The organism is Pseudomonas sp. A-B-19 (genome assembly GCF_019947515.1).
Taxonomy (GTDB): domain Bacteria; phylum Pseudomonadota; class Gammaproteobacteria; order Pseudomonadales; family Pseudomonadaceae; genus Aquipseudomonas.
Genome location: NZ_JAGYGN010000023.1, coordinates 1 through 57,671, shown reverse-complemented (window position 1 = coordinate 57,671; position 57,671 = coordinate 1). Strand labels below are relative to the sequence as shown.

Below are 57,671 nucleotides of genomic sequence, written 5' to 3'. Positions count from 1 at the left end.
TGCGCTTCGAAAGCCGCCGTGCATGCCTTGAGCGATGCCTTGCGCATGGAACTGGCGCCGTTCGGTGTGCGGGTGATGGAAGTCCAGCCGGGGGCCATTGCTTCCAGCTTTGCCAGGAACGCCGGGCAAGAAGCCGAGCAACTGATCAGTGAGCAATCGCCATGGTTCCCGCTGCGCGAAGGCATTCGCGCCCGGGCCAGGGCTTCCCAGGACAAACCGACCCCGGCCAGTGAATTCGCCGCCGGGTTACTCAAGGCCGTACAGCGGAGCAAACCTGCGCGCCTGGTGCGCCTGGGCAATGGCAGTCGTGCGTTGCCGCTGATGGCCAGTTTGTTGCCCAAGGGGTTGCTCGAATCCGGGCTGATGAAGCGGTTCGGGTTGCGTGGGCAACTCTGAGACCTAGTCGCCTGCAATCGCGAGCAAGCTCGCTCCCACAGGTCATGCGCAGATTTTGAAATGGCGCCAATCCTGTGGGAGCGAGCTTGCTCACGATGGCGTCAGAACAGACACCACAAAATTTCAGGAAACAACATGACTGACTACACCGAATACTTCGACGAAGTGATCCAGGCCCACATGGCCATCGAACAATGGCTGGCTGAAGAACGCGACGCATCCGAACTCGAAAAACTGCTGACCCGTTTTTCTCCGCAGTTCTCCATGGTCTCGCCGCTGGGCCGGGTGCTGGATTTTGACGCGCTGAACGAACTGTTCACGCTGGCGGGCGGCAAGAAACTGGGGTTTCGCATCGAGCTCAGTGAGTTGCGTGGTATTGCGTTGTACGACGGCGGCGCGACCGTGAGTTATCGCGAACAACAGACCGATGCCACCGGACTGCACTCGGATCGTCGCTCCACGGTGGTGTTCGAGAAGCAGGTGGATGGCCGGGTGATCTGGCGGCATCTGCATGAGACGTTTTGCAAAGGTTGACGCATGCGCTTTCTGTGGTGAGGGGGCTTGCCCCCGCTCGGCTGCGCAGCAGTCGCCAAACCTGTAAATGCGGTTTGCCCGAAATGACCTGATGGCAGGTTTTGGGGCCGCTTCGCGACCCAACGGGGCGATGCGGCGACCCGACAAGCCCCCTCGCCACAGGGTTACTCACCAGTCGCAGACTTCACCACCACCGTACAAGTAATCCCCGCCGCCAACACCACACCCTCCGGAACTTCATCGATATGAATGCGCACCGGCACCCGTTGTGCCAGGCGCACCCAGTTGAAGGTCGGGTTGACGTCGGCAATCAACTCGCGACTCTCCGGGTTGTCGCGGTCGTAGATGCCACGGGAAATGCTTTCCACGTGGCCCTTGAGCACTTCGCCGCTCATCAGTTGCATGTCGGCCTTATCACCCACGCGCACATGGGGCAGCTTGGTTTCTTCGAAGAAGCCGTAGACCCAGAACGAGTTCATGTCGACCACGGCCATTTTCGCCTCTCCGATGCGCGCATAGTCGCCGCGATGCACGTTGAGGTTGGTGACGTAGCCGTCCACCGCTGCGCGCACTTCAGTGCGTTTGAGGTTGAGCTCGGCGGCTTCCAGTTGCGCCTGGGCCTGCTGGTAATCGGCCAGGGCCGAGTCGGCGAGGTTACTGGCGTCGTCGCGGTTTTCCCGGGAGATCACCAGGTTGTCCATATCGGCGCGACGATGGGCGTTAACCTTGCGCATCTCCCAGGTTGCCTTGCGCGAGGCGACCAGCGACTGCGCCTGCTTCACCGCAAGACGGTAGTGCTCGGGGTCGATCTGCATCAGCAAATCGCCCTTCTTCACCAGTTGGTTGTCGCGCACCGGCACGTCTACCACTTCACCGGTGACGTCGGCGGCGACGTTGATGATATCGGCGCGCACACGGCCGTCACGGGTCCATGGCGTGTTCATGTAGTGCTCCCACAAGGAGCGGCCGATCCACAGCGCGAGGGCCAGCACCAGCAAGGTCGCCAGCAGGCTGAAAAACTTTTTCATCGGGGGCATTCTTCAGAGATAGAGAGTCAGTGATAGAGAGTCAACGGTAGACAGTCAGCGCCAACGCGCCGAACAGACAGGTAAACAGGCTCAGGCGCAGCAACGCCGGGTGCCAGAAAAAGCGGTACAGATCGAACCCGGACAGGAACCGGTCCAGTGCCCAGGCCAACGCCGCCGCGATGAAAAACATCAGGGTCATGGTTGGCATGTACACGCCGTGGAAGGCGATTTCACGAGGCATGTTCAAGTCCTTGTGGCTGGCTAATGGCGAAGGTGGCAAGCGGTGATTGCGGGTCGAGCAGCGAGGTGCGAATGAAGTGCAGATAGCTCTTCACCCGGCGTAACGCCGAGGTATCGAAATGAGGGGCGAAGGGTTCGTCGGTGGACTGCACACGGCTGATCGCGTGATCGACCGCGATCAGCCCGCGTTCGAGGTTGCTGCTGTTTGGTTGCAGGAACAGCCGCACCAGCGCACGCCCCATCACCCGGATCGCCTGGCGCCATGGCCGGGATTCGGCATAGGCCGGATGCACCGGCAGAATCGCCTGCTCCTTGCGCAGCTCGATGATCGCGTGGCCGACCTCCAGCACCACGAACATCCAGCGCAGCAATTCGCGCTGCACTTGCGGCTGCCCCGCCGCGAAACCGTAGGCCTGATGCACCAGATCGCGGGTGCGGCTTTCGAAACTCGACGCCAGGCCCTTGAGCTTGCCGCTGATGGCGTACACCACCTGACCGCGCAAATCCTGCTCCAGGCGACGCCATAGCCAGCGGCTGTTGGGCGGCAGAATGATCGCCCCGGCCGCTGCGCACACCAGCATGCCGAGCACCATGGCAATGTAATCGTTGATGAACGTGTAAGGGTTGTAGACCGTGAGGTTGTCCGGCACTGAACCTGTGCTGAAGAAGATCAGCAAGCCCAGGCCGACGCCGACGTATTGCGGCCGTGAGGTCAGGAACGCGCCCAGTACGATCACCGGTGCGAGCATCACGCACAGCAACGCGAATCCGTCGATCCACGGAAAAATGAAAAACATCTCGACGAAGCCGATCAGCGCCCCGAGCAACGTTCCGCACGCCATCTGAAAGGCCATGCGTTTCGGGTTCGGGGTGGCGGCGGACAAGCCCACGGTTGCAGCAGCGATCAGGGTCATGGTCGCGCCGCTCGGCCAGGCGGTTGCCACCCAGTAGCTGCCCAAAACCACCAGGATGAACGCCGCGCGAATCCCCGATGCTGCTGCGGCCATCCAGTTGGTTTGCGGAGTGAACGACTCGTCCCAGCGCTCCCGTTCGTGGCTGTGATCGGCCAGGGAGGCGTGGGTCTGTGCATAACTGTGCAGGTCGTCGACGAAGCGATAGAGCAGTTCGTACGCGGTGTGGAAATCCAGCAGTTCGTCGTCGCTCGGTTCGCTCTCCTGAAAGATCGCCCGCAGGCTGCGCACCCGCACCGGCAACCCTGCCTTGTATGCGCTCAGCGCCGTAACCAGACGCGCCGCATCGGCGCTGGTCAGGGCACGACCGCTGAAGCCGTCGAGCAGTTCGGCGAGGTCTTGCAAGCCCGGTTTTATCGCCGCCACGGCATGGTCCGTATTGTTGTTGCGCAAGCGTTCGAGCAACTGATGCAGGGCATTGAAGCGCGTGGTGATGCCCATGAACTCACTGTTCAGGCGACTGAGTCGTCCATTGCGCCGACGCATGTGCGGGTCTTCGAACACGGTGACGCTGCGCAACCCTTCCAGTCCGACTGCCTCGGCAATGAAACGCACGTTGCCGGCCTCGAACGCCTCGCGCTGACTGCGGCCACGCAAGCCGTCGGTGACGAACAGGGCAAACACGCCGAAGCGCTGATACAGGGCGTTGCGCATGGCGGCGCTGGCGGTTTGTGGCAGGATTGCAGCGCTGATCAATGTCGAACAGAGAATGCCCAATGAGATTTCCAGCACCCGCCAGACCGCCGCCATGAACGCACCTTCCGGATGGGCCAGCGCGGGCAAACCGACCATTGCGGCGGTGTATCCGGCGAGAACGAAACCGTAGGCGCGGAAGTTGCGGCAGCGCGCGGCGCCGGCCGTGCAGATACCGACCCAGATCGCCAGCGAACCGAGGAACAGTTCTGTGTTCTGCGCAAACAGGGCGATCAGCGCGACCATCACCGCCGACCCGGCCAGGGTGCCGAGAAAACGATAGAAACTCTTGGCGAACACCTGGCCGCTTTGCGGCTGCATGACGATGAACACGGTGATCATCGCCGTGCGCGGTTGCGGCAGTTCCAGGCGCATGGCCAGCCACAGCGTCAGGAATGCCGCGAACAGTACCTTGAAGATATAAACCCAGGTCACGCCGTCGCTGCGTGCCCAGTCGAAGAACCCCCGGCGCCATTCCAGGGAGTACAGCCAGCGCAAGGGTGCGGGCAAGGGAGTCATGAAATCCTGCTCAGTCATGTAGGAGCGAGCTTGCTCGCGAAGAGGGAGTGTCAGGCAGCATCAATGTCGTCTGACACACCGCCATCGCGAGCAAGCTCGCTCCCACAGGTTTTGTGTTCAACGCAAAAGGCTCGGGGTTTTCGGTGCCTGGGTCTGTTCGGCATTCGGCACGTCATTACCGGCACCGAGGCCACCGCCCAACGCCGTCACCAACTCGGCATGGGCACTCAAACGCGCCGCCTGAACCTGCTGCTGCACTTGCTGCTGCTTGAACAACAAGGTCTGGGCATTAAGCACATTGAGGTAATCGGTCAGCCCACGCTGGTAGGCGATCATCGCGATGTCGTAAGTCTTCTGCGCGATGGCCACCGACTCGGCGGCGAATGCCTGCTGCTTGTCCATGGACTCGCGGCGGATCAACTGGTCGGAGATGTTTCTCAGCGCGTTGACCAGGGTCTGGTTGTACTTGGCCACGGCGATGTCATACCCGGCCGAGGCTTCGCCCAGTTCCGAGCGCAATCGACCGCCATCGAAGATCGGCAATGAAATCGCCGGCCCCACGCTGTAGTTGAGTTTCTTGCCGGTCAGGAACTCCAGGGCCCCGCCGCCGGTGGCCATGTAGCCGAGGCTGCCGACCAGATCGACATTCGGGTAGAAACCGGCATGGGCGACATCGATACCCCGCGCCTGCGCCGCCACTTGCCAGCGGCTGGCGACCACGTCCGGGCGTTGGCCGAGCAATTGCGCGGGCAGCGAAGACGGCAGTTTCAGTGGTGCCCCCAACGACAACGCAGGCCGTTGCAACTGCGCGCCCTCCCCCGGCCCCTTGCCGGCGAGGGCCGCGAGCTGGTTGCGGCTCAGGGCGATCTCTTCGTCGAGGGCATCGATCTGGCGATGGGTTTCCGGCAGCGGCGTCTCGGCCTGGCTGACTTCGAAATGGGTGCCGATACCACCGTTCAGGCGTTTTTGCGCCAGTTCGAGAATCTGCTGTTGTTGCTTCAGGGTCGCCTCGACGATGTCCCGCTGGGCGTAATGCAACGACAACTCGATGTAGACCCGTACGATGTTGTCCTGCAGTTCGAGCTGCGCCTGACGCGCTTCGGCAACCGTCATGTGCGCCATGTCCACGGCGCGCTCGGTGGCATTGCTTTCGCGGCCCCAGAGGTCGAGGGCATAGCTGAAGCCCAGCGCGGCATTGTTGTCCCAGGTGGTGCTGTTGGCCAGTTCGCCAGGGCCATAGAACTGGTCGGTCGGCCAGTTGTGGCGCTTGAGGGTGGACTCGCCATTGATCTGCAAAGACTCGGCCGCTTCGGCCACGCCGGCCATGGACCGGGCCTGACGCACCCGGGCGGCGGCCATCGCCAGGCTCGGGCTGCCTTGCAGGGCGAGGTCGATCCAGCGGTTCAGTTGTGGGTCGCCATAGGCTTGCCACCATTGTGAGGTGGGCCAGTGCGCATCCTGCGCAGCGCTCTGGATCGCTTCGTCGGTGGCCAGTGAATTGGCCTCCAGCGTCTTGCCCTGTGGAGCAATACCTCCGGTTCCGATGCAGCCGCTGATTGCCAGGGTTAAAGCCAAAACACTGAGCGGCTGAAGCGCTCTGCTGATGCGACGCGGCACTGCTGCGATTTCCTGAGGTGGGGAGATGTTCGGGGCGTAAGAGGTGAGCGCAATTCTATGGGGCGACCTGAAAGGCGATAAGCTGGGATTCCTGTGAATCTTTGTTACCGTTAACGAGATAATCCGTAGGTAGATCTTTAGTCGCCTGTAAATAAACAGAAACTTCGTGTCACAATTTGTCATTCGACGAGAGAGCACCCCATGGACACTTTGCAAAACATGCGCGCCTTCAGTTACGTGGCCGAAGCCGGCAGCTTCACCGCCGCCGCCATACAACTGGACACCACCACGGCCAACGTCTCGCGCGCGGTCTCCAACCTGGAAGCCCATCTGCAAACCCGTCTGCTCAACCGAACGACCCGCCGTATCGCCCTGACCGAAGCCGGCAAGCGCTACCTGTTGCGCTGCGAACAGATCCTGGCCTACGTCGAAGAAGCCGAAGCCGAGGCCAGCGACGCCCACGCCCGCCCGGCCGGGCAACTGAAAGTGCACACCATGACCGGCATCGGCCAGCACTTCGTGATCGACGCCATCGCCCGCTACCGCAAGACCCACCCGGACGTGACCTTCGACCTGACCATGGCCAACCGCGTGCCGGACCTGCTCGACGAAGGCTACGACGTGTCCATCGTCCTGGCACGCGAACTGCCGGATTCGGGTTTCGTCTCCCAGCGCCTGGGCATCACCTACAGCATCGTTTGCGCCTCACCGGCCTACGTCAAAGCCAACGGCTGCGCACAAAAACCCGGCGACCTGCTCAACCACGCCTGCCTGCGCCTGGTCAGCCCAGTGATTCCGCTGGAGAAATGGGCCTTCGACGGTCCTGACGGCCAGGAAATGGTCACCATCAACAGCTCACCGTTCCTGGTGAACTCCGCCGACGCGATGAAATCCGCGATCATCAGCGGCATGGGCGTTGGCGTCCTGCCGCTGTACGCCGCGATAGAAGGCCTGCGCAACGGCACGCTGGTACGCATGATGCCCAAATACCGCTCCCAGGAACTGAACCTGTACGCCATCTACCCGTCGCGCCAGTACCTGGATGCGAAGATCAAGACCTGGGTCGAGTATCTGCGCGGTTCATTGCCGGAATTGCTGGCGGCGCACCAGGCGGAACTGGCGGCGTATGAATTGAGCGGGAGTCTGGGTGGGGTTCGGGTGGCGAATTGACAGGTCCCACGTAGGAGCTGTCGAGTGAAACGAGGCTGCGATCTTTTGATCTTGTTTTTAAAAGGCAAGATCAAAAGATCGCAGCCTTCGGCAGCTCCTGCCAGGCCGAGTGTCAGCTCGCCTGCAGCTCTTGAACCAAACCGCAAACTGACAGCGCCGTCAGTTAGCCGTCACCCTCCTGACCGGCAAACAGGTTTATAAAGGAAAATACCAACCGACCACCCAGCCCTGGCGCCTCACTCGCATGCGAATCCAGAAAAAATCGGCCCTGCTCGTCGCCCTTCTGATCGTCCTGGCAGCGCTGGGCCTGTGGTATGCCGCCAAACCGGCCAAAGCCAAACTCGCCCCTCCCACCGCCATCCCCGTGCGAGTGGTCGCCGTTGCCGAAAAAGACGTGCCGCGCTACGTCAGCGGCATCGGTTCGGTGTTGTCCCTGCACAGCGTCGTGGTCCGCCCGCAAATCGACGGCATTCTCACCAAAATCCTGGTCAAGGAAGGCCAACTGGTGAAAAAAGGCGACCTGCTTGCCACCATCGACGACCGGTCGATCCGCGCCAGCCTCGACCAGGCCCGGGCGCAACTGGGTGAAGGCCAGGCGCAACTGCAAGTGGCGCTGGTCAACCTCAAGCGCTACAAACTGCTGAGCGTCGACGACGGCGTGTCCAAGCAGACTTACGACCAGCAACAGGCCCTGGTCAACCAGCTCAAGGCCACCGCCCAAGGCAACCAGGCGTCGATTGATTCCGCCGAGGTACAGCTTTCCTACACACAAATCCGCTCACCGGTCAGCGGTCGTGTCGGTATTCGTACGGTGGACGAAGGCAACTTCCTGCGCATGACCGACACCAAGGGCCTGTTCACTGTCACCCAGATCGACCCGATCGCCGTGGAGTTTTCCCTGCCGCAGCAAATGCTGCCGACCTTGCAGGGCCTGATCAACGACCCACAGCACGCCCAGGTCAAGGCCTACATCGGTGCCGACACCGACGGCGAAACCGGCAACCTGCTCGGCGAAGGTCACCTGACCCTGATCGACAACCAGATCAACGCCAGCACCGGCACCATCCGCGCCAAGGCCGAGTTCGACAATCCAGGGCAGAAGCTCTGGCCGGGCCTGCTGGTAACGGTAAAGATTCAGACGGCCCTGGAGAAAAATGCGCTGGTGGTGCCGCCGACAGTCGTACAACGCGGCCTTGACCAGCACTTCGTGTACCGGGTCAATGGCGACAAGGTCGAAGCCGTGCAGGTGCAGATGGTCTATCAAAGCAGCGGCCAGGACATTATCAAAGGTGTGAAGCCCGGTGATGTGCTGGTCAGCGATGGTCAGTCGCGGCTCAAGCCCGGCGCTACTGTGCAAGTGCTGGCCGAGCCGCCGCAAGTGGTGCGATCGGAGGCGGCGCAATGAAGGGCCATGGTTCGATTTCAGCCGGGTGCATCGACCACCCGGTGGCCACGGTCCTGCTGACATTCGCCCTGGTGCTGCTGGGGGTCATCGCGTTTCCACGCCTGCCGGTAGCGCCGTTGCCGGAGGCAGAGTTCCCGACCATCCAGGTGGCCGCGCAACTGCCCGGCGCCAACCCGGAAACCATGGCTTCCTCGGTGGCCACCCCCCTTGAAGTGCAATTCAGCGCCATTCCCGGCGTAACCCAGATGACCTCGAGCAGTGCACTGGGCTCGACCATCCTGACCTTGCAATTCACCCTCGACAAGAGCATCGACACCGCCGCCCAGGAAGTGCAGGCGGCGATCAACACTGCCGCGGGCAAGCTGCCCAAGGACATGCCCAACCTGCCGACCTGGCGCAAGGTCAACCCGGCGGACAGCCCGGTGCTGATCCTCAGCGTCAACTCCTCGCTGATGCCCGGCCCGCAGCTCAGCGACCTGACGGAAACCCTGTTGTCCCGTCAGCTCAGTCAGGTCGACGGTGTAGGCCAGGTCGTCATCACCGGTCAGCAGCGTCCGGCGATCCGCGTTCAGGTTTCGGCGGACAAGCTCGCGGCCATCGGCCTGACCCTCGCCGACATCCGCCTGGCGATCCAGCAGACCAGCCTCAACCTGGCCAAAGGTGCGCTGTACGGGGAGTCGAGCATCTCGACCCTGTCCACCAACGACCAGTTGTTCCACCCGGAGGACTACAGCCAGCTGATTGTTTCCTACAAGGACGGCGCACCGGTTCATCTGCGCGATGTCGCCAAAGTCGTCAACGGCTCGGAAGATGCCTACATCCAGGCTTGGGCCGGCTCGCAACCGGGGGTGAACCTGGTGATCTTCCGCCAGCCGGGGGCCAACATCGTCGAAACCGTGGACCGCATCCAGGCCGCCTTGCCGGCGCTGGAAGCGATGCTTCCTGCCTCAGTGCAGGTCAAGACGCTGATCGACCGCACCCAGACCATCCGAGCCTCGCTGCATGAAGTGGAAATCACCCTGCTGATTGCCATCATGCTGGTGGTGGCGGTGATGGCGCTGTTCCTGCGCCAGTTGTCCGCGACCTTGATTGTCTCGGCAGTGCTGGGGGTTTCGCTGATCGCCAGCTTTGCCCTGATGTATGTGATGGGCTTCAGCCTGAACAACCTGACGCTGGTGGCGATCGTGGTGGCCGTGGGCTTTGTGGTCGACGATGCGATCGTGGTGGTGGAAAACATTCACCGGCACCTGGAGGCCGGCGAAGGCATGCGCGAAGCGGCGATCAAGGGCGCCGGGGAGATCGGCTTCACCGTGGTGTCGATCAGTTTCTCGCTGGTGGCTGCGTTCATTCCGCTGCTGTTCATGGGCGGCGTGGTCGGGCGGTTGTTCAAGGAGTTCGCCCTGACTGCCACCTCGACCATCATGATTTCGGTGGTGGTATCCCTGACCCTGGCGCCGATGCTGGCCGCGTTGTTCATGCGCGCGCCGGTGCATCACGCCCACGACAAACCGGGCTTCGGTGAACGCCTGTTGGCCTGGTACGAAAAAGGCCTGCGCCATGCCCTCGCCCACCAGAAAACGATGATCGGTGTGTTTGCTTTATCGCTGGGCCTGGCCGTCGCCGGTTACATCTTCATTCCCAAGGGTTTCTTCCCGATCCAGGACACCGGTTTCGTCTTCGGCACCACCGAGGCTGCTGCCGATATTTCCTATGGCGACATGGTGAAAAAACACCTGGCAATGGCCGAAATCGTCGCTGCCGATCCCGCAGTCGAAACGTTTTCACATTCCGTCGGTGTCTCGGGCAGCAACCAGACCATCGCCAATGGTCGGTTCTGGATCACCCTGAAAAAACGTGGCGACCGCGATGTCTCGGCCAGCCAGTTCATCGACCGGATTCGTCCGCTACTGATGAAAGTACCGGGCATCGTCCTGTACCTGCGCGCCGGCCAGGACATCAACCTCAGCTCCGGCCCGAGCCGTGCCCAGTACCAATACGTACTCAAGAGCAACGACGGCGGCACACTCAGCACCTGGACCCAGCGCCTGACGGAAAAACTGCGCGCCAACCCGGCCTTCCGCGACATTTCCAATGACTTGCAACTGGGTGGCAGCATCACCCATATCAGCATCGACCGTAGCGCCGCCGCCCGTTTCGGCCTGACCGCCAGCGACGTCGACGAAGCGCTGTACGATGCGTTCGGCCAGCGCCAGATCAATGAATTCCAGACCCAGGTCAACCAGTACAACGTGATCCTGGAACTGGACACCAGGCAGCGCGGCAAGGCCGAGAGCCTCAATTACTTCTACCTGCGCTCGCCCCTGAGCGGGGAAATGGTGCCGCTGTCGGCCCTGGCCAGGTTTGATGCGCCAACCATCGGTCCGCTGTCCATCGCCCATGACGGCATGTTCCCGGCGGCCAACCTGTCGTTCAACCTGGCGCCCGGCGTGGCGTTGGGCGATGCAGTGATCATGCTCAACCAGGCCAAGATCGACATCGGCATGCCGACCGCCATCAGCGGCAATTTCCAGGGCGCCGCCCAGGCGTTCCAGAGTTCGCTGGCCAGCCAGCCGTGGCTGATCCTGGCAGCGCTGGTGGCGGTGTACATCATTCTCGGCGTGCTCTACGAGAGCTTCGTGCACCCGCTGACGATCATTTCGACGTTGCCTTCGGCGGGCCTCGGCGCAGTGATCATGCTGTGGATCTGCGGCCAGGACTTTTCGATCATGGCCTTGATCGGCCTGGTGCTGCTGATCGGTATCGTCAAGAAAAACGGCATTCTGATGATCGACTTTGCCCTCGAAGCGCAGCGCAATGGCGGACTCTCGCCTGAAGAAGCGATCTTCAAGGCCTGCATCATACGTTTCCGGCCGATCATCATGACCACCCTCGCCGCCCTGCTCGGTGCCCTGCCGCTGATGCTCGGCTACGGCACCGGCGCCGAATTGCGCCAGCCCCTGGGGATCGCGGTGGTCGGCGGATTGCTGGTGAGCCAGGCGCTGACGCTGTTCACCACGCCAGTCATATACTTGTGGCTGGAGCGGTTATTTCATAGGCCCAAACCTTCGCCAGTGCGAGAGCTGGCGAGCACAGACTGAGGCGGGGTCATGCGCGTTCTGATTATCGAAGACGAGGAAAAAACCGCGGATTACCTGCACCGCGGCCTGACGGAACAGGGTTACACCGTGGACATGGCGCGCGATGGTGTGGAAGGCCTGCACCTGGCGCTGGAGAGCGACTACGCAGTGATCGTCCTCGATGTGATGCTGCCGGGCCTCGACGGCTTCGGCGTGTTGCGCGCCCTGCGTGCGCGCAAGCAAACACCGGTGATCATGCTCACCGCCCGCGAGCGTGTGGAAGATCGCATCAAGGGCCTGCGTGAAGGCGCCGATGACTATCTGGGCAAACCGTTTTCCTTCCTGGAACTGGTGGCGCGCCTGCAAGCGCTGACCCGCCGTAGCGGCGGCCATGAACCGATGCAAGTGAGCATCGCCGACCTGTGGATAGATTTGATCAGCCGCAAGGCTACCCGAGGTGGCACACGGCTGGACCTGACCGCCAAGGAGTTCTCGCTGCTCAGCGTGCTGGCCCGGCGCCAGGGTGAAATCCTGTCGAAAACCGCCATCGCCGAAATGGTCTGGGACATCAATTTCGACAGCGATGCAAACGTCGTCGAAGTCGCGATCAAACGCCTGCGGGCCAAGCTCGACGGGCCGTTCGAAGAGAAACTGCTGCACACCATTCGCGGCATGGGTTATGTGCTGGAGAGCCGTAGTGTCCAGTAACAGCATCGCCCTGCGCCTGAGCGGCATGTTTACGCTGGTGGCGCTGTTGGTGTTTTTGTTGATCGGCTGGGCGCTGTACCAGCAGGTCGACAAGGGCTTGGGCCTGTTGCCCGAAGCAGAGCTGGACGCGCGCTACAGCGTGCTCCAATCCACGGTCGGCCGTTACGGCACGCCCGAGCACTGGGTGAAGATCAACAACAAGCTCAATCTGCTGAGCGAAGAAGACAAACGCATCCGTTTCTGGATCATCAGCGGCGATCCACACTATGAATACGGCAACCTGACCCCGCAGATCCGCGCCTTTGCCCAAGGGCCGCTGGGCACCCGCGACATGCATTTGCCGGATCACCCCTATCCACTGAAAGTGCTGGTCAGCGAATTCCCGGCCAAGGATCAGCGCCCACCGCTGCGTTTCATGATCGCCATCGACACCGAGACGTTTTTCCATACCCAGCATCAACTGCTGATCGCACTGATCAGCCTGGCGATTGTCGGCGTGCTGTTGGCCTCGGCACTGGGTTACTGGGTAGCGCGGATCGGCCTCAAGCCGCTGATCAAACTGTCCCAGGAAGCCCAGCGCCTGGCCCCGCCGTTGCGCTCGGGGCGCTTGCGCCTGTCGCCATTGCCGCCGGAGCTCGATCAATTCGTCAGTTCGTTCAACTCGACCCTGGAACGGGTTGAACAAGCGTACTCGCGCCTTGAATCGTTCAACGCCGACGTCGCCCACGAACTGCGCTCGCCACTGACCAACCTGATCGGCCAGACCCAGGTCGCATTGACCCGCGGACGCTCCGCCGAGCATTACTTCGAAGTGCTGCAATCGAACCTCGAAGAGCTTGAGCGACTGCGTTCGATCATCAACGACATGCTGTTCCTCGCCAGCGCCGATCAGGGCAGCAAAGCGACCAAACTCACCTCAACCTCACTGGCCGATGAAGTGGCCACGACCCTGGAGTACCTGGATTTCATTCTCGAGGACGCTCAGGTCCGGGTTGAGGTCAGCGGTGACGCGCAAGTGCGGATCGAGATCGCTCATCTGCGCCGGGCGTTGATCAATCTGCTGAACAATGCGGTGCAACACACCGCGCCCGGGCAGGTGATTCAGGTGCGCATTGAAGCACGGGAGCATCAAGTCAGCATCGGCGTCGCCAACCCCGGCTCGCCGATTGCCCGTGAACACCTGCCACGGCTGTTCGAGCGCTTCTACCGGGTCGATGCCTCGCGCAGCAACAGCGGTCAAAACCATGGATTGGGACTGGCCATCGTCAAGGCCATTGCGTTGATGCACGGCGGCGATGTGTTCGTGCGCAGTGACCATGGGATGAATACCTTCGGCATACATCTCCCGGTCTGACGGGCACGCCCTTGTGGCGAGGGGGCTTGCCCCCGTTGGGCCGCGCAGCGGCCCCAAAACTGCAACCACGATTTATCTGATACACCTTGCATACCGGAATTACGACGGCTTCGCCGCCGAACGGGGGCAAGCCCCCTCGCCACAGGGAATGTGCGCTCCCTACTATCGATCTTTGCTTTTGCTGTAACAGTCCTTTCATGAATCCACTCTTTTTCCCCTCGCCCCATATCCTTATCTTTGCCCGCACCAAACAGCACTTGCCAAGCAAGAAGGTTTTAAAGATGTCCAACAGTATGGGTATTGCCAGCGCTTTCATTTTGTCCTCTTTGTTCCTGTCGCCCTTGGCGATGGCGGAAGAGTCGCAGACTTTCGTCACGCATAACGCGTCACGCGCTGCGGCGTTCGAAGAGCATCGGGTCGAGATGACGGCCAAGGCAGTGCAAGACGCCCAGGCCCCGCAAGCCTCCAGCACCCAGGCGCAGCCACGGGCCGAGAAAGACAGCTGATCTGTACCTGTCACGCCAGTTTCCCTCGACACTTTTCATCGGCTCTTCCCTTTGAAAAGTTGTCTTCAAAGCCGCTGCTGTCAGCGGCTTTTTTTTATAGTGACGACCTTCATTGCAATTTCTGCAACGAAAGTCACTGACGCCCCCCCTTCGATCAATCGTTCGAGCAACAGGAACGATTCACCCGGCTGCTACGTTTATGCAACTACGCTTACAACGTCCCTCTAGCAGACGCCAGCCCTATGACCGCAAGCCACACCCCGCATTTTCAAGGCCCGCCCGGGCGACCCGAGATCATGGTGATCCTCGGCAGCACCCTGACTGTCATCTCGATCCTGTGTATCGTCACTTACCTGCTGATCCGCGAGCACGCCAATGCCCAGCAGACCGCCACACGCAGCGCGACCACCATTGCGCAACTGATCGATGCCGATGTCCTGCGTACGGTCGAGCTCTATGACTTGACCTTGCAGGGCCTGATCGCCGCCGCCCAACGGGACGACCTGAAACAGGTTTCGCCGCAGATCCGTCACCTGGTGCTGTTCGACCGCTCCACCACAGCGCGCTACAAGGGCGACATCCTGCTGCTGGACAAGCACGGCGACGTGTTGGCCGACTCATCGTTGATCGAACCGAAACCGGGCAACTTCGCTGACCGCGATTACTTCCAGGCCCATGTCTTCAATCGCGACGCTGGCATGTTCATCAGCCGACCATTCAAGACACGTTGCGACTGCGATGACAGCGACGAATGGCGCATCAGTTTCAGCCGACGCATTTCCTCGCCCACAGGTGAATTTCTGGGGGTCGCGGTGGCGTCGATGCGCATGAGCTACTTCGACCAGCTGTTCAACAGCCTCGAAATCGGCTCCGGCAGTACGCTAGGCATCATCAACGATGACGGGACTCTCCTGGCGCAGAAGCCGTACAGGGAACAAAACGCCATCGGCAAAAACTTCTCCAGCCGCCCCAACGTCGCACGCATGCTGCAGGAGCGCAGTGGGACCTTCGAAAGCGTGTCGAGTGTCGACCATCAGCGGCGCCTGTACACCTTTTCCCGGGTCGGCAATCTGCCGCTGACCGTCATCGTGGCCCTTTCCATCGATGAAGTGTTCGCCACCTGGAACCGCACGGCCTATGTGATCAACGGTGCGACGGGGGTTTTGTGCATCGGTCTGTTGTGGCTGACCTGGCTGCTCTGCCGCGAACTGCGACTGCGCCAATATGCCGAGCAGGAATTGTCGCAATTGGCAGCCACCGATGCCTTGACCGGCGTGGCCAACCGTCGATCCCTTGATCAGACCCTGCGCCATGAGTGGTTTCGTGCCCAGCGCAGCGGCAAGCCGTTGTCGTTACTGATGATCGATGCCGATCACTTCAAGGCCTTCAATGACCAGCACGGGCATCAGGCCGGCGACGACGCCTTGCGGGCATTGGCCGAGGTCATCCGCGCCAGTGTCCATCGCCCGGCAGACCTGGTGGCTCGCTATGGTGGTGAAGAGTTTTCGGTGGTCCTGGCCGAAACTGGCAGCGAAGGCGCGCAGCAGATCGCCGAGCATATCCGCGAGGCTGTGCAAAAACTGCCACTGGTGGACGCCGGTGAGCCGCCGATGAGCGTGAGTATCGGTATTGCCACGTGGACTGAAGCCAGCGATATCAACCTGGAGCAATTGCTGTTCAGTGCCGACAAGGCGTTGTATCAGGCCAAGGAAGGGGGTCGTAATCGGGTTGTTTGTGCCAGTTGAAATCCAGGCTGAATCGACTGGCCTCTTCGCGGGCCCGCTCCTACAGGAGCGAGCTTGCTCGCGATGAGGCCTCCCCAGACACTACAAACTTCGGACATAAAAAAAGGCCACCCGAAGGCAGCCTTTAAAAACTAGAGAGGTTTTTACTTACACGGCCGCAACCGGACGCATGTAAGAGATCGGTGCGGTGCTGGCGTCTTCGAACGTCACGACTTCCCAGGCATCTGTCTGCTCAATCAACTTGCGCAGCAGCTGGTTGTTCAGTGCGTGGCCGGACTTGAAGCCCTTGAACTCACCAATCAGGCTATTGCCCAGCAGGTAGAGGTCACCAATTGCATCGAGAATCTTGTGCTTCACGAATTCGTCTTCATAGCGAAGGCCGTCTTCGTTCAGTACGCCATCGGCGTCGACCACAATAGCGTTTTCAACGCTGCCGCCGAGTGCGAGGTTGTGCTTGCGCAGGTACTCGATGTCACTCATGAAACCAAAGGTGCGGGCGCGGCTGACTTCTTTTACGAACGAAGTGCTGGAAAAATCCACGCTTGCACTTTGTGTGCGGTCACGGAAAACCGGGTGATCGAAATCGATCTCGAAGCTCACCTTGAACCCTTCGAAAGGGACGAAAGTGGCGCGCTTGTCGCCGTCTTCCACTGTCACTTCACGCAGGATGCGGATGAACTTCTTGGCGGCGTCCTGTTCTTCCAGTCCAGCCGATTGAATCAGGAATACGAAAGGTCCAGCGCTACCATCCATGATCGGGACTTCGGACGCGGAGAGCTCGACGTAGGCGTTATCGATGCCCAGGCCTGCCATGGCCGAGAGCAGGTGCTCTACCGTGTCCACTTTGACGTCACCGTTAACGAGCGTGGTCGACATAGTGGTTTCACCAACGTTTTCCGCGCGGGCAGGAATCTGCACCACGGGATCGAGGTCGGCGCGACAAAACACAATGCCGGTGTCGACAGGCGCTGGCTTGAGGGTCAGGTAGACCTTCTCCCCGGAGTGCAGGCCGACACCTGTGGCACGGATAATATTCTTCAGGGTGCGTTGTTTAATCATGGCATGGGCCGCTTCAGCGCAAATTGCGAACTGGTATCAACAAAGGCTGGCGATGATAGCAGACCAGACCTTTGCTGAACACCAATCACCCTAATACCCCTGATACATTTCATCAATCGGCCTGACGACGCAGGAAGGCCGGGATGTCCAGGTAGTCCAGGTCATCTTGCGGATTCATCTTCGCGGCAGCCGCAGCACCGGCCTGGGCCTGGTTGCGCATGACGGTCGGACGGTCCAGGTCACGGTAGTTCACCGCTGGAGCTTCCTGACGAACAGGGGCCTGTTGTTGTGGCTGTGCAGACATCGAAGTATGGACGGTGTTGTCGATGACCTTCACAGGCTTCTCGATTTTGGCGCCTAAACCTGTGGCAACGACGGTCACGTGCAGTTCGTCGCGCATGTCCGGATCGATAACGGTGCCGACCTTGACCATCGCGTGCTCGGAAGCGAATGCCTCGATGATGCTACCCACGTCGGAGTATTCGCCCAGGGACAGATCGGGACCTGCGGTGATGTTCACCAGGATGCCGCGAGCGCCTTGCAGGTTCACGTCTTCCAGCAGCGGGTTGCGAATGGCCGCTTCGGTGGCTTCGCGTGCACGGTTCGGACCGCTGGCGCAGCCAGTGCCCATCATCGCCATGCCCATTTCGCTCATTACGGTACGCACGTCGGCGAAGTCGACGTTGATCATGCCCGGACGCTTGATGATGTCGGAGATACCGCGAACGGCACCGGCCAATACATCGTCGGCCTTGGCGAAAGCCGACAAGAGGCTTGCGTCTTTACCGAGGATGGTCAGCAGCTTCTCGTTGGGAATGGTGATCAACGAGTCGACGCTTTCGGAGAGCATGCGGATGCCTTCGTCGGCGATCTGCATACGCTTGCGGCCTTCGAACGGGAAAGGACGGGTTACCACCGCAACGGTGAGGATCCCCATTTCCTTGGCCACTTCGGCGATGATCGGCGCAGCACCGGTACCGGTACCACCGCCCATGCCAGTGGTGATGAACACCATGTTGGTGCCGGCCAGCACTTCGGCAATGCGCTCACGGTCTTCCAGAGCGGCTTGACGGCCGACTTCAGGGTTGGCGCCAGCGCCCAGGCCCTTGGTCACACCGGTGCCCAGTTGCAGGATGGTCCGCGCGCCGATGTTTTTCAGCGCTTGAGCATCGGTGTTGGCGCAGATGAACTCGACGCCTTCGATGTTGCTCTTGACCATGTGGTTGACAGCGTTGCCGCCGCCACCGCCGACACCGATAACTTTGATTACCGGGCTTGCGGGGATGTTGTCTACGAGTTCGAACATTTTCCCTCTCCTTTACATTCTCTAGTTTTTTCGCCTACTGCGTGCTTCGGTGTAACGGTGTTTCGGTAAATCTTCAGAAATTGCCCTGGACCCACTTCTTCAGGCGGTCCAGCAGCGGAGCCTGTGGCTCTTCGTTGCTGTAGCTGTCGCGACTGCCGATGCCCGAGAACGAGATGCCGTCGGACTGCTTCTGCAGGCCGTACATCAACAGGCCGACGCCAGTGGAATAGATCGGGTTGCGTACTACGTCGTCCAGACCTTTCACGCCGTGAGGCACGCCCAGGCGCACCGGCATGTGGAAGATTTCCTCGGCCAGTTCGGTAGCGCCTTCCATCTTCGATGTACCACCGGTCAGCACGATGCCGGCCGGGATCAGGTCTTCGTAGCCGCTGCGGCGCAGTTCAGCCTGGATCAGCGTGAACAGTTCGTCGTAGCGCGGCTCGACCACTTCGGCCAGGGCCTGGCGGGACAGCTCGCGTGGTGGACGGTCGCCAACGCTTGGCACCTTGATGGTTTCACCGGCACCGGCCAGTTTGGCCAGGGCGCAGGCGTAGCGAATCTTGATTTCCTCGGCGTACTGGGTCGGAGTGCGCAACGCCATGGCGATGTCGTTGGTCACCTGGTCGCCGGCAATCGGGATGACCGCGGTGTGACGGATCGCACCTTCGGTGAAGATCGCGATGTCGGTGGTGCCGCCGCCGATGTCCACCAGGCACACGCCCAGCTCTTTCTCGTCATCGGTCAGGACCGAATACGCGGAAGCCAGCTGCTCGAGAATGATGTCGTCGATTTCCAGGCCGCAGCGACGCACGCATTTTTCAATGTTCTGTGCGGCGTTGACGGCGCAGGTGACCACGTGGACCTTGGCTTCCAGACGCACGCCGGACATGCCCAGTGGCTCGCGGACGCCTTCCTGGTTATCGATCACGTAATCCTGCGGCAGGGTGTGCAGCACGCGCTGGTCAGCCGGGATTGCCACGGCCTGGGCAGCGTCAAGTACACGCTCAAGGTCGGCCGAGCTGACTTCGCGGTCACGAATCGCCACGATGCCGTGGGAGTTCAGGCTGCGGATGTGATTGCCGGCCACGCCGACGAACGCCGAGTGAATGCGGCAACCCGCCATCAGCTGCGCTTCTTCAATGGCGCGCTGGATCGATTGCACGGTGGATTCGATGTTCACCACCACGCCTTTTTTCAGGCCACGGGACGGATGGGTACCGATCCCGACGATTTCCAGCGTGCCGTCGTCCGCGACCTCGCCCACCAGCGCCACCACCTTGGAGGTGCCGATATCGAGACCGACGATCATTTTGCCGCTTTGCACGTTTGCCATGGGTCCTGCCTCTTCTTAATTCTTCGCGACAGCGGGTTGGGCTGCCGTGGGCGCTACAGGTTCCCGCCAGCCAACAGCGAGGCCGTTGGCGTAGCGCAGATCGATGCGCGCAATGTTCGTAATCTGTTCTTTGAGCGTCTTGTCATAGATGGCGATGAAACGGCGCATCTTTTCCACCTGGTTGCCGCGTCCCAGCAGCAGTTCGATCCCGGGACCCGCGCTGCCGGGGCCGGTGGTCAGGAACCAGCTGCCGCGATCACGCAGTTCCAGGCGAGCTATCGAGAAGCCCAGCGGCCTGAGCATCTGGCTCAGCACCTGGTATTGCTGCATCACTTGCTGTTGAGCCCGCTGCGGGCCGAACAGCTGAGGCAAGTGTTCGTAGTTCGCCAGCTCGCGCGGGGTGAAGGCCTGGCCCTGGTTGTTCAACAGCGACTCGTCGCCCCAACGGGCCACCGGCAGTTGTTCTTCCAGGCGGATCACCACTTGATCCGGCCACACCCTGCGCACTTCGGCGTGGGCAATCCATGGCATCGTTTCCAGCTCGGTGCGCATGCTCGCCAGGTCGATGGTGAAGAAGCTCGACGCCACGTACGGGGCGATCCGCTGCTGCACCGCTTGCTGGCTGATGTAACTCAAGTCGCCCTGCACGTTGATCCTGGTGATCGGCCGGTCGGCATACGGCAACAGCCGTGTCGCGCCTTCGTAAGTACCGAACCCCAACGCCACCAGCACTACCGGCCAGAACAACGCTTTGAGTAAACCGAAGTTGGCTTTCGGCAGGCGCACGGACATCGGCTCTTTGGCCACCATTCGGCTGGCACCCCGCGGCACCGGCTTGCGGCCGGGCGATGCGGGGGGCTGATGTCTGAGCTGAGCGCCTTGCATGGCCTTAACCTCTCGTCGACTCTTGGTTACCGGCAGTGTTGCCGGCAACGCTCTCGGCCAGAATGGCCAGAACCAGTTGCTGGAAATCCAGACCGGCGGCACGGGCCGCCATCGGCACCAGGCTGTGATCGGTCATGCCCGGTGCAGTGTTGACTTCCAGGAACCAGAACTGCCCTTCGGCGTCCTGCATCACGTCTGCCCTGCCCCAACCGGCGATACCCAGCGCTTCACAGGCTTTCGCCGTGAGGTCCATGAGTTCCTGTTCCTTGGCGCTGTCCAGACCGCACGGAATGCGGTACTGGGTATCGTTGGCGATGTACTTGGCGTCGTAGTCGTAGAAGCTGTGCGTCGTGCCCAGGGCAATCGGTGGCAACACCTGGTCACGCAGGGTGGCGATGGTGAACTCCGGACCGTGAATCCATTGCTCGACCAGCACTTGCGAATCGTAGGTATAGGCCGCTTTCCATGCGTCGATCAATTCGGACGCGGAACTCACTTTGGCCATACCGATACTTGAACCTTCATGGGCCGGTTTGACGATCAAAGGGAAGCCCAGTTCCGTCGCCGCCGAAATACAATCGGCTTCGCTGCCGAGTACCGCGTGACGCGGGGTCGGAATGCCCAGGCTGTGCCAGACCTGCTTGGTGCGCAGTTTGTCCATGGCCAGGGCCGAAGCCAGGATGCCGCTGCCGGTGTACGGAATGCCCAGGCATTCGAGCAGGCCCTGCATGCTGCCGTCTTCACCGCCACGGCCGTGGAGGATGATGAAGGCGCGGTCGATCTTTTCGTCGAGCAGGCGCTGCAGCAGGTCGTCGCCCACGTCGAGGCCGAACGCGTCCACACCGGCGCTTAGCAGTGCGTCCAGAACGGCGTTGCCCGACTTCAGGGAGACCTCACGCTCGGCACTCTTGCCGCCGAACAGCACGGCGACGCGGCCGAAGTCTTTCGGCGCGATCGTGGAGACCAGGTTGGCGTACGCAGCAGTCATTTCAACTTCCCCTTCTCCGGCGCGGCGACAGCACCGGCGAACAACTCGCTTTTCAACAGTTTTGGTGCGAGACCGCCGATATCGCCGGCGCCCTGGCACAGCAGGATGTCGCCGGCGCGCAGCAGCGGCTTGACCACTGGCGCAAGGTCGACACCACGCTCGATGTAGATCGGGTCGAGCTGGCCACGCTGACGGATGCTGTTGCACAGCTTGCGGCTGTCGGCGCCCGGAATCGGCTCTTCGCCGGCCGGGTAGACTTCCATCAGCAGCAGTACGTTGGCGTCAGCCAGCACATTGACGAAATCGTCGTACAGGTCACGGGTGCGGCTGTAACGGTGCGGCTGGTAGACCATCACCAGGCGGCGCTCCGGCCAGCCACCGCGGACGGCCTTGATCACGGCCGCGACTTCGGTCGGGTGGTGACCGTAGTCGTCGACCAGCATCACATTGCCGCCGTCTACCGGCAGTTCGCCGTAGACCTGGAAGCGTCGGCCGACACCCTGGAACCCGGACAGGCCCTGGACGATGGCTTCATCGCTGACGCCTTCGTCGGTGGCGATACAGATGGTCGCAAGGGCATTCAATACGTTGTGGTTGCCCGGCATGTTCACCGAAACATCCAGTGGCTCGCGGTCGGGACGCAGTACGGTGAAGAAGGTCTGCATGCCTTGCTGGCGCACATTGATGGCGCGCACGTCGCAGTCTTCGCCGAAGCCGTAGGTAACGGTCGGACGCTTGACCTGCGGGAGGATTTCACGCACCACCGGGTCATCCAGACACACCACCGCCAGACCGTAGAACGGCAGGTTGTGCAGGAATTCGACGAAGGTTTTCTTCAGTTTGTTGAAGTCACCGTCGTAGGTCGCCATGTGATCGGCGTCGATGTTGGTGACCACGGCCACCAGCGGCTGCAAGTGCAGGAAGCTCGCATCGCTTTCGTCGGCCTCGGCGATCAGGTAGCGGCTGGTGCCGAGCTGGGCATTGGTGCCCGCGGCATTCAGGCGGCCACCGATCACGAACGTCGGGTCCAGGCCACCGGCGGCGAACACCGAAGCGATCAGGCTGGTGGTGGTGGTTTTGCCATGGGTGCCGGCAACGGCGATGCCGTGGCGATAACGCATCAGCTCAGCCAGCATCTCTGCACGCGGCACCACCGGAATACGCCGTTCCAGCGCGGTTGCGACTTCCGGGTTGGACGTGTTCACGGCGCTCGACACCACCAGTACATCGGCAGCGGCGGCGTTCTCGGCGCGGTGGCCGATGAAAATGTGCGCCCCGAAGGACTCCAGACGCTCGGTCACCGGTGAAGCCTTCAGGTCGGAACCGGACACTTCATAGCCCAGGTTCAACAACACTTCAGCAATCCCGCACATACCCACACCGCCGATACCGACGAAGTGGATGCGACGGATACGGCGCATTTCCGGTTGTGGCATGGCTTTCTGACTCTCAACCATGGGCCACCTCCAGGCAGCTATCGACCACGTTGCGGGTGGCATCGGGTTTGGCCAGGCGGCGTGCCGCGGCAGCCATTTCGTTGAGTCGTTGTGGTTGCATCAGGACCTCTGTCAGGCGAGCGGCAAGATCCGCTGCGCCGGTCGTTCTTTGCGGCATCAGGAAGGCTGCGCCTTCACGGGCCAAATATTCGGCGTTGCGGGTCTGGTGATCGTCGATGGCATGAGGCAAAGGCACCAGCATCGAGGGCAGACCGGCGGCGGCCAGTTCACTGATGGTCAGCGCGCCTGCGCGACATACCACCAGGTCGGCCCAGCTGTAGGCTTGGGCCATGTCTTTGATGAAAGGCTGCACCTGCGCCTCGACGCCAGCCGCGCGATAGCGCTCTGCAGTCACTTCATCGTGGTTTTTGCCGGCCTGATGGAACACTTCCGGACGCAAATCGGCAGCGACTTGCGACAGGGCTTCAGGCAGCAACTTGTTCAACGGTTCTGCGCCCAGGCTTCCGCCCAGGATCAGCAAACGCGCCTTGCGACCCGCCAGGGCAGGTCGCGATGTCTCGAGGAACAGCTCGGTGCGCACCGGATTACCGGTGGTCCGGCGGCCGCTCGACAGGGTAAAGGTGTCGGGGAACGCTTCACAGACCCGGGCGGCAAACGGCACCAGCAACCGATTGGCGGTACCGGCCACGGCGTTCTGCTCGTGAACGATCACCGGCACGCCGGCCAGTTTTGCCGCGACGCCGCCAGGACCGGTCACAAAGCCACCAAATCCAACGACACAGACCGGTTGCAGCCGACGAATGATCGCCCGCGCCTGCCAGACCGACTTGAACAACATGAACGGTGCCTTGAGCAGGGACAATTTGCCCTTGCCGCGCAGACCGCTGGCGTTGATCCGATGCAACTCGATACCGGCCGCCGGCACCAGATCGTTCTCGATGCCACGCGGGGTACCGAGCCAGTGCACGGTATAGCCGCGTGCCTGGAATTCGCGGGCACAGGCCAGCGCCGGGAACACGTGGCCACCGGTGCCGCCGGCCATGATCATGACGTTAGCGCCCATGGTTCGGCTCCTCGGCGAAGTCGCTCTCATGGAACTCCATCTCTTCACTGCCCAGGTGGGTTCGACTTTCCCACTCGATGCGCAGCAACAAGCCGAGACAGGCACAGCAGATCACCAACGAACTGCCGCCGTAACTGAGGAACGGCAGGGTCAGTCCCTTGGTCGGCAGGAGGCCCACGTTCACGCCGATATTGATCAGGAATTGACCAATCCACAGGAACGACAAGCCATAGGCGACATAAGCTGCAAAAAACTGCTTGGCCTTCTCGGCCCACAAACCGATGTACATGCCACGAATACACACGAAGACGAACAGTGCCACGGTGCACAACGAACCCACCGCCCCCAGTTCTTCGGCCAGGACCGAGAACACGAAGTCAGTGTGGGCCTCCGGCAGGTAGAACTGTTTCTGCACGCTGTTGCCCAGGCCAACGCCCAGCCATTCGCCGCGACCGAAAGCGATCAATGCCTGGGACAACTGATAGCCGGCGCCGAACTGGTCGGCCCACGGGTCGGCAAAGTTGGTCAGTCGCGCCATTCGATACGGCTGCATCTGAATCAGCAGCACCACCGCACCGACGGCCAGGACCACCATCAGGGAAAAACGGAACAGCCCGACGCCGCCGAGGAACAGCATCGCCGCCGCCGCCCCCATCATCACCACGGTGGCACCGAAGTCCGGCTCCATCAGCAGCAGGCCCGCCATCGGCAGCAGCACGATGAACGGCTTGAAAAAGCCCATCCAGCTTTCACGCACTTCTTTCTGGCGGCGCACCAGATAACCGGCGAGGTAGATCACCACGAACACCTTGGCGATCTCGGAAGGCTGGACGTTGAAGAAACTGAAGCCGATCCAGCGCATCGAGCCGTTAACCTCACGGCCGATCCCCGGAACGATCACCATCACCAGCAAGCCGAACGCCCCCAGCAGCATCAACCAGCCCAGGCGTTGCCAGGTGGCGATCGGGATCATCATGGTGACGATGCAGGCCCCCAGGCCCAGCACCACGTAAATAAGGTGGCGAATCATGTAGTACAGGGCGCTGCCCGACTGCACGGCCGCCACTTCGGTCGATGCCGAGGCGATCATGATCAGCCCCAGGCCTAGCAACGTCAGGCAACCGGCGAGCATCGGGAAGTCGAGATCGATACCGCGCCCGGTGATGAGCGGCGATGGATATGGCTTGATGATGCCTTTGAGACTCATGCCAGATCCTCCACGGCTTGGACGAACTGGTGACCACGGTCTTCGTAGTTCTTGAACATGTCGAAACTGGCGCAGGCTGGCGACAGCAGCACCACGTCGCCCGGCTGGGCGGCGGCGCGGCATTGCTCGACAGCTTCGACCAGGGACCCGGCGCGGATCAGCGGTACGGCATCGCCGATGGCCTCGCCGATCTTGTCGGAGTCGCGGCCCATCAACACTACGGCGCGGCAGTTAGCCGCCACCGGATCGCGCAGATCCCCGAACTCGGCACCCTTGCCGTCGCCGCCGGCGATCAGCACGATCTTGCCGTCGATGTCCGCGCCCAGGCCTTCGATGGCGGCCAGTGCGGCACCGACGTTGGTGGCCTTGGAATCGTTGTAGTAACCCACGCCGTCGAGGTCGCGGACCCACTGGCAGCGGTGCTCGAGACCGGCGAAGGTGCGCAGGCTCGACAACATGGCATCGAACGGCAGGCCGACCGCATGGCCCAGGGCCAGGGCTGCCAGGGCGTTGGACTGGTTGTGGGCGCCGCGAATCTTCAATTCGCGCACCGGCATCAGGTTCTGGAACTCGAAGGCCAGGTATTTTTCGCCGTCTTCTTCACGGATACCGAAGGATTTGAAGTCGGGTTTGCTCAGGCCGAAGGTCCAGCATGGCTGCCCTTCTCCCATCAACGGACGACTCAGGGCATCCTGACGATTGACCACGAACTGTTTGGCGCCACGGAAGATCCGGTGCTTGGCCAGGTGATAGGCCGGCAGACCACTGTAACGGTCCATGTGGTCTTCGCTGATGTTGAGCACGGTCGCCACTTCGGCGTTGAGTTGATCGGTGGTTTCCAGCTGGAAACTCGACAACTCCATCACGTACAGCTCGACGTCGTCGCGCAGCAGATCCAGCGCCGGCGTACCGAGGTTGCCGCCGACGGCAACACGCTTGCCCGCCGCAGCGGCCATCTCGCCGACCAGGGTGGTGACGGTGCTTTTCGCGTTGGAACCGCTGATAGCCACGATCGGCGCCTTCGCGTTACGCGCGAACAGTTCGATGTCGCCGGACAATTTCACGCCGCGGGCGGCGGCAGCCTGCAGGGCCGGGGTCGCCAGCGCCAGGCCGGGGCTCACGTAAAGCTCGTCGGCACGGCACAGGAACTCGACGTCCAGCTCGCCACAACGCACTTCCACGTGCGGATAGTCACGCTTGAGCGTGGCCAGTTCCGGTGGATTTTCCCGCGTATCGGCCACGGCAAACGCCACGCCCCGGTTCGCCAGGAAGCGAACCAGGGACATGCCGCTCTTGCCGAGGCCGACAACGATGCGGAAGTGGTCAGAAGCGATCAGAGACACGAGTTTCTACCTCAGCTTCAGGGTGGCAAGGCCGACCAGCACGAGGATCACGGTGATGATCCAGAAACGGACGATCACGCGCGGCTCGGGCCAGCCCTTGAGTTCAAAGTGGTGGTGAATCGGTGCCATGCGGAATACGCGGCGACCGGTCAGTTTGAAAGAGGCAACCTGGATAACCACCGACAGGGTTTCCATCACGAACACGCCGCCCATGATGAACAGGACGATTTCCTGACGGACGATCACCGCAATGGTGCCCAGGGCCGCGCCCAGCGCCAGTGCGCCGACGTCACCCATGAAGACTTGTGCCGGATAGGTGTTGAACCAGAGGAAGCCAAGGCCCGCTCCGATCAGTGCGCCACAGAACACGATCAACTCACCGGCGCCCGGTACGTAAGGGATCAGCAGGTATTCGGCGAATTTCACGTTACCCGACAGGTAGCAGAAAATGCCCAGGCCGCCGCCCACCATCACCGTCGGCATGATCGCCAGGCCGTCCAGGCCGTCGGTCAGGTTGACCGCGTTGCTCGAACCGACAATCACGAAATAGGTCAGGACGATGAAGCCGGCGCCCAATGGAATGCTGTAGTCCTTGAGCATCGGCAGGATCAGCGTGGTTTCCACCGGCGTGGCGGCGGTCACATACAAGAAGATCGCCGCGCCCAGGCCAAATACCGACTGCCAGAAATACTTCCAGCGGCTTGGCAGCCCGCGGGAGTTTTTCTCGATGACCTTGCGGTAGTCGTCGACCCAGCCGATGGCGCCGAACAGCAAGGTCACCAGCAGGACGACCCAGACGTAACGGTTGCTCAGGTCAGCCCACAGCAGAGTGCTGACACCGATGGAGGACAGAATCAGCGCGCCGCCCATGGTCGGGGTACCCGACTTGGACAGGTGCGACTGCGGGCCGTCATTGCGAACGGATTGACCGATCTGACGGTTCTGCAACGTGCGGATCATCCAGGGGCCATAGCACAGCGACAAGACCAGCGCGGTCAGTACACCGAGAATCCCGCGCAGGGTCAGGTACTGGAAGACCGCGAAGCCCTTGTAGAACTGTTGCAGATACTCCGCTAGCAGCAGCAGCATTAATGTTTCTCCAGACTGGACCCGCACAAGGCGGCTACGACGTTTTCCATCGCAGCGCTGCGCGACCCCTTGATCAAAATGGTGGTGTTTGTGTCTTGTTCGGCACCCAGGGCCTTGATCAGCTCAGCCTGCGTGCTGAAGTGAAAAGCCTGTGGACCGAATGCGTTCACGGCGTGAGCCATCATTGGCCCGACGGCGTACAGCGCAGAAACCTTGCCACGGGCATACTCGCCCACGTCGCGGTGCCCCTGCTCCGCCCATTCGCCCAACTCGCCGATATCCCCGAGCACAAGGACGGTGCGACCGGAAAAGCCGGCCAGTATATCAACGGCGGCGCACATGGAGGTGGGATTGGCGTTGTAAGTGTCATCGATCACGCGCATGCCATTGCTGGCCAATTGCGCAACGGTGCGCCCCTTGACGGGTTGCACCGCGCCGAGGCCGGCGGCGATACCGGACAGCGACACACCCAGGGCATGGGCGGCAGCGGCGGCGGCCATGGCATTGGCGACGTTGTGGGTGCCGAGCAGGTTCAGTTGAACCCGCGCCACACCTTCAGGGCTGTGCAGGTTGAACGCCGGACAGCCGCGAGCATCGGTGGCCAGGTCACTGGCATGGAAATCGGCGCTGGCGTTGCTCAATGCAAACGTCAGCACTTTGCGGTCACCGGCGCGCGCCTTCCAGATACCGAATGCCTTGTCGTCAAGATTGAGAACGGCGACGCCATCGGCATCCAGCCCTTCAATGATCTCGCCCTTGGCTTCGACGATTTTTTCCGGACCTCCGAACTCGCCGACGTGGGCGGTCCCGGCGTTATTGAGAACGGCCACATGGGGTTTGGTCATGCTCACGGTGTAGGCAATTTCGCCCAGGCGCGAGGCACCCAGCTCGATCACCGCAGCGGTATGTTCCGGCGCCAGTTCGAGCAGGGTCAGCGGAACACCGAGGTCGTTGTTCAGGTTCCCACGGGTGGCCAGCACTGCGCCGCGCGTGCGCAAGATGCTCGCAAGCATTTCCTTGACCGTGGTCTTGCCGCTGGAACCGGTAATGGCTGCAACGGGCTGGGTGAACGCGGCGCGGTTCAACGCACCGAGCTGGCCCAACGCCTGACGGGTGTCGCCGACCAACAGTTGCGGCAGCGTGCTGTCAGCGACTTCACGCTCGACCAGCGCAGCCACGGCACCCTTGGCGGCGACTTCATTCAGATAATCATGACCATCGAAGCGCGGACCGGCCAACGCGATAAACAGCTGACCCGGCTTGATTGCACGACTGTCGATACTGACGCCGTCAAAGCTTGCGTCGGCAGACACCAGGCGAGCATTCAGCACACCGGTCAGCTCACTCAGTTTCAAGGCCTTAAGCATGGGCCACCTCCCATGCGGCCAAGGCATGATCGGCCTCGACCAGATCGGAAAAGGCATGGCGTTCGCCGTTTATTTCCTGATAGTCCTCGTGACCTTTACCGGCCAGGACAATCACGTCATCCACCGAGGCACTGGCGATCAACCGGGCAATCGCCTGACCGCGACCGGCAACGAACTCCACTTTATCCACAGCCGTGAAACCGGCGCGGATGTCATCGAAAATCACCGATGGATCTTCAGTGCGCGGATTGTCATCGGTCACCAGCACGCCATCGGCCAGGCGCTCGACCACTTCGGCCATCAATGGACGCTTGCCGCGATCGCGGTCGCCGCCACAGCCGAACAGGCACAGCAACCGGCCCTTGGCGTGTGGACGCAGGGCCAGCAGGACTTTTTCCAGCGCATCCGGAGTGTGTGCGTAGTCGACCACCACCAATGGCTGCGAGCCGCCGCCCAGACGCTGCATGCGCCCGGCAGGGCCTTCGAGCTCTGGCAGCACCTTGAGGATTTCGTCCAGTGCGTAATCCAGCCCGAGCAACGCGCCGACCGCCGCCAGGACATTGCTCAGGTTGAAGCGACCGAGCAAGGTGCTGCGCAAGAGGTGCTCGCCCTGTGGCGTGACCAGCGTGGCGCGCACACCTTCGTCGTCGAATTGCGCCTGGCGGCAATACAGGTAGGCGCTGGAATCTTCCAGGCTGTAGGTGATCAGCCGCGACTCGCACTTGTCGGCGGCCAGTTGCCGACCAAACTCGTCGTCGAGGTTGACCACGCGGCATTTCAAGTCATTCCAGGCAAACAGCCTGGCCTTGGCTTCGCCGTAAGCCTGCATGGTGCCGTGGTAATCCAGGTGATCGCGGGACAGGTTGGTCATCACCGCCACATCGAAGGCCAATGCCGTTACACGGCCCTGGTCCAGGCCATGGGAAGACACTTCCATCGCCACGGCTTTGGCCCCGGCCTTCTTCAGGTCCGCCAGGGTCGCTTGTACGGCAATCGGATTCGGCGTGGTGTGCAGGCCGCTTTCCAGCGCGCCGTAGAAACCGGTACCGAGCGTGCCGACCAGGCCGCAGTGCTGGCCGAGCAGGTCCAGTGCCTGGGCGACCAATTGCGTTACGCTGGTCTTGCCGTTGGTGCCGGTAACCCCCACCAGGTTCAGGTGATGGCTCGGCTCGCCATAAAAACGCCCGGCGATGTCCGACAGTTGAGCCGCCAGGCCCTTGACCGGAATCAGCGGCACTTCAGTAATTGGCAGGATCGTGGCGCCTTCCACTTCATAGGCCACCGCAGCTGCGCCGCGTTGCAAGGCGTCGGCAATATGCGCGCGCCCATCGAACTTCCCGCCCGGGACGGCCAGGAACAGATCGCCCGCGCGCACATTACGGCTGTCCAGGGCGAGTTCGCGAATCAGCAGATCGTGGCCGGCGTGAGGGAAAATCTTGTTCAGGCTCAGAGACATCAGCCGCGCCCTCCATTGGCTTTCAGCGGAACGACCGGTGTTGCGTTCGCTTGTTGAGTAGGTGGCAGGTTGTCCGGCGTAATGTTCATCAGGCGCAGGGTGCCCGACATCACGCGACTGAACACCGGCGCGGAAACCAGGCCACCGAAGTAACCGGCCTTGGTGGGTTCGTCGATCACCACCACGATGGCGTAACGCGGATCGCTCATCGGGCCGAAGCCGGCGAACAGCGAACGGTAGGAGTTCTCGGCGTAGCCCTTGGTGCCAACCGAGGTCTTACGCGCAGTACCCGACTTGCCGCCCACGTGATACGCCGGCACCTGCGCACGGAATACGCCGCGCGGGGCTTCGATCACTTGCTGCAGCATGCCTTGCATGGTTTTCGCGACGGCTTCCGGCAGCACCTGGGTGGTCTGCGGCGCCTTGTCGGTCTTGATCAGGGTCAGCGGTGCGAGGCGACCGTTGTTGGCCAGGGCCGAGAAAGCGTGAACCAGCTGGATTGCAGTCACGGAGATACCGTAGCCGTAGGACAGCGTGGCGGTTTCTGCCTTGCGCCATTCGCGGTAGTTCGGCAGGTTGCCGACGCGCTCGCCCGGGAAGCCCAGGCCGGTGTCCTGGCCAAGGCCGACTTTCTGCGCCAGACGGAAAATGGTTTCGCCACCAATGTCGAAGGCAACCTTGCTCATGCCGACGTTACTGGAGTTGATCAGGATGCCGGTCAGGTCGAGTACCGGGCCTTCGGTCTTGGATACGTCCTTGATGGTGTACTTGCCAATCTGCAAGGAGCCCGGATACACCTCGACGGTGTCGCTCGGTTTCCAGCGGCCGGTTTCGATCGCAGCACTCATCGAAATCGCTTTCATGGTCGAGCCTGGCTCGAACACGTCGATCATCGCGCGGTTGCGCATCATCGCCGGTTGCAGGTTGCGACGGTTGTTCGGGTTATAGGTCGGCTGGTTGACCATCGCGAGAATCTCACCGGTCTTCACGTCCATGATCACCAGGCTGCCCGCCTTGGCGCCGTTCTCGATGATCGCGTTGCGCAATTCACGGTTGGCCAGGTATTGCAGGCGCAGGTCAATGGACAACGCCAAGGGCTTACCGGCCTTGGCGTTTTTGGTGACCTGGACATCCTTGATCAGCCGGCCGCGCCGGTCCTTGATCACCTGACGCTTGCCGGGGACCCCGGCCAGCCATTCGTCGTAGGCCAGCTCGACGCCTTCACGACCGTGATCGTCGATGTCGGTAAAGCCGACCATATGGGCGGTGACTTCGCCAGCCGGGTAGAAACGCCGGAACTCTTCGATGCCGTAAACGCCCGGCACTTTCAGATCGAGCACCGCCTGGCCTTGCTCCGGGGTCAACCCGCGCACCAGGTAAATGAATTCCTTGTTGGCCTGGGCTTCGAGACGTTCGGCCAGGGCTTTCGGGTCCTGCCCCAAGGCAGCCGCCAGTGCGGGCCACTTCTCTTTGGCCGTTTGCATTTCCTTGGCATTGGCCCAAAGGGTGGTGACCGGAGTACTCACGGCCAAGGGCTCGCCGTTACGGTCGGTGATCAGACCACGGTGAGCCGGAATAGGAATATGACGAACACTGCGGGCATCGCCCTGACCTTTGAGGAAGGCACGGTCGACCACTTGCAAATCGATGATGCGCCAGGCAATCGCGGCCACCATGATGCCCAGCAAACCCAGCACCACGCGGAACCGCCAAGGAAAGAGTGCACCTTCGAGTTTCATCATGGCGCCACCATCTTCACGTCAGCGGCACCGGGGATGTGCATTTTCAATTGTTCGGTGGCCAGTACTTCTATACGGCTGTGGGCGGTCCAGGTGCTCTGCTCCAGAATCAACCGGCCCCACTCGGCTTGTGCCTTGTCGCGCACGCTCAATTCGTTGTACAGCGAATTCAATAGCTGACGGTTCCAGTGGGCGCTGTAGGACACGCCAATGGCCGAAATGAGCACGCCGACAAACAGCAGCAGCATGAAGAAGCTTCCGCCGGGCAATGGCTTGGCGAAAAGCTTGCTCACCGCAGCTTCTCCGCCACACGCATGACAGCACTACGGGAACGTGGGTTGGCTTTGAGTTCGGCATCGGAGGCCGTCTGCGCTTTGCCATGGATTTTGATTTTCGGTTCGAAGGCGACATGCCGAACCGGGAGGTTGCGCGGCAGGTTGTCGGCTTCGCCTTTCACCAGTTTGCGCATGAACAGTTTGACGATGCGGTCTTCCAGCGAATGGAAGCTGATCACTACCAGGCGACCGCCCACTTCCAGGCACTCCAGCGCGGCTTCGAGGCCGGTTTCCAGATCACCCAGTTCGTTGTTGACGTGAATACGCAAGCCCTGGAAGGCACGGGTTGCAGGGTTCTTGCCTTTTTCCCACGCCGGGTTGGCGACTTTCAGGACTTCTGCCAGGTCACCGGTGCGTTCGAATGGCTTGATGTCGCGGCGCTCGGCCACTGCTCGGGCCATGCGGCCGGAGAAACGCTCTTCGCCATATTCCTTGAACACCCGGGCGATTTCTTCCACGGGAGCGGTGTTGACGAATTCGGCAGCGCTGATTCCGCGGGACGGATCCATGCGCATGTCCAGCGGGCCGTCGTTGAGGAAGCTGAAACCACGCTCAGGGTCATCAAGCTGCGGCGAAGACACGCCCAGATCCAGCAGCACGCCGCTGACCTTGCCGGCCAGGCCGCGTTCGGCGACTTCCGAACCGAGTTCTGCAAAGCTGCGCTGCACAACGACAAAGCGGCCGTCTTCGGCCGCTAGCGTTTGCCCGGTGGCAATCGCTTGTGGATCTTTATCGAATCCGAGCAACCGGCCATCGGGACCGAGCTGGCTGAGAATCAACCGGCTGTGTCCGCCACGCCCGAACGTGCCGTCCAGATAGCAGCCATCAGGACGTACGGCGAGAGCCTCGACGGCTTCGTCAAGCAGTACGGTGATGTGGTTAAAGCCGCTATCAATAGTCACAGGATCAAATCACGCAGTTCATCAGGCATAGCGCCCGGTTGTTGAATGGCAGCCAGGTCAGCGGCAGAAACCGCGTTCCAGGCATCCTCGTCCCACAATTGGAACTTGTTCAGTTGGCCTACCAACATCGCGCGCTTATCCAACCTGGCATATTCACGAAGACGCGGCGGAACCAGAAAACGACCACTGCCATCGAGCTCGAGGTCGACGGCATTACCAATCAGTAAACGTTGCAGGCGACGGTTCTCTTCGCGGAGCGAAGGCAGTGCGCGCAGTTTGGTTTCAATAATTTCCCACTCATCGAGGGGGTAAACACACAAACATGGATCAACGGCATCGATCGTGACGATCAACTGCCCGGAACTCCGCGAATCGAGCTCGTCACGGTACCGGCTCGGCATAGCGAGACGGCCCTTTGCATCGAGACTGATAGCGTTGGCTCCGCGAAACACGTCAGCGTTTCTCCAAATTCTAGCGTTTTGAGTTCAAAAAACCCACTTCATGCCACTTTCCGCCACTTGCGCACACTATAGGAATGCCCCCACCACACCGTCAAGGCGCGGATTAAAGGAAAATCCTTACAGAACTGAGATTTAGGAGCATTAACGGAGGAGCAACGAGAATCCGGCAGATGAAACTGTCCAATAACTTGAATCAGCACAGGAGGCTGCGTTCGGAAGTTAAAGTAATTTATTAAGAGTAAGATTTTTTTGGTATTACAAAAGAGGTTCTGCGGATGATTGTGTAAGGAGGGAAACCGGTGCTGCGTGGAGTTTATGCGATCACTACAAGCGCGGGCTAATCGATATCACAAAACCGCTTCTCCCGACGCCTGTACACGGAGGGAAATTGCTATCAACTGCCCCCCGCTCAAAAAATCAAGCAGAGGAGAAAAAGGTGGAGAGTCGATCTGTAAGCCGGGTTCTGTCTTGAACAGTCATTCGTCTACGATGGCCATCACTGGACATCTTTAGCAACCTACCCGGTCCCAGCGCGGGCCACGCCTTGGGACCCTATTTGGTCTTGCTCCAAGTGGGGTTTACCTAGCCACGAACTGTTACCAGACGTGCGGTGCGCTCTTACCGCACCTTTTCACCCTTACCGGCGCCGAAGCGCTTAGGCGGTTATTTTCTGTGGCACTTTCCGTAGGCTCGCGCCTCCCAGGCGTTACCTGGCACTTCGCCCTATGGAGCCCGGACTTTCCTCCCCCCTCTAATTTTCATAGAGGGCAGCGACTGTCCAATCGACTCTCCGCCGCGAAGGTTACCGGCAGAGCGCCCGAAGAACAAGCGTTAAGCGCCTTTGAGCACACCTGTATGTCGGGTTTACTCGCCCTTCTGCTGATTCAGCGCGATCTGATACAGCACATTCTTTCGCTCGCCGGTAATTTGCGCCGCCAAAGCCGCCGCACGCTTGAGCGGCATTTCTTCGAGCAACAGGTTGAGGATGCGCATCGCTTCGCTGCTGACGGCACCTTCCTCCTCGGGCGCGGACCAGCCCGCCACCAGCACCACGCACTCGCCGCGCTGCTGATTGCTGTCCGACTCGACAAACTCGCGCAGCTCGGCCAGTGGCAGGCCCTTGAGGGTTTCAAACGTCTTGGTCAACTCACGGGCAAGCAGCGCCGGACGCTCGGGACCGAACACCAGTTCCATGTCTTGCAGGCATTCAAGGATGCGATGCGGAGCCTCGTAGAAGATCAAGGTGCGCGGCTCTTCCTTTACTTGCTCGAGACGTGTCCGCCGCCCCACAGCCTTGGCCGGGAGGAAACCTTCGAAAATGAAGCGATCGGAAGGCAGCCCCGCCGCCGACAACGCTGCAATCAACGCGCAGGCACCCGGAACCGGTACCACATTGATGCCAGCAGCCCGGGCCTGCCGCACCAGGTGATAACCCGGATCGGAAATCAACGGCGTCCCGGCGTCAGAGATCAACGCCACGTCGTCACCGGCAAGCAGGCGAGTGATAAAGCGACTGCCTTCATCCCGTTCGTTGTGTTCATGGCAGGCCGCCAATGGCGTCGCAATGCCGAAGTGCTGCATCAGGCGCTGGGAATGGCGGGTGTCTTCCGCGGCGATCAAGGCCACTTCACGCAGAATCTTCAGCGCCCGCGCACTGATGTCATCCAGGTTGCCGATGGGCGTCGCCACCACATAAAGCGAGCCAGCAGCGGAATTCAAAGCACCTGGAGCAGTCAAAGCGCACACCTCATGATCGGTAAAAGTCGCCATTGTAACGCGTCGCGAGGCTCACGATACGCGCAAGTAAAGGAGGCCTCGGCGACTGTTTGTACGCTGACGCAACATTTCCACCAGCTAAATTGATTGATTCACACCAGTAACATCGCGCCCCGGCCAGTGCTTGGGTACAATTCCACGCTAATTTGATCGAGTATCAGGAACGCTTACATGATCGCTAGCCTGCGGCTGTTATCCGCCCTCTGCCTCGCTGCCTTGCTGGCGGCTTGCGCCAGCTCGCCCTCCTCCAGCCTTGGCGAACTTCCACAGACACCGGACGCCAGTATCGAGCAACTGCTCGAGAAAGCCGCCCACAGCAAATCACCGGAAGATGCCGCCTTGCTGCGCTTGAGCGCTGCCGACCTGGCCTATCGCCAGGGCAATGCCGGCCAGTCCGCGCAAATCCTGCAACAGGTTCCGACCGAGCAGCTCAAGCCGGGCCCACAGATTTTCGCCAACACCCTGGCGGCTGAACTGGCCATGACCCGTAATCAGCCCAAGGCCGCGCTGGCTGCCTTGAGCCACCCCAGCCTGCAATACTTGAGCGAACTGCCCGACGAACAACAGGTCCGCACCGGCACCGTTCACGCCCGCGCACTTGAAGCCGATGGCCAGACCCTCGCCGCCGCTCGCCAGCGCATTTTCATCGCCCCGATGCTCAAAGGTGAAGCAGCCAGCAAAAACCACGAAGCCATCTGGACCCTGATCGCTTCGCTGCCGACCGATCAGTTGCAGCCGAACACCACCGACGATCTCGGCGGCTGGATGGCCTTGGCACTGGCGGTGAAATCCGCCGGCACCCTGGAGCAGCAACAAGCCGCCATCGACAACTGGCGCACGCGCAATCCGAAACACCCGGCAGCCGTTCAATTGCCGCAGCCACTGACCCAACTCAAGGAACTGGCCAGCCAGCCCCTGAGCAAGATCGCCCTGCTGCTGCCTCAGGACGGCCCGCTGGCCTCGGTTGGCAAAGCACTGCGCGACGGCTTCATGGCCGCTCACTACCAGGCACAACAGGCCGGGCAGAAACCACCTGCCATCGAGTTCTATGACAGCTCACGCCTGACTTCCATGGACGAGTTCTACCGCAAGGCCCAGGCCGATGGCGTGCAACTGGTCGTCGGCCCACTGGAGAAGCCGCTGGTCAAACAGCTGAGCGTTCGCCCGCAATTGCCGATCACCACGCTCGCACTGAACTATAGCGAAGGCGATCAGGGGCCGGCGCAGTTGTTCCAGTTCGGCCTTTCCGCTGAAGACGAAGCCCGTGAAGTGTCGCGTCGCGCTCGCACCGACGGCCTGCACCGCGCCGCCATCATGGTGCCGAAGGGCGAGTGGGGCGACCGCGTACTCAAGGCTTTCAGCCAGGACTGGCAAGCCAATGGCGGCACCATCGTCGCCACCGAACGCGTCGATCAACCGGTCCAGTTGGCCCAACAGATTGCCGACATGTTCCAGCTGCGCCAGAGCGAAGGGCGCGCCAAGAGCCTGCAAAGCACCGTTGGCTCGCAAGTCGCCGCCCAGCCATCGCGTCGCCAGGACATCGAGTTCATATTCCTGGCTGCAACACCACAACAGGCCCAGCAGATCAAACCGACCCTGAACTTCCAGTACGCAGGCGATGTGCCGGTCTATGCCACCTCTCACGTGTTCAGCGCCAGCGGCGACGCCAACCAGTACAATGACATGAATGGCATCCGCTTCTGCGAGACGCCATGGTTGCTGGACGCCAACGACCCGCTGCGTCGCCAGGTCACCGCTCAGTGGCCACAAGCCGCCGGCAGCCTGGGGCGTCTGTATGCCATGGGCGTGGACGCCTATCGACTGGCGCCGCGCTTGGGCCAGCTCAAGTCTCTGCCGGACAGCCGAATCGACGGCGAATCGGGCAGCCTTGGCATGACTCAAAGCCAGCGTGTCGTGCGCCAGTTGCCATGGGCCCAGTTCGCCAATGGCCAGGTCCAGCGCCTGCCGGACACCGCTCGCTGATGCCTGACAGGTCACGCCAGCAAAGCGGCATGGATGCCGAGCGTCATGCGCTCAAGCATCTTCAACAACAGGGTCTGCGCCTGCTGGCGCAGAACTGGCTGTGCAAACGCGGCGAGCTTGATCTGGTCATGCTAGATGGCGATACAGTAGTATTCGTTGAAGTCCGCTACAGAAAAAACACTCAATGGGGTGGCGCGCTCGATAGCATCGATGAGCGCAAACGGCAAAAACTGATTTTCGCCGCGCAATATTTTCTTCAGCGCGAGTCGCGCTGGGCCAATTCCCCTTGCCGCTTCGACGTGATTGCCATCGACAGCAACCTCGATCAGTTGAACTGGCTACAGAATGCCTTCGACGGCTGATCGCCGGCATTACGAACCGGACACTATCACCGAACACTTTTGCTCTTTGCTTTGCGGGCTGCACATTCATGTGCCGAACAGCCGCGCCACTTAAGGTCACACAGATGGACATGCAATCGCGAATTCGCCAGCTTTTTCAGGCCAGTATCGACACCAAGCAACAGGCGATGGAAGTACTTGCACCGCACATCGAGCAAGCCAGCCAGGTCATGGTCAACGCCCTGCTCAACGAAGGAAAAATGCTTTCCTGTGGTAACGGCGGCTCTGCCGGCGACGCCCAGCACTTCTCGTCCGAGCTGCTCAACCGCTTTGAGCGCGAGCGCCCGAGCCTGCCGGCCATCGCCCTGACGACCGACAGCTCGACGATCACCTCGATCGCCAACGACTACAGCTACAACGAAATCTTTTCCAAACAGATCCGCGCACTTGGCCAACCGGGCGATGTGTTGCTGGCTATCTCCACCAGCGGCAACTCGGCCAACATAATTCAAGCGATCCAGGCCGCACATGATCGCGAAATGATTGTCGTAGCATTGACGGGACGTGATGGCGGCGGCATGGCGTCACTGCTGTTGCCCGAGGACGTCGAGATTCGTGTACCGGCCAACGTCACCGCTCGTATTCAAGAAGTCCACCTGCTGGCGATCCATTGCCTTTGCGACTTGATCGACAGCCAATTGTTCGGGAGTGAAGAATGACCCCTAATCGCCTTGGCCTACTGGCCTTGACCCTGTGCCTCGGCATCAGTGGCTGCACCTCGGTGGTGACTGCCAGCCGTGAAGCACCGATTGAAGATGACCGCGGCACCCGCACACTGGGCAGCAAGATCGACGACACCCTGATCGATACCAAGGTTGGCGTGAACATCGCCAAGGCAGACCCGGCCCTGGACAAGGACTCGCACATCGTCGTCACCAGCTTCAATGGCGTCGTGCTGCTCGCCGGGCAAACACCACGTGCAGACCTCAAGGCCAAGGCCGAACAGGCCGCCGCCGCTGTTCAGCGCGTGAAGCAGGTGCATAACGAGCTGCAGGTCCTGCCACCCTCCAGCTTCCTGGCCCGCCAGAACGACACCTGGCTGACCTCCAAGATCAAGGCCCAGATGCTCGCCGATGCGAACATCCCCGGCTCGCGCATCAAGATCGTCACTGAAAACGGCATCGTCTACATGCTGGGCCTGCTGACCAAGCAGGAAGCTGCGCAGGCAACCAACCTGGTGCAAGGTGTTTCCGGCGTGCAGAAGATTGTGAAGTTGTTTGAGTACATCGATTGATACCTGCTCCTGCGGCGACGGCGACCTCACGGACGCCTTCGCTGGCAAGCCAGCTCCTACGTAATAAAAAAGGCGATCCTCTCGGATCGCCTTTTTTATTACTTCACCACTTTCAGGCTGGGTCGACCGCTTGGACGCGGCGGTTCACTGTCGGGTGGTGGAAGATCGTCATCCGGTTCGATCTCTTCGTCCTCGCCCATCGGCGATTCCAGATCAAACACCATGCCCTGACCATTCTCCCTGGCGTAGATACCCAGGATCGATGCAATAGGCACGTACAAGGTGTGCGGCACACCACCAAAGCGCCCCTCGAAACTGACCGCCTCGTTATCCATGTGCAAGTGGCGCACGGCCTGCGGCGATACGTTCAGGACGATTTGTCCGTCACTGGCAAACCCCTGAGGCACCTGTACCGACGGATACTCGGAATTGACCAGCATGTGTGGGGTGCAATCGTTGTCCACAATCCACTCATAGAGCGCGCGGACCAGATAAGGTCGACTGGAGTTCATAGCGGCTCCTTAAGCCTTAGCGCATATCGCGTTCGACACCAGACAGACTCGCCTGGAAAGCCTCACGCGCAAACTGGCGCTCCATATAATCAAGCAGCGGCTTGGCCGGCCGCGGCAGTTCTATACCCAGGATCGGCAATCGCCAGAGTATTGGCAGTAGGCAGCAGTCCACCAGACTTTGTTCCTCACTAAGGAAAAACGGCTTGTCGGCGAACAGCGGCGACACACCCGTCAGGCTTTCGCGCAACTCTTTACGAGCCACGACACGGGCCGCTTCCTTGGTCCGCGAATCCAGAATCAGGTCCACCAGACCACACCAATCTCGCTGAATGCGGTGTATCAGCAGGCGACTGTTGGCACGCGCCACGGGATAAACCGGCAGTAGCGGCGGGTGCGGGTAACGCTCATCCAGATATTCCATCACCACAGTCGACTCCCACAACGCCAGGTCGCGATCGACCAGGGTAGGCAAGCTGCCGTAAGGGTTCACCTCAATCAGTTTAGGTGGCTGACGCCCAGCTTCCACGTAAATGATCTCGGCGCTGACACCCTTCTCTGCCAGTACGATGCGCACTCGGTGGGAATAGTGGTCGGCGGGGTCGGAGTAACAGGCCAACCGATTGGTCACGCCCATGGCGATCCTCCTCGCTTGTAGAAATTATCGAACGCTCAAAAACGAGCGCGCCCAGAGGGCGCCTCCCGTAACGACTGGATAACCAGGTTCGCTACATCTTCAGAGGCGCCCTTGGGCGCGCGCGATTAACAGCAATAGCTTGAAGCTTTATCAGTGCACGTCTTTCCAGTATTCGCGCTTGAGCAGGTAAGCGAAGACGAAGAAGAACGCCAGGTACAACAATACGTACGTACCGATGCGCTGATGTTGCAGCTTAACCGGGTTAGCCGAGTAAGCCAGGAAGGTTACCAGATTCTTGACCTTCTCATCGAACTGCTCTTCAGTCAGAGCACCGCTTTTCGGCACGATGGTCAGTTGATCGCACGCTTCATGAGTCAATGGCGTACCGGTCAGCGGATCAAATTGCTTTTTGCCGCCTTCGACGATCTGAACCTGTTTGCAACCAACCACCTGGCGACCTTGCAGGCCGGCCAGGACGTTTGGCATGCCCACGTTCGGGAAGACCTTGTTGTTCACACCCCATGGACGCGACGGATCTTCGTAGAACGACTTCAGGTAACCGTAGAGCCAGTCAGTACCGCGAACACGGGCAACCAGGGTCAGGTCCGGCGGCGCGGCGCCAAACCAGGCCTTGGCGTCCGCTGGCTGCATGCCGATGCTCATGTGGTCGCCGATCTTGGCGCCAGTGAACATCAGCTTCTCCAGCATCAACTCATGGGGAATGCCCAGGTCGTCGGCAACTCGCTCATAGCGTTGGAACTTGGCACTGTGGCAACCCATGCAGTAGTTGGCGAACGTACGCGCGCCATCCTGCATGGCTGCTTTATCGGAAACGTCGATGTCGACTTTTTCCAGCTCAGGGCCACCGTGCTCAGCTGCGAAAGCGAACACTGGCAGCGCAGCAAGCATCAATACAGCAAATAGTTTTTTCATCAGCCAGTCACCCTTTCCGGAACCGGTTTGGTCTTCTCGAGCCTGGTGTAGAAAGGCATCAGAATGAAGTAGGCGAAGTACAGGAAGGTACATACCTGCGACAGCAACGTACGCTCAGGGGTTGGGGCCAATACGCCCAGCACACCCAGGATCACGAATGCGATACAGAACACCCAGAGCCAGATCTTGCTCAGCCAGCCCTTGTAGCGCATCGACTTGACCGGACTACGGTCCAGCCACGGCAGGACGAACAGCACAGCAATGGCCGCGCCCATGGCGATCACACCGAGGAGCTTGTCCGGAATCGCGCGCAAGATGGCGTAGAACGGGGTGAAGTACCAGACCGGAGCGATGTGCTCTGGGGTCTTGAAGGCGTTCGCCACTTCAAAGTTCGGCTTCTCGAGGAAGTAGCCGCCCATTTCCGGGAAGAAGAACACGATCGAGCAGAAGATGAACAGGAACACCACCACGCCGACGATATCTTTCACGGTGTAGTACGGATGGAAGGCAATGCCGTCCAGCGGTATGCCGTTTTCGTCCTTGTGCTTCTTGATATCCACGCCGTCCGGGTTGTTCGAACCGACTTCGTGCAACGCCAGGATGTGCAACACCACCAGACCCAGGATAACGATCGGCAGGGCAACCACGTGCAAGGCGAAGAAACGGTTCAGGGTAATACCCGAAATCAGGTAGTCACCACGAATCCACTGGGTCAGGTCGTTGCCGATGACCGGGATCGCACCGAACAGCGAGATGATTACCTGGGCACCCCAATAGGACATCTGGCCCCACGGCAGCAGGTACCCCATGAAGGCTTCAGCCATCAGCGCCAGGTAGATCAGCATGCCGAAGACCCACACCAACTCACGCGGCTTCTGGTACGAACCGTAGAGCAGGCCACGGAACATGTGCAGATAGACCACGATGAAGAACGCCGAAGCGCCGGTGGAGTGCAGCAGACGCAGGATCGAGCCGTACTCGACGTCACGCATGATGTATTCGACGGAAGCGAACGCCTCTTCCGCCGACGGGTTGTAGCTCATGGTCAGCCAGACACCGGTAACGATCTGGTTGACCAGAACGAGCAGCGCCAGGGAGCCAAAGAAATAGAAGAAGTTGAAGTTCTTCGGAGCGTAATACTTGCTGAGATGGTCTTCCCACATCTTGGTGGCGGGAAAGCGTGCATCAACCCAATCCATGAATTTACTCATCACGCCTTCTCCGTATCGACGCCAATGATAATAATTTCATCGGTCTCATAGGAATGCGGGGGAACTGGCAGGTTCAAAGGCGCAGGTTGCGACTTGTAGACGCGACCAGCCAGATCGTAGTGGGAACCGTGACAAGGGCAGAAATAGCCACCTACCCAGTCTTTACCCAGATCCGCAGGTGCCACTTCAGGACGGAAGGTCGGCGAGCAACCCAGGTGCGTGCAGATACCGATCAGCAGCAGGACCTCGGGTTTGATCGAACGGATTTCCGGATCAACGTAAGTCGGTTGCGTCGAGTTCTTGGAGGTCGGGTCAGCGAGCTGGCCCTCGATCTTCTTCAGATTCCCCAGGATTTCCGGAGTACGGCGGACGATGAACACCGGCTGGCCGCGCCACTCAGCAATCATCTGCTGGCCTGGCTCGATTTTGCTGACATTCACTTTCACCGGTGCACCTGCGGCTTTCGCCTTGGCACTGGGAAACCATGACCCCACGAACGGGACCGCAGCCCCCACCGCTCCTGCAGCACCCACCACGGATGTGGCTGCTACCAAGAAGCGACGCCGGCCTGCATTCACGCCGTCATTGCTCATTCAGTCCTCTCCCATCAGCTTTGTGGCCTGTTAAATCAGGCGTCTACTAAGTAAATCTATGTACTTATAAAAATTTTGCCGAATGGTAATGAAAAGCCCCAATTCTGACAAGGTAATTACCGGAGCCCATCACCCCCAAGCCTCGTAGTATAGGGCGTCTGCGGATGTGGCAAGTTGTCACAGCGCAATTCTTCGATAAATCGCAGGCACAAAAAAACGCCCAGCTCCGTGAGGAAACTGGGCGTTCTTTTTTGAACGTGAAAGCGAATTAACGCTTCGAGTACTGCGGACGCTTACGCGCTTTACGCAGACCGACTTTCTTACGTTCAACTTCACGAGCATCGCGGGTTACGAAGCCGGCTTTACGCAGGGCGCTGCGCAGAGTCTCGTCGTAGTCCATCAGAGCGCGAGTGATACCGTGGCGGATTGCGCCAGCCTGACCACTTACACCACCACCGATCACGGTGACGTAGATGTCGAACTTCTCGACAGTCTCAGTCAATTCCAGCGGCTGACGAACTACCATGCGGGCAGTTTCGCGGCCGAAGAAATTATCCAGCGAACGGTTGTTGATGGAGATGTTACCAGTACCCGGACGCAGGAAAACGCGTGCGGTTGCGGTCTTGCGACGGCCAGTGCCGTAATTTTGAGTCGCCGACATAATGTACTATTCCGTTAAAACTTCAGTTCTTGGGGCTGCTGAGCAGTATGTGGGTGTGCAGCGCCCGCATAGACTTTCAGCTTACGGTACATGTCGCGACCCAGCGGGTTCTTAGGCAGCATGCCTTTGACCGCGGTCTCGATCACGCGCTCAGGGGCCTTGGCGATCAGCTTTTCAAAGTTGATCGACTTGATGCCGCCCGGGAAACCGGAGTGGGAGTAGTACATTTTGTCAGTGGTTTTAGCACCGGTAACACGGATCTGCTCAGCGTTGATTACGACGATGTAGTCGCCGGTGTCAACGTGAGGAGTGTACTCAGGCTTGTGCTTGCCACGCAGACGGCTCGCGATTTCGGTGGCCAGACGACCCAGGGTCTGACCAGCAGCGTCGACGACAAACCAGTCGCGCTTTACTGTTTCCGGTTTAGCAGTAAAAGTTTTCATTCTTTATAGCCTCAGGGGCCGCCCTGTAAATTAGACGGCGGATCTTACTGAATAGTGCGTACTTTGACAAGTCAAAGGCAGCCGGATACAGACGCTTTCGGGGGCTCGGGTCGGCGCGTCCGTTCAACGGCAAGATTCTTCGGCGGCGGCGCATCACTTCCACTGCAGAAAGAGGTGCGCAATTATGCAGATTGCGAAAAATAATTCAACCTGCTTTTATGATTGTTTTGCCCAAGGAGCACCTGATGGACTATCGCCAGCTAGGCCGAACCAATCTGAATGTGAGTGCCCTCTGCCTCGGCACCATGACCTGGGGCGAGCAAAACAGCGAGGCAGACGCCTTCGCCCAGATTGAGCGAGCCAAGGGTGCCGGGATCAACTTCATCGACACCGCCGAGATGTACCCGGTGCCACCCAAGGCCGAAACCTACGCCACCACCGAACGCTACATCGGCAATTACTTCAAGAGCCGCGGCGACCGCACCGACTGGATCCTGGCCAGCAAGATCGCCGGCCCCGGCAACACCATCGACTACATCCGTGACAAAAACCTGCGCCACAACCGCCAGCACATCACCGAAGCGGTGGATGCCAGCCTTAAGCGACTGCAGACCGATTACATCGACCTGTACCAACTGCACTGGCCGGAGCGCAGCACCAACTTTTTCGGACAGCTGGGCTACAAGCACAAGATCGAAGCCAACCTGACCCCGCTGGAGGACACTCTCGAAGCACTGGACGAGCAGGTCCGCGCCGGCAAGATCCGCCATATCGGCCTGTCCAACGAGACGCCGTGGGGCACCATGCGCTTCCTGGCCCTGGCCGAAGCCCGGGGCTGGCCGCGCGCGGTGTCGATCCAGAATCCGTACAACCTGCTCAACCGCAGCTTTGAAGTCGGCCTGGCGGAAATCGCCATCCGCGAGCAATGCGGCCTGCTCGCCTACTCGCCGCTGGCGTTCGGTTTCCTGTCGGGCAAGTACGAAGGTGGCGCCCGCCCGCCAAAAGGTCGCCTGAGCCTCTACAGTCGCTTCAGCCGCTATTTCAACCCGCAGTCGCAAGCTGCCTGCAGCCGTTACGTCGCGCTGGCTCGCGAGCACGGCCTGGACCCGGCGCAAATGGCCCTGGCGTTCGTGACGCAACAGCCATTCGTGACCAGCAACATCATTGGCGCGACCACGATGGAGCAACTGGAGAGCAACCTTGCCAGTTTCGACTTGAAGCTGTCGGAGGAAGTACTGGAAGGGATCGAGGCGATTCACAAGGATCATCCGAATCCTGCTCCATAACCCCCACTTGCAGGAGCGAGCTTGCTCGCGAAAAACCTGAGCACACCGTTGGGTGTCAGGTTTTCAACGTTATCGTTGGCGACCATCGCGAGCGAGCTCGCTCCTACAATGATCTGGCGATGATTTCCTTCATGATTTCATTGGTCCCGGCATAGATCCGCTGCACCCGCGCATCCGCCCATGCCCGCGCGATCGGGTACTCCCACATGAACCCGTAGCCACCGTGCAACTGCACGCATTCGTCGAGCACCTTGCATTGCAGGTCGGTGCCCCAGTACTTGGCCATCGCCGCCGTCGGCACATCAAGCTTGCCTTGCAGGTGCAGCTCCAGGCAACGGTCGACGAAGACCCGGCCGATCTGGATTTCCGTGGCCATCTCCGCCAGCTTGAACCGGGTATTCTGGAAATCCGCGATCGACTTGCCGAATGCCTTGCGCTCGCGGGTGTAGTCCAGCGTCCATTGCAGCGCCGCTTCGGCCGATGCCAGCCCGCCAATGGCCACGGTAAGGCGCTCCTGAGGCAACTCCTGCATCAGGTAGGCAAAACCCATCCCGGCCTGGCCCAGCAGATTTTCCTTGGGCACACGCACGTCCTGGAAAAACAGCTCCGAGGTGTCCTGGGCTTTCATCCCGACCTTTTCCAGGCGCTTGCCCTTGTCAAAGCCCGGCGTATCAGCCTCCACCAGAAACAGACTGGTGCCCTTCGCACCGGCCTTCGGATCGGTCTTGGCCACGACGATCACCAGGTCGGCCAGGTAGCCGTTAGTGATAAAGGTCTTGGAACCGTTGATCACGTATTCATCACCATCGAGCACGGCCGTGGTTTTCACCCCTTGCAGATCGGAACCGGCGCCCGGCTCGGTCATGGCGATCGCGGTAACCATCTCGCCAGACACCAGTTTCGGCAGGTATTTATGCTTCAGCGCCTCACTGCCGTAATGCAGGATGTACGGCGCCACGATGTCCGAGTGCAGGGAAAAGCCGATGCCGGTCAGGCCAAGTCGCCCCACCTCTTCGATCACCACCGCGCTGTAGAGAAAGTCCGCCCCCAGGCCGCCGTACTCTTCCGGCAGGTGCGAGCACAGCATCCCCGCCTCCCCCGCCTTGTTCCATAGATTGCGGTCGATATAGCCTTGTTTTTCCCATTGCCCATGGAACGGCACCGCCTCTTTTTCGAGGAACGTCCGCACGCTGTCGCGGAAAAGCTCGTGCTCGGAACTGAACAGGGTTCTGGGGATCATGCGACACCTTTTATTTGTAATTAGAAGGAATTGACCTTCAGAGCCTAAGCCTCGCTCCCGATACAGGACACTGGACACATCCGACAAAAAATAAGACGATCCAGCCGTCTGGTGACCACTTCCCCCTATAAAAATAAAGTTGAATTATGTCTAACCAAGCCTCCACGCCCCTGCGGCGCGTCAGCATCCTGGCCATCGACCGGGTTTTCGCTTCCACCCTCATGCAAGCCAAGGATTTTTTCCACCTCGCCAGCCTGCGTTACGGCAAACAGCTGGGCCAGGGCCTGACACCGGCGTTCGAAACCCGCCTGGTCAGCCCCGATGGCAAACCGGTCAACACCTTCAGCGACGTGCTGATTCCGGTGGATGGCGGGCTGGAAAACGCCGACATCATCGTTCTTCCCGCGTTCTGGGACGATTTCGAGAGTCTTTGCAAACGTTACCCGCAAGTCCTGCCCTGGTTGCGCCAGCAGCATGCGCGCGGCGCCGTACTGTGCGGCGAGGCCACCGGTGTTTTCTGGCTGGCCGAAGCCGGGTTGCTCAATGGCAAGGAAGCGACCACCTACTGGCGCTTCTTCAATGCCTTCGCCGAACGCTTCCCCCAGGTCCAGCTCAATCAGGACAAGCACCTGACCGACGCCGACAACCTGTACTGCGCCGGCGGCACCACCTCGGCCTGCGACCTGTACATTTACCTGATCGAGCGCTTCTGCGGTGCCAACGTGTCCCAGGCCGTGGCCCGGGACATTCTGTACGAGGTGCAACGCAGCTATTCACCGGGCCGGATTGGATTCGGCGGGCAGAAGCTGCACCAGGACGTGATCATCCTGCAGATCCAGCACTGGCTCGAAGAACACTTCGCCGACAAGTTCCGCTTCGAAGACGTCGCCCGCGAACACGGCATGAGCATCCGCAACTTCATGCGCCGCTTCCAGACCGCCACCGGCGACAAGCCACTGCATTACCTGCAACGCCTGCGCATCGAAACCGCCAAGGGCCTGCTATCCGCCAGCCGCAAGAGTATCAAGACCATCAGCTATGAAGTTGGCTACGACGATGCGAGCTTTTTCGCACGGCTGTTCCGCCAGCACACCGAACTGTCGCCGAATCAGTATCGGCAGCAGTTTCAGCAGGCTGCGTAGGCCCAGGCCTCAAACAAATCCCATGTGGGAGCGAGCCTGCTCGCTTCCACATTGAATCCTGCGCCGGCCACGCAGTTCTTTCGCTGTGCATTTTCCTACGAAAAAAGCGGAATACAGAGCGCCAGAGAACCCAACCCTGCCCACAGACGCAGCCCCTTAAAAACTTCAACATCTTCCCTGCAAACACCATCAGGGAAGAGCAACCATGACTATCGGATCAAGCTACAACTACCCTTCATACATCGCCAAGGAGGCCGCCCGAACAAAGCGATCGGCTAAAAACAAATGGACGGCTCGCTTTCCCAATCCGCCGGATTTGTGCTTTGACTATCGTGCACTGGTAGAACAGGAAAACGGCATCGCCAGGGCAACAGACCCGCATCATAAAATCTGCATCATCGGCGCCGGCGTCACTGGTCTGACCGCCGCCAGAGAACTCTATCGCTGCGGCTTTACCCATATCACCCTCATCGAACAATCCAGACGCATCGGCGGCAGGCATCTGACTGTTCCCGGTAGCCGAAACTCGACAGCAAGCCATACACCGTTTGAAATGGGCGCCATGCGCATGCCCTTTTTCAACCGGGCGGATGAGCCACCGACAGAAGGTCGGTCGCTGATGGCTTACTACGCCAATCAATTTGAATTGGCGTTTTCAGACTTCGCCAACCCCGGTAGCCAATGGGTTAACTCGACAGGCATCTATCTCCGGGAGGGCAGCATGGGCGGTGGATCGGCGCCGCAAATGTTGATCTGGAAAAACGAAGACGGCGTCACACCGCCTCCCAGCGATGAATTGCAAAAGGTTTATTCCAAGTGGAAAGCCTTTGCCGATCGCATGACCCGCCACGTTGCCGAGCTCTATGCGAGCCAGGGATGGGAAGCCATTTGGGCTTCTATCGTTGAAAAATACGAGAGTGTCTCGTTCCGCGACCTGGTCAGCATGCCAGCGCTGGAAGCTTGGGATGACCGCTCACCCGGGGATTTCGGCGGAATGGGAATGTCTGCGCAAGAGTCCGCAATTTTTTACGCGATAGGTATAGGTGACGGTAGCTGGGGAGCTTTTTACGACGTCTGCTGCCTCTACCCTCTGCGTACCGCGATTTTCGGTTTCAGCAGCCAATTGCAACTGATCCATGGTCGAGTGGACTCAAACGGTGATCCACTGGATTCGCCCTACCTGAATAGCGAAGCCGTTTTTGACTCAATGGGGCAGAGTTTCGACAGGCCCCGCTACATCGGCCTCGCCGCGCTGGACGAATGCCTGCTGTTTGTGAAAACCGACGAAACCGGAAAGTCCTTCTACGAACATTGCCTCGAAAGAAGCAATGGGCTTCTCACCGACTCATCCGTCACGAAACTGGAAAAGCTGACCAATCAAAAAATACGCGTCTATTACAACGGGAAACACAGTCAACCCGAGCGAATCCAGGAGCAATTTGATGACTTTGACTCGGTCATCATGACACTGCCCTCCTGGCTGATTGAAACTCGAATCAAGCTCGAAAATTTCACCCGGGAGATGCTGCCTTTCGAGACGATTAACGCCTACAAAACCGCACACTGGGAAACTAGCTGCAAAGTGTTTGCACCGCTGAAAAAATCATTTCTCTCGAAAAACAAAAACATCCCGCAAGCCATCGTTACCGACAGTTTTATCCACGATGTCTATACCTACCGCTACAACGACAATTACAGCTATGACTGCATCCTGCTGAGTTATACCTGGGAAGATGACGCAACCAAGCTCGCCTCACTCAGCGATAAAGAGCTGGTATCAAAATGCGCCGAAGAGCTGGATCGCATACTCATGAATTCTGCCAACGTCCAGGAAAGAATCTCTCCCTACATCAGCATTGATCAAGCGGTGGTTCAGCGTTGGATCACTGATAAAAATGCTCTGGGCTGTGCCAAGCTTTACCGACCGGGCACCTACTACGACGCCGTCGGCCTGATGAAGTACAACCGGGACCTTGCTCATGTATCAGGCTTGTATTTGTCCGGCGAGTCATTTTCCGTCGATGCAGGTTGGACGGAGCCATGTTTTCGCGGTGCTGTCGATGCAGTGATTCATATCTGCAACAAAACCGCCGCGACCTTCAATGGCGGATTTTCCTTGAGCGACTACCCGCACTACCAAGTCAAGATCTGATCACATCCCCCGCTCCAGAGCCATGCACGCAATACATGGCTCTACCTCTCGCGTCGGCTGCCCACTGCCACCAAACATCACTCTGATCCACTTTCGGAAAAGGACTACGACCTAAACCGAATTAGCTGACTTACACCTCATTCCTGACTCCCCTCTTATACATACGCAATTTAACAGTTTGAAAAACAATAAAAAGAGGAACAACGGAATGACTGAGCCAACAAGCCCTGTTCGTGTTGCAGTCGTGCAATTCGATCCACAAGTCGGCATCGAGAAATGTGTAGGTAATCTGCGTCGTAGCCTGGAATTGGCGCTTGAAGCGGTAAACGGCGGTGCGAATCTCATCGTTCTGCCCGAGCTTTCCAATACCGGCTATTTCTTCAGCAATCGACAGGATGCCTTCGCCCATGCCGAAGCGGTTCCCGACGGGCCAAGCGTGCAGCGCTGGATCGACTTCGCCCGCGAACACAACGTTTACCTCGTGGCCGGCCTGGCCGAACGCGACGGCATGCGACTCTTCAACACCGGCGTTCTGGTGGGACCAGACGGATTTATCGGCAAATACCGCAAAGCCCATCTGTGGAATCTGGAGAAGCTCTGGTTCACCCCCGGCGACTTGGGTTTCCCGGTTTTCGACACACCGATCGGCCGCATCGGGCTATTGATCTGCTGGGACATCTGGTTTCCGGAGGTGCCACGGATCCTCGCCCAGCAAGGCGCAGACATCATTTGCAGCCTGAACAACTGGGTCTGGACACCGCCGCCGCTGTTCGACGATGCCGGTAAGTGCATGGCGTCGTATCTGACGATGACCGCCGCTCACGTCAACAACGTGTTTATCGCTGCCGCCAGCCGGATTGGAGAGGAGCGCGGCGCGCGCTACCTGGGTTGCTCATTGATTGCCGGAACCAACGGCTGGCCGATTGGCGCCGTGGCTTCGGCAAACAGGCAGGAAATCCTGTTTGCCGATGTTGACCTGACCAGCTCCCGCAGTGCGCCCATCTGGAACAACCTGAACGATCTGCATCGCGATCGCCGAGCCGATCTTTACGATCAGATGCTCGGCTACACCCAACACCCTTGCCTCCCACGTTGATCAGGAGGCCTATCCCATGGAAGTTACAACCGACAAAAACCAACAATCGCACAAATCACCGATTGATACAGCCGTCGTCCTGCTAATGATCGGCGCGACACTGCTGATCGTCTGGCTTTCTTTCAGCAACCGGACTTTCTGGGGAGCGCATTGGCCCGGGTACGGCGACATGGTAGCGCTGCTACCCGAACCGAGTGCCTGGTTGCGTTGGGTGTTAGGCGACATAAGCGAGGTGGCTTTCTACAAGCACGAGTTCGCCTCGATCGGCCTGCTGGCGGGCGCTTATCTGGCTTACTGGGCGAATCGAACGGGGAAATCCTGGCAAGGGTTTGCCATCTCCTATGGAACGGGACTTTGGCCCTGGCTGGCCACCAGTTCGTTGCTCGGGCTGCTGCTGAGCAATCTGCTGTGGGGCTGGACGGTGACAGCCACAACCTGGCAACCCACATTCGTTGCATTCGTCTCGCTGCCAGCGGCGATGGTGCTGATGTTTGGCGGAGGCTGGAAGGTCACGATCAACGGCGCACTCATGGGCGCGGTACTCGTCACGCCCATGTGCCTGCTGATCGTCAACTACGTGTGCCAACCGCTGGCCTTGCCTGCGGTGATCGGCAATGTGCTGGGCATGGCGGTTGCCAGTGTCCTGGCGTTTCTGTTTTGCCGCTACTGGCCGAACCTGGTGAAATCCAGGTCATCGCAAACGCCACCCGCCTCGATTGCCACCGCCAAGGCGCCCGACTATGGCGTCATCTGGAGCCTGCGGCGGATTCTCGCGGACTTTTCCGAAGCACCGTTCTTCGGTAATGAGCTGGCCAGCCTTGGCCTGATACTGGGGGCATTGCTGGCATACAGCTTGAACCCTTCAAGCCCCGCGTACGGATCGGGCCTGTTGCTACACATCATCGGCGCGCAGGCATTGGCCTCGGCCATCGGCGTGCTGATCTGGCGTAAACAATGGATGCTGTGCGGCTGGTATCCCACTTACATCCCGCTGGTTTCAGTGGTGCCCGCGGCGATCCTGGCCTATGGCGGCAGCTGGCAGATTATCGTCTCAAGTGCACTGCTGGGGGCACTGCTCGCACCACCGCTTGCCTGCGTGATTGCCAGGAAATTACCGGCCGACATGCACGCCTACATCGCCAATGTACTGTCGATGGCCATCAGCACACTGCTGATCGTACCGCTGATCGGTTTTCTGATCGCTGATTAATGCCCCAGCCATTCGGCTGTATCGCGGCCTCAAAAGCGGATACAGCCACTTTTCATTACAAACAAGCGAGGTATCCCATGGACCTGCCCAAACTGTCCATCGCGGCACTTGGCGGCACGGTAAGCATGCAAGCGAACAATGCCGGTGAAGGCGTCATCCCGACCGTCAGTGGCGAAGCCCTGCTGACTTCCATACCGGAACTGAAGACACTGGCCGCAGTCACCGTCGAGACCCTCGGCCTGCTGCCCAGTGCCTCCCTGGATTTCGAGTTTTTGCTGAACGTATTGTCCTGGGCTGAGTTTCAGGTCGAACAGGGCGCCGCTGGGGTCGTGATAACCCAGGGCACCGACACTCTCGAAGAAGCCGCGGTGTTTTTGGATTACCTGTGGCCCTACGACACCCCCTTGGTGCTGACCGGTGCCATGCGTTCCGCAGCGCAGCCAGGTGCCGATGGACCAGCCAATATGCTGGATGCATGTCGCGTTGCCTTGGCGCAGAACAGCCGGCAGCGCGGTGTTCAGGTCGTGATGAACGGACAGATTCATCAAGCGTGCAGCGTACGCAAAATCGATTCGCTGGCATTGCAGGCGTTTTCCTCTCCGGTCGTGGGGCCCGCGGGCCTACTGTTGGAAGACCGTGTTCGCTACCTGCGCCCGCCAGGGCCACGCACGGTGTTACCGCTGCCGCAACAAACCACACAGAAGGTTGCGCTGCTTGAGGCCTCACTTTCGGCCGACACCCTGCTGCTGGAAAATATTCTCGCACTCGATTACGACGGGCTGGTGATCGGCGGTTTCGGCGCCGGCCACATCTCGCAGCGCTGGGCGACAATGATTGAGCATATCGCCGAACGAATCCCCGTGATCATTGCGACCCGAACCGGCTCCGGCTCCACCGCACGTGCCTCTTACGGTTTTGGCGGTGGTGAAATGGACTTGATTCGCAAGGGGGCATCGATGGCGGGTTTTCTATGTCCGCGAAAAGCCAGAATTCTGCTTTGGCTGCTGCTTGGTTGCCAACGACAGCACGAGCTTGCGCAGTATCTCAACGAAGACATTTGACTTCAAAACAATGTACAAACCTGTGGGCGGAGGAATTGCGCGGACAAAAAAGGCCTGCATGTGCAGGCCTCTTTCATTTCCCGAACTGACTTACGGCTTGTGCGCCCGGGCCAGGAATTCGTGGGATTGCATTTCCAGCAGACGACTCAGGGTTCGCTGGAATTCGAAATTCAGGCGACCGCCGGTGTACAGCTCCTTGAGCTCGACTTCGGCAGAAATGATCAGCTTCACGTTGCGGTCGTAGAACTCGTCGACCATGTTGATAAAGCGTCGGGCGATGTCGTCGGTGGTGACGCTCATCTGCTCGACATCGCTGAGCAACACGGCGTGGAAGATCTTGCCCAGCTCGATGTAGTCGTTCTGGCTGCGCGGGCCGTCGCACAGTTCGCGGAAGTTGAACCAGGCCACGTCATCGCAGGTGCGCAGGGCGCGAATTTCACGATTTTCGATCATCAGCACGTCATTTTCGACCGCTGCCGTGCATTCCGGTGTCAGCGCACGGAAGCTCTTGCGCAGGCTTTCGTTGGCGGCTGCGTCGAGCGGATAGTGGAACAGTTCGGCTTGTTCCAGGTGACGCAGTCGATAGTCGACGCCGCTGTCGACGTTGACGATCTCGGTATTCTGCTTGATCAGCGCAATGGCCGGCAGGAAGCGCGCGCGTTGCAGGCCGTCCTTGTACAGGCCGTCCGGCACGATGTTCGAAGTCGCGACCAGGGTCACGCCGTTCTTGAACAGTTCTTCCATCAGGGTGCCGAGGATCATGGCGTCGGTGATGTCGGATACGAAGAATTCATCGAAGCAGATCACCCGGGCTTCGGTGGCGAAACGCTTGGCGATGATGGTCAGCGGGTTTTTCTCGCCGCCCAGGGTCTTCATCTCTTCGTGCACGCGCTTCATGAAGCGGTGGAAGTGCGTACGGGACTTTTCCTTGAAGGGCAGCGCTTCGAAGAAGGTGTCCACCAGGTAAGTCTTGCCGCGACCTACGCCGCCCCAGAAATACAGGCCCTTGACCGGGGTCTGATCCTTCTTGCCAAACAACTTGCCCAGCAGGCCCGGCTTGTTTTGCTCGGCCGCGACCAGGTCGTCGTACAGGCGCTGCAAATGACGCACGGCGGTTTCCTGCGCGGCATCATGGAAGAATTCCGGGCGTTTCAGATCAGCTTGATATCGTTCTAGGGGCGTCATAATTCGTTAGCAAGGCAACAAAAACGGGCCGACACTGTAGCGACGGCCCGCAGGAATGGCAATCGGCCCTTGGTCGGGCCGAGCCGTTGATTATTCCTGAATCGGCGTCAGGGCAATGCGCAAGGCCTCGATGGCCGCGTCGCGTGCGGTGCTGTCGGCGAAGGTCGGGCTGTCGGCAACGCACTCGCCCTCCAGCCATACACTGAAGCTCAGCGCTTCACTGCGTACGTCCAGTGGTTGGCCCGCTTGCAGTTGCTTGGTCACTTGACCTGCGGTCTTGCCGTCGGTGAAGTTGCGCGACAACAGCAATTGCTCGCCATCGGCGGCCAGCAGACGGAAGCGGAAACTGCCGTCGTCTTCGCGGAAGCTGACAAAACGTGCAGCTTTTGCAGCTTTCTTCCTGGTGGTCGCCGCCACTTGCGTCTGGGCAACGAATGAACGCAGGCCCACCGCTTCACGCAGTTCGTTGAGGAACGGAGTTGCCACCGCGCGGGCCTTTTTCGCGCCGTGTTGCAGGATGTCTTCCAGATCCGCCGGGCGCTCGATCAACAGGTTATAACGCTCGCGGGACTCACCCAGTTCGTTGTCCAGCAGCTGGAACAGACGATTTTTCGCCTCGCCCCAACCCAGGCCCTGCAACAGTTCGCTACGGAACTCGTCGGACTGCGCCGGGGTAGCGAACGCCTGGAACAAGGTGAACAGGTGCGAATTGTCCGGATCCTTGGCTTCGCCCGGCGCGCGGGAGTCGGTGACGATCCGCGAAATCGCGTCCTTCATTTCTTTGGCACTGCTGAACAACGGAATGGTGTTGTCGTAGCTCTTCGACATCTTGCGGCCATCCAGGCCCGGCAACGTGGCGACGCTCTCTTCGATCAACGCCTCGGGCATGGTGAAGAATTCCTTGCCCTGGCCAAACAGGTGGTTGAAGCGCTGACCGATGTCCCGCGCCATTTCCACGTGCTGGATCTGGTCACGACCGACCGGCACCTTGTGCGCGTTGAACATCAGGATGTCCGCGGCCATCAGCACCGGGTAGCTGTACAGGCCCATGGTGATACCGGCATCCGGGTCTTCGCCGGTCTCGACGTTCTTGTCCACCGAAGCCTTGTAGGCGTGGGCGCGATTGAGCAAGCCCTTGGCCGCAACGCAGGTCAGCAACCAGGTCAGTTCGGGGATTTCCGGGATGTCGGACTGGCGGTAGAAGGTCACGCGGTCGACATCCAGGCCACCGGCCAGCCAGGTCGCCGCGATTTCCAGACGCGAGCGCTGGATGCGCAGCGGGTCATCGCACTTGATCAGGGCGTGGTAGTCGGCCAGGAAGTAGAACGAATCGGCATTGCTGTCACGGCTGGCGACGATCGCCGGGCGGATGGCGCCAGCATAGTTGCCCAGGTGCGGCGTGCCGGTGGTGGTGATGCCGGTGAGGATACGGGTACGAGTCGTCATGGGTAATCGCTTGTCAGACTGCAATCAATTCGAGAGACGCGGCAGGATCAGATCCTTGAGATCGGTCAGCTTGCCATGAAAAAAGTGTCCGCATTCTGCCACTTTCAGTAGCTCATGGGGACGTTCGAGCTTGTCGGACCATTGGTAAACGACTTGTGGATCGATCACTTCGTCGGTTTCCGGCTGAATCAAGGTCAGTTCGCCGTGTTGCGGCAGTTGATCCTGATCGCCGAGGCGCATGACTGCCGGCGCAACCATGAACAGGTGCTTGAGCTGCTCGCCCCTGGCCTCGAGGCGCCCGCCGAGACTTGCTGCAACAAAACCGCCGAAGGAGAAACCGAACAGGGTCAGCGGCAATGCCGGGTGCCTGGCGCGAAACCACTCGGCCGCAGCCTGGGCATCATCGACTTCACCGCAACCCATGTCGTGGGTGCCTTCGCTGGCGCCGACTCCACGGTAGTTGAAACGCAAAGTAATCAAACCGGCATCACGCGCGGTGCGCTGCAGGGTCGAAACCACTTTGTTGAGCATGGTGCCGCCCTGCACCGGATTCGGATGACAGATCAGTGCTATGCCGCGCGGATCTTCATTATCAAGATACAGGGCTTCCAGTTGCCCAACCGGGCCATCAATCACTACGGGGGTTTCACGCATCAGCAAGGAAGGAACTCCGTGACCTCGGATCAGGTCGACTCGTCTAGCAAAATGTCTGTGCCTGTCTTTTGCGAGTGAATCGCGGTATACAGCGCAGGTTCGAGCCGTTAACGTAAAGCAAAGCCGTTTATAGAGGAAGGACTCGTGGAACACTCGCTCTTAGTTTGGTTGTTACCGACTCTTGCCCTGGTTGTGGGTGTCGCCATTGGGTTTCTGATCGCTCGCCTTGCGCCGAATGCCGCGCCTAACCGCACGCAGCGTCAGCTGGACGATATTCAGGAACGTTTCGACAGTTATCAGAACGAGGTGGTGACCCACTTCAACAGCACCGCGACACTGGTCAAGAAACTGACTCAGAGCTATCAGGAAGTACAGGACCATCTCGCCGAGGGCGCCAATCGCCTGGCCCTGGACGAACAGACTCGCCAACGCCTGCTGGCCTCCCTGCATGCCGATGCAGCGCAGGCTCCACGGGAACGCCTGACGCCACCGCGCAATCAGGAGCCACCTCGCGACTATGCACCGAAAGCCCCGAACTCGCCGGGCATGCTCGATGAGCATTATGGCCTGAAGAAGTAAGCGGGCCCGCAGGCAAAAGCCCCCGGACAAGTGATTGTCCGGGGGCTTTTTTTTATTTCTGATCCTGTATCTCTAGTGCCCACACTGGCCTCTTCGCGGGCAAGCCCGCTCCTACAGGGTCATGCTTTGAATACAGATTTTGTGTACGGCATCGATCCTTGATTGGGTGGAGGCAACGGGCTTGCGCCCGTTACCCCTCCCACACCACCGGACGTGCGGTTTTCCGCATCCGGCGGTTGAACAGCTCAGCAAGGGGCTGAGGCGAAGTCCTGCGGCGTCCACAGTC

The 57,671-nt window shown here is 60.1% G+C and carries 52 protein-coding genes and 1 other RNA gene (1 of these 53 running past the window's edge); 20 read left to right on the top strand and 33 right to left on the bottom strand.

Going from position 1 to position 57,671, the window contains the following annotated elements; translation table 11 throughout:
- Positions 1 to 396: the end of an SDR family oxidoreductase gene (locus KGA81_RS22490; RefSeq protein ID WP_223548580.1), read on the top strand. The gene continues 429 nt to the left of window position 1, outside the view; 396 of the gene's 825 nt are visible here — the last part of the coding sequence; its start codon lies off the left edge, out of view; the stop codon is at positions 394 to 396.
- 135 nt (positions 397 to 531) lie between these two features.
- On the top strand, positions 532 to 930 hold the full coding sequence (locus KGA81_RS22485) for a DUF4440 domain-containing protein (protein ID WP_223548578.1): 399 nt from the start codon (positions 532 to 534) through the stop codon (positions 928 to 930).
- Between the two features lie 164 nt (positions 931 to 1,094).
- Here the strand turns inward: KGA81_RS22485 and KGA81_RS22480 are convergent, their stop codons facing one another.
- From KGA81_RS22480 to KGA81_RS22465, 4 genes are all read right to left on the bottom strand, one after another.
- A complete protein-coding gene (locus tag KGA81_RS22480) occupies positions 1,095 to 1,958 on the bottom strand; it encodes an HlyD family secretion protein (protein ID WP_223548576.1) in 864 nt (287 codons plus the stop codon).
- A 40-nt stretch (positions 1,959 to 1,998) separates the two neighbouring features.
- On the bottom strand, positions 1,999 to 2,199 hold the full coding sequence (locus KGA81_RS22475; RefSeq protein WP_007896379.1) for a DUF1656 domain-containing protein: 201 nt from the start codon (positions 2,197 to 2,199) through the stop codon (positions 1,999 to 2,001).
- Entirely contained in the window at positions 2,189 to 4,381 is a 2,193-nt protein-coding gene (locus tag KGA81_RS22470; RefSeq protein ID WP_223548574.1) for an FUSC family protein, read from the bottom strand. The genes KGA81_RS22475 and KGA81_RS22470 overlap by 11 nt, the downstream gene beginning before the upstream one ends.
- Positions 4,382 to 4,498: 117 nt before the next feature.
- Positions 4,499 to 5,998: an efflux transporter outer membrane subunit gene (locus KGA81_RS22465; RefSeq protein WP_223548572.1), complete on the bottom strand. Its 1,500-nt coding sequence runs from the start codon at positions 5,996 to 5,998 to the stop codon at positions 4,499 to 4,501.
- A gap of 201 nt (positions 5,999 to 6,199) precedes the next feature.
- On the opposite strand from KGA81_RS22465, the gene KGA81_RS22460 reads away from it, so the two are divergent.
- From KGA81_RS22460 to KGA81_RS22430, 7 genes are all read left to right on the top strand, one after another.
- Positions 6,200 to 7,168, top strand: a complete 969-nt coding sequence (locus KGA81_RS22460; RefSeq protein ID WP_223548570.1) for a LysR family transcriptional regulator — start codon at positions 6,200 to 6,202, stop codon at positions 7,166 to 7,168.
- Between the two features lie 244 nt (positions 7,169 to 7,412).
- Positions 7,413 to 8,573 (top strand): efflux RND transporter periplasmic adaptor subunit, encoded by a 1,161-nt coding sequence (locus KGA81_RS22455; protein WP_223548569.1) that lies wholly within the window; start codon positions 7,413 to 7,415, stop codon positions 8,571 to 8,573.
- Complete coding sequence (locus KGA81_RS22450; RefSeq protein ID WP_223548568.1) at positions 8,570 to 11,671, top strand: multidrug efflux RND transporter permease subunit; 3,102 nt, start codon at positions 8,570 to 8,572, stop codon at positions 11,669 to 11,671. Before KGA81_RS22455 ends, KGA81_RS22450 begins: the two co-directional genes overlap by 4 nt.
- A gap of 9 nt (positions 11,672 to 11,680) precedes the next feature.
- The gene (locus tag KGA81_RS22445; RefSeq protein WP_223548565.1) at positions 11,681 to 12,358 is read left to right on the top strand and encodes a heavy metal response regulator transcription factor; all 678 of its coding nucleotides are present in this window, start codon (positions 11,681 to 11,683) and stop codon (positions 12,356 to 12,358) included.
- Positions 12,348 to 13,712 (top strand): heavy metal sensor histidine kinase, encoded by a 1,365-nt coding sequence (locus tag KGA81_RS22440; RefSeq protein ID WP_223548563.1) that lies wholly within the window; start codon positions 12,348 to 12,350, stop codon positions 13,710 to 13,712. The genes KGA81_RS22445 and KGA81_RS22440 overlap by 11 nt, the downstream gene beginning before the upstream one ends.
- Positions 13,713 to 13,993: 281 nt before the next feature.
- Positions 13,994 to 14,218: a hypothetical protein gene (locus KGA81_RS22435; RefSeq protein ID WP_223548560.1), complete on the top strand. Its 225-nt coding sequence runs from the start codon at positions 13,994 to 13,996 to the stop codon at positions 14,216 to 14,218.
- A 242-nt stretch (positions 14,219 to 14,460) separates the two neighbouring features.
- Positions 14,461 to 15,963, top strand: coding sequence for a sensor domain-containing diguanylate cyclase (locus tag KGA81_RS22430; protein ID WP_223548558.1), 1,503 nt, complete (start codon positions 14,461 to 14,463; stop codon positions 15,961 to 15,963).
- 147 nt (positions 15,964 to 16,110) lie between these two features.
- On the opposite strand, the gene lpxC is transcribed toward KGA81_RS22430, so the two are convergent.
- The 18 genes from lpxC to rsmI form a co-directional block, all read right to left on the bottom strand.
- A complete protein-coding gene (gene lpxC / locus KGA81_RS22425; RefSeq protein ID WP_007939852.1) occupies positions 16,111 to 17,022 on the bottom strand; it encodes a UDP-3-O-acyl-N-acetylglucosamine deacetylase in 912 nt (303 codons plus the stop codon).
- Between the two features lie 112 nt (positions 17,023 to 17,134).
- Entirely contained in the window at positions 17,135 to 18,328 is a 1,194-nt protein-coding gene (gene ftsZ / locus KGA81_RS22420; RefSeq protein WP_223548556.1) for a cell division protein FtsZ, read from the bottom strand.
- A 73-nt stretch (positions 18,329 to 18,401) separates the two neighbouring features.
- Positions 18,402 to 19,661: a cell division protein FtsA gene (ftsA, locus tag KGA81_RS22415; RefSeq protein WP_007989901.1), complete on the bottom strand. Its 1,260-nt coding sequence runs from the start codon at positions 19,659 to 19,661 to the stop codon at positions 18,402 to 18,404.
- 15 nt (positions 19,662 to 19,676) lie between these two features.
- Positions 19,677 to 20,546, bottom strand: coding sequence for a cell division protein FtsQ/DivIB (locus KGA81_RS22410; protein ID WP_223548554.1), 870 nt, complete (start codon positions 20,544 to 20,546; stop codon positions 19,677 to 19,679).
- 4 nt (positions 20,547 to 20,550) lie between these two features.
- Entirely contained in the window at positions 20,551 to 21,534 is a 984-nt protein-coding gene (locus KGA81_RS22405) for a D-alanine--D-alanine ligase (protein WP_223548552.1), read from the bottom strand.
- Positions 21,531 to 22,991 (bottom strand): UDP-N-acetylmuramate--L-alanine ligase, encoded by a 1,461-nt coding sequence (gene murC, locus KGA81_RS22400; RefSeq protein WP_223548549.1) that lies wholly within the window; start codon positions 22,989 to 22,991, stop codon positions 21,531 to 21,533. The genes KGA81_RS22405 and murC overlap by 4 nt, the downstream gene beginning before the upstream one ends.
- Positions 22,984 to 24,054 carry an undecaprenyldiphospho-muramoylpentapeptide beta-N-acetylglucosaminyltransferase gene (gene murG, locus KGA81_RS22395; protein WP_223548547.1) on the bottom strand — a complete coding sequence of 357 codons (1,071 nt, stop codon included), beginning with the start codon at positions 24,052 to 24,054 and terminating at the stop codon, positions 22,984 to 22,986. Before murG ends, murC begins: the two co-directional genes overlap by 8 nt.
- Positions 24,044 to 25,261: a putative lipid II flippase FtsW gene (gene ftsW, locus KGA81_RS22390; protein WP_046041925.1), complete on the bottom strand. Its 1,218-nt coding sequence runs from the start codon at positions 25,259 to 25,261 to the stop codon at positions 24,044 to 24,046. The genes murG and ftsW overlap by 11 nt, the downstream gene beginning before the upstream one ends.
- Positions 25,258 to 26,604, bottom strand: a complete 1,347-nt coding sequence (gene murD, locus KGA81_RS22385) for a UDP-N-acetylmuramoyl-L-alanine--D-glutamate ligase (RefSeq protein WP_223548545.1) — start codon at positions 26,602 to 26,604, stop codon at positions 25,258 to 25,260. Before murD ends, ftsW begins: the two co-directional genes overlap by 4 nt.
- Before the next feature lie 6 nt (positions 26,605 to 26,610).
- On the bottom strand, positions 26,611 to 27,693 hold the full coding sequence (mraY, locus tag KGA81_RS22380) for a phospho-N-acetylmuramoyl-pentapeptide-transferase (RefSeq protein ID WP_108214916.1): 1,083 nt from the start codon (positions 27,691 to 27,693) through the stop codon (positions 26,611 to 26,613).
- Positions 27,693 to 29,060 carry a UDP-N-acetylmuramoyl-tripeptide--D-alanyl-D-alanine ligase gene (locus KGA81_RS22375; RefSeq protein WP_223548543.1) on the bottom strand — a complete coding sequence of 456 codons (1,368 nt, stop codon included), beginning with the start codon at positions 29,058 to 29,060 and terminating at the stop codon, positions 27,693 to 27,695. The genes mraY and KGA81_RS22375 overlap by 1 nt, the downstream gene beginning before the upstream one ends.
- Positions 29,053 to 30,516 (bottom strand): UDP-N-acetylmuramoyl-L-alanyl-D-glutamate--2,6-diaminopimelate ligase, encoded by a 1,464-nt coding sequence (locus KGA81_RS22370; RefSeq protein WP_223548541.1) that lies wholly within the window; start codon positions 30,514 to 30,516, stop codon positions 29,053 to 29,055. Before KGA81_RS22370 ends, KGA81_RS22375 begins: the two co-directional genes overlap by 8 nt.
- On the bottom strand, positions 30,516 to 32,255 hold the full coding sequence (locus KGA81_RS22365; RefSeq protein WP_177323526.1) for a peptidoglycan D,D-transpeptidase FtsI family protein: 1,740 nt from the start codon (positions 32,253 to 32,255) through the stop codon (positions 30,516 to 30,518). Before KGA81_RS22365 ends, KGA81_RS22370 begins: the two co-directional genes overlap by 1 nt.
- The gene (ftsL, locus tag KGA81_RS22360) at positions 32,255 to 32,548 is read right to left on the bottom strand and encodes a cell division protein FtsL (protein ID WP_057398001.1); all 294 of its coding nucleotides are present in this window, start codon (positions 32,546 to 32,548) and stop codon (positions 32,255 to 32,257) included. The genes KGA81_RS22365 and ftsL overlap by 1 nt, the downstream gene beginning before the upstream one ends.
- Positions 32,545 to 33,492: a 16S rRNA (cytosine(1402)-N(4))-methyltransferase RsmH gene (rsmH, locus tag KGA81_RS22355; protein ID WP_008045933.1), complete on the bottom strand. Its 948-nt coding sequence runs from the start codon at positions 33,490 to 33,492 to the stop codon at positions 32,545 to 32,547. The genes ftsL and rsmH overlap by 4 nt, the downstream gene beginning before the upstream one ends.
- Positions 33,489 to 33,944: a division/cell wall cluster transcriptional repressor MraZ gene (gene mraZ, locus KGA81_RS22350; protein WP_090286131.1), complete on the bottom strand. Its 456-nt coding sequence runs from the start codon at positions 33,942 to 33,944 to the stop codon at positions 33,489 to 33,491. Before mraZ ends, rsmH begins: the two co-directional genes overlap by 4 nt.
- A 445-nt stretch (positions 33,945 to 34,389) precedes the next feature.
- Positions 34,390 to 34,743: RNase P RNA component class A (gene rnpB / locus KGA81_RS22345), an RNA gene on the bottom strand.
- Between the two features lie 74 nt (positions 34,744 to 34,817).
- Entirely contained in the window at positions 34,818 to 35,723 is a 906-nt protein-coding gene (gene rsmI / locus KGA81_RS22340; protein WP_223548539.1) for a 16S rRNA (cytidine(1402)-2'-O)-methyltransferase, read from the bottom strand.
- A gap of 177 nt (positions 35,724 to 35,900) precedes the next feature.
- On the opposite strand from rsmI, the gene KGA81_RS22335 reads away from it, so the two are divergent.
- From KGA81_RS22335 to KGA81_RS22320, 4 genes are all read left to right on the top strand, one after another.
- A complete protein-coding gene (locus KGA81_RS22335; RefSeq protein ID WP_223548537.1) occupies positions 35,901 to 37,712 on the top strand; it encodes a penicillin-binding protein activator in 1,812 nt (603 codons plus the stop codon).
- Positions 37,712 to 38,074 carry a YraN family protein gene (locus tag KGA81_RS22330; protein ID WP_223548534.1) on the top strand — a complete coding sequence of 121 codons (363 nt, stop codon included), beginning with the start codon at positions 37,712 to 37,714 and terminating at the stop codon, positions 38,072 to 38,074. Before KGA81_RS22335 ends, KGA81_RS22330 begins: the two co-directional genes overlap by 1 nt.
- A gap of 104 nt (positions 38,075 to 38,178) precedes the next feature.
- Positions 38,179 to 38,772, top strand: coding sequence for a phosphoheptose isomerase (locus KGA81_RS22325; RefSeq protein WP_007972584.1), 594 nt, complete (start codon positions 38,179 to 38,181; stop codon positions 38,770 to 38,772).
- Positions 38,769 to 39,347, top strand: coding sequence for a BON domain-containing protein (locus KGA81_RS22320; protein ID WP_223548532.1), 579 nt, complete (start codon positions 38,769 to 38,771; stop codon positions 39,345 to 39,347). Before KGA81_RS22325 ends, KGA81_RS22320 begins: the two co-directional genes overlap by 4 nt.
- A 98-nt stretch (positions 39,348 to 39,445) precedes the next feature.
- Here the strand turns inward: KGA81_RS22320 and KGA81_RS22315 are convergent, their stop codons facing one another.
- The 7 genes from KGA81_RS22315 to rplM form a co-directional block, all read right to left on the bottom strand.
- Positions 39,446 to 39,859: a ClpXP protease specificity-enhancing factor gene (locus tag KGA81_RS22315; RefSeq protein ID WP_085715923.1), complete on the bottom strand. Its 414-nt coding sequence runs from the start codon at positions 39,857 to 39,859 to the stop codon at positions 39,446 to 39,448.
- A gap of 16 nt (positions 39,860 to 39,875) precedes the next feature.
- On the bottom strand, positions 39,876 to 40,493 hold the full coding sequence (locus KGA81_RS22310) for a glutathione S-transferase N-terminal domain-containing protein (protein ID WP_007939828.1): 618 nt from the start codon (positions 40,491 to 40,493) through the stop codon (positions 39,876 to 39,878).
- Between the two features lie 150 nt (positions 40,494 to 40,643).
- Entirely contained in the window at positions 40,644 to 41,426 is a 783-nt protein-coding gene (locus KGA81_RS22305) for a cytochrome c1 (RefSeq protein WP_218426745.1), read from the bottom strand.
- Positions 41,426 to 42,637 carry a cytochrome b gene (locus tag KGA81_RS22300; protein ID WP_008016686.1) on the bottom strand — a complete coding sequence of 404 codons (1,212 nt, stop codon included), beginning with the start codon at positions 42,635 to 42,637 and terminating at the stop codon, positions 41,426 to 41,428. The genes KGA81_RS22305 and KGA81_RS22300 overlap by 1 nt, the downstream gene beginning before the upstream one ends.
- A complete protein-coding gene (gene petA / locus KGA81_RS22295; protein ID WP_223548530.1) occupies positions 42,637 to 43,230 on the bottom strand; it encodes a ubiquinol-cytochrome c reductase iron-sulfur subunit in 594 nt (197 codons plus the stop codon). The genes KGA81_RS22300 and petA overlap by 1 nt, the downstream gene beginning before the upstream one ends.
- 268 nt (positions 43,231 to 43,498) lie before the next feature.
- Positions 43,499 to 43,891 (bottom strand): 30S ribosomal protein S9, encoded by a 393-nt coding sequence (gene rpsI / locus KGA81_RS22290; RefSeq protein ID WP_003228056.1) that lies wholly within the window; start codon positions 43,889 to 43,891, stop codon positions 43,499 to 43,501.
- 14 nt (positions 43,892 to 43,905) lie between these two features.
- Positions 43,906 to 44,334 (bottom strand): 50S ribosomal protein L13, encoded by a 429-nt coding sequence (rplM, locus tag KGA81_RS22285; protein ID WP_007917032.1) that lies wholly within the window; start codon positions 44,332 to 44,334, stop codon positions 43,906 to 43,908.
- A gap of 245 nt (positions 44,335 to 44,579) precedes the next feature.
- On the opposite strand from rplM, the gene KGA81_RS22280 reads away from it, so the two are divergent.
- Positions 44,580 to 45,620, top strand: coding sequence for an NADP(H)-dependent aldo-keto reductase (locus tag KGA81_RS22280; protein ID WP_223548528.1), 1,041 nt, complete (start codon positions 44,580 to 44,582; stop codon positions 45,618 to 45,620).
- A 103-nt stretch (positions 45,621 to 45,723) separates the two neighbouring features.
- Here the strand turns inward: KGA81_RS22280 and KGA81_RS22275 are convergent, their stop codons facing one another.
- Positions 45,724 to 46,860, bottom strand: a complete 1,137-nt coding sequence (locus KGA81_RS22275) for an acyl-CoA dehydrogenase family protein (RefSeq protein ID WP_223548526.1) — start codon at positions 46,858 to 46,860, stop codon at positions 45,724 to 45,726.
- A gap of 221 nt (positions 46,861 to 47,081) precedes the next feature.
- Between KGA81_RS22275 and KGA81_RS22270 the strand changes: the two genes are divergently transcribed.
- The 5 genes from KGA81_RS22270 to KGA81_RS22250 all read left to right on the top strand — a co-directional run bounded on the left by KGA81_RS22270 (position 47,082) and on the right by KGA81_RS22250 (position 53,521).
- On the top strand, positions 47,082 to 48,002 hold the full coding sequence (locus KGA81_RS22270) for a GlxA family transcriptional regulator (protein WP_223548650.1): 921 nt from the start codon (positions 47,082 to 47,084) through the stop codon (positions 48,000 to 48,002).
- A gap of 205 nt (positions 48,003 to 48,207) precedes the next feature.
- The gene (locus tag KGA81_RS22265) at positions 48,208 to 50,154 is read left to right on the top strand and encodes a flavin monoamine oxidase family protein (protein WP_223548523.1); all 1,947 of its coding nucleotides are present in this window, start codon (positions 48,208 to 48,210) and stop codon (positions 50,152 to 50,154) included.
- Positions 50,155 to 50,362: 208 nt separating this feature from the next.
- On the top strand, positions 50,363 to 51,250 hold the full coding sequence (locus tag KGA81_RS22260; RefSeq protein ID WP_223548521.1) for a nitrilase family protein: 888 nt from the start codon (positions 50,363 to 50,365) through the stop codon (positions 51,248 to 51,250).
- A 16-nt stretch (positions 51,251 to 51,266) separates the two neighbouring features.
- The gene (locus KGA81_RS22255) at positions 51,267 to 52,460 is read left to right on the top strand and encodes a hypothetical protein (RefSeq protein ID WP_223548519.1); all 1,194 of its coding nucleotides are present in this window, start codon (positions 51,267 to 51,269) and stop codon (positions 52,458 to 52,460) included.
- A gap of 77 nt (positions 52,461 to 52,537) precedes the next feature.
- Complete coding sequence (locus tag KGA81_RS22250) at positions 52,538 to 53,521, top strand: asparaginase (RefSeq protein WP_223548517.1); 984 nt, start codon at positions 52,538 to 52,540, stop codon at positions 53,519 to 53,521.
- Between the two features lie 90 nt (positions 53,522 to 53,611).
- Here KGA81_RS22250 and zapE read toward each other — a convergent pair whose 3' ends face one another.
- The 3 genes from zapE to KGA81_RS22235 all read right to left on the bottom strand — a co-directional run bounded on the left by zapE (position 53,612) and on the right by KGA81_RS22235 (position 56,806).
- Positions 53,612 to 54,706 (bottom strand): cell division protein ZapE, encoded by a 1,095-nt coding sequence (zapE, locus tag KGA81_RS22245; protein ID WP_223548515.1) that lies wholly within the window; start codon positions 54,704 to 54,706, stop codon positions 53,612 to 53,614.
- 90 nt (positions 54,707 to 54,796) lie between these two features.
- Entirely contained in the window at positions 54,797 to 56,152 is a 1,356-nt protein-coding gene (locus KGA81_RS22240; protein WP_223548513.1) for a tryptophan--tRNA ligase, read from the bottom strand.
- A 24-nt stretch (positions 56,153 to 56,176) separates the two neighbouring features.
- Positions 56,177 to 56,806: an alpha/beta hydrolase gene (locus tag KGA81_RS22235; RefSeq protein WP_223548511.1), complete on the bottom strand. Its 630-nt coding sequence runs from the start codon at positions 56,804 to 56,806 to the stop codon at positions 56,177 to 56,179.
- Positions 56,807 to 56,950: 144 nt separating this feature from the next.
- On the opposite strand from KGA81_RS22235, the gene KGA81_RS22230 reads away from it, so the two are divergent.
- Complete coding sequence (locus KGA81_RS22230; protein WP_108214899.1) at positions 56,951 to 57,385, top strand: YhcB family protein; 435 nt, start codon at positions 56,951 to 56,953, stop codon at positions 57,383 to 57,385.
- The last annotated feature ends 286 nt before the right edge of the window (positions 57,386 to 57,671 follow it).

Coding starts and splice junctions, on each gene's coding strand:
- KGA81_RS22485 (WP_223548578.1), top strand. CDS start 532: ATGACTGACTACACCGAATACTTCGACGAAGTGATCCAGGCCCACATG.
- KGA81_RS22480 (WP_223548576.1), bottom strand. CDS start 1,958: ATGAAAAAGTTTTTCAGCCTGCTGGCGACCTTGCTGGTGCTGGCCCTC.
- KGA81_RS22475 (WP_007896379.1), bottom strand. CDS start 2,199: ATGCCTCGTGAAATCGCCTTCCACGGCGTGTACATGCCAACCATGACC.
- KGA81_RS22470 (WP_223548574.1), bottom strand. CDS start 4,381: ATGACTCCCTTGCCCGCACCCTTGCGCTGGCTGTACTCCCTGGAATGG.
- KGA81_RS22460 (WP_223548570.1), top strand. CDS start 6,200: ATGGACACTTTGCAAAACATGCGCGCCTTCAGTTACGTGGCCGAAGCC.
- KGA81_RS22455 (WP_223548569.1), top strand. CDS start 7,413: ATGCGAATCCAGAAAAAATCGGCCCTGCTCGTCGCCCTTCTGATCGTC.
- KGA81_RS22450 (WP_223548568.1), top strand. CDS start 8,570: ATGAAGGGCCATGGTTCGATTTCAGCCGGGTGCATCGACCACCCGGTG.
- KGA81_RS22445 (WP_223548565.1), top strand. CDS start 11,681: ATGCGCGTTCTGATTATCGAAGACGAGGAAAAAACCGCGGATTACCTG.
- KGA81_RS22435 (WP_223548560.1), top strand. CDS start 13,994: ATGTCCAACAGTATGGGTATTGCCAGCGCTTTCATTTTGTCCTCTTTG.
- KGA81_RS22430 (WP_223548558.1), top strand. CDS start 14,461: ATGACCGCAAGCCACACCCCGCATTTTCAAGGCCCGCCCGGGCGACCC.
- lpxC (WP_007939852.1), bottom strand. CDS start 17,022: ATGATTAAACAACGCACCCTGAAGAATATTATCCGTGCCACAGGTGTC.
- ftsZ (WP_223548556.1), bottom strand. CDS start 18,328: ATGTTCGAACTCGTAGACAACATCCCCGCAAGCCCGGTAATCAAAGTT.
- ftsA (WP_007989901.1), bottom strand. CDS start 19,661: ATGGCAAACGTGCAAAGCGGCAAAATGATCGTCGGTCTCGATATCGGC.
- KGA81_RS22410 (WP_223548554.1), bottom strand. CDS start 20,546: ATGCAAGGCGCTCAGCTCAGACATCAGCCCCCCGCATCGCCCGGCCGC.
- KGA81_RS22405 (WP_223548552.1), bottom strand. CDS start 21,534: ATGACTGCTGCGTACGCCAACCTGGTCTCCACGATCGCGCCGAAAGAC.
- murC (WP_223548549.1), bottom strand. CDS start 22,991: ATGGTTGAGAGTCAGAAAGCCATGCCACAACCGGAAATGCGCCGTATC.
- murG (WP_223548547.1), bottom strand. CDS start 24,054: ATGGGCGCTAACGTCATGATCATGGCCGGCGGCACCGGTGGCCACGTG.
- ftsW (WP_046041925.1), bottom strand. CDS start 25,261: ATGAGTCTCAAAGGCATCATCAAGCCATATCCATCGCCGCTCATCACC.
- mraY (WP_108214916.1), bottom strand. CDS start 27,693: ATGCTGCTGCTGCTAGCGGAGTATCTGCAACAGTTCTACAAGGGCTTC.
- KGA81_RS22375 (WP_223548543.1), bottom strand. CDS start 29,060: ATGCTTAAGGCCTTGAAACTGAGTGAGCTGACCGGTGTGCTGAATGCT.
- KGA81_RS22370 (WP_223548541.1), bottom strand. CDS start 30,516: ATGTCTCTGAGCCTGAACAAGATTTTCCCTCACGCCGGCCACGATCTG.
- KGA81_RS22365 (WP_177323526.1), bottom strand. CDS start 32,255: ATGAAACTCGAAGGTGCACTCTTTCCTTGGCGGTTCCGCGTGGTGCTG.
- rsmI (WP_223548539.1), bottom strand. CDS start 35,723: ATGGCGACTTTTACCGATCATGAGGTGTGCGCTTTGACTGCTCCAGGT.
- KGA81_RS22335 (WP_223548537.1), top strand. CDS start 35,901: ATGATCGCTAGCCTGCGGCTGTTATCCGCCCTCTGCCTCGCTGCCTTG.
- KGA81_RS22330 (WP_223548534.1), top strand. CDS start 37,712: ATGCCTGACAGGTCACGCCAGCAAAGCGGCATGGATGCCGAGCGTCAT.
- KGA81_RS22325 (WP_007972584.1), top strand. CDS start 38,179: ATGGACATGCAATCGCGAATTCGCCAGCTTTTTCAGGCCAGTATCGAC.
- KGA81_RS22320 (WP_223548532.1), top strand. CDS start 38,769: ATGACCCCTAATCGCCTTGGCCTACTGGCCTTGACCCTGTGCCTCGGC.
- KGA81_RS22315 (WP_085715923.1), bottom strand. CDS start 39,859: ATGAACTCCAGTCGACCTTATCTGGTCCGCGCGCTCTATGAGTGGATT.
- KGA81_RS22310 (WP_007939828.1), bottom strand. CDS start 40,493: ATGGGCGTGACCAATCGGTTGGCCTGTTACTCCGACCCCGCCGACCAC.
- KGA81_RS22305 (WP_218426745.1), bottom strand. CDS start 41,426: ATGAAAAAACTATTTGCTGTATTGATGCTTGCTGCGCTGCCAGTGTTC.
- KGA81_RS22300 (WP_008016686.1), bottom strand. CDS start 42,637: ATGAGTAAATTCATGGATTGGGTTGATGCACGCTTTCCCGCCACCAAG.
- petA (WP_223548530.1), bottom strand. CDS start 43,230: ATGAGCAATGACGGCGTGAATGCAGGCCGGCGTCGCTTCTTGGTAGCA.
- rpsI (WP_003228056.1), bottom strand. CDS start 43,891: ATGTCGGCGACTCAAAATTACGGCACTGGCCGTCGCAAGACCGCAACC.
- rplM (WP_007917032.1), bottom strand. CDS start 44,334: ATGAAAACTTTTACTGCTAAACCGGAAACAGTAAAGCGCGACTGGTTT.
- KGA81_RS22280 (WP_223548528.1), top strand. CDS start 44,580: ATGGACTATCGCCAGCTAGGCCGAACCAATCTGAATGTGAGTGCCCTC.
- KGA81_RS22275 (WP_223548526.1), bottom strand. CDS start 46,860: ATGATCCCCAGAACCCTGTTCAGTTCCGAGCACGAGCTTTTCCGCGAC.
- KGA81_RS22270 (WP_223548650.1), top strand. CDS start 47,082: ATGCAAGCCAAGGATTTTTTCCACCTCGCCAGCCTGCGTTACGGCAAA.
- KGA81_RS22265 (WP_223548523.1), top strand. CDS start 48,208: ATGACTATCGGATCAAGCTACAACTACCCTTCATACATCGCCAAGGAG.
- KGA81_RS22260 (WP_223548521.1), top strand. CDS start 50,363: ATGACTGAGCCAACAAGCCCTGTTCGTGTTGCAGTCGTGCAATTCGAT.
- KGA81_RS22255 (WP_223548519.1), top strand. CDS start 51,267: ATGGAAGTTACAACCGACAAAAACCAACAATCGCACAAATCACCGATT.
- KGA81_RS22250 (WP_223548517.1), top strand. CDS start 52,538: ATGGACCTGCCCAAACTGTCCATCGCGGCACTTGGCGGCACGGTAAGC.
- zapE (WP_223548515.1), bottom strand. CDS start 54,706: ATGACGCCCCTAGAACGATATCAAGCTGATCTGAAACGCCCGGAATTC.
- KGA81_RS22240 (WP_223548513.1), bottom strand. CDS start 56,152: ATGACGACTCGTACCCGTATCCTCACCGGCATCACCACCACCGGCACG.
- KGA81_RS22235 (WP_223548511.1), bottom strand. CDS start 56,806: ATGCGTGAAACCCCCGTAGTGATTGATGGCCCGGTTGGGCAACTGGAA.